Below are 57,223 nucleotides of genomic sequence, written 5' to 3'. Positions count from 1 at the left end.
CCTTCAGCCGTTTGGCGTCATCGGCTTTCATCCCGCCGTACTGCGCCACCCACCGATGCCAGGTCGCCTCGGAAACCTCCAGCTGCTTGCACACCTCGGGCAAGACGGAACCCTGCCCGATCAGCTTCTCGCCCTCCCGAAGCTTGCGAATGATCTGCTCCGGCGTGTGCCGCCGTCGGGTACCCATCGTGATGATCCCTCCCAACCCCATCATGGGGCATCGGGCTCTCACAACAGGTGGACCACTTCACCGGGACCCAGTCAGTCGGGCTAGTTCGGCATCGCGTGAGCCTTCGACTGGACGCAGATCGAAGTGGATTCTGTTCTTGACCTGCTTTGACTCTGGCACCTCGATGAAGAGCAGACGATGCGTCCGGTCCCGAGAGAAGATCATGCATTCCTCGTGTTCTGGCTCGTTCGGATCATCGGGGTCCTCGACGTAGTCGAGGACGGCCTGCCACCAGCGGCACAAGGTATACGCATCGGCACAGTCGACGCTGGTATGGGAGGTGAAGGAAGTCACTCGGGCATCGTTGCAGGACCTGCCGAGACGATCGAGCGGATTGCGACCCCAGCAACGCACTCAACTGCCGCGATCCGCGCGCTACGCAGTTGCGGCAAGTTGGCGCCGTCAGCGCACGGACATGCCGATGAGGCTGATCCTCATTCCTTGGCCGTGCCCTGGTGGTGGCGCTCGGCGAGTTGCTTCAGGTTCAGTAGCTGACGTCGAGCCATGATCAGGTCGCCGACGGACAGCCCGAGGGCGGCCCAGCGGGTTGCCTGCATGACGACCTTGAGCAGCAAGCGCGTGTCGTGCTCCTGGGGCACGAGGACGTAGGACATGAAGGCGCCGATGATGGTGCCCGTCAGCTGTTTCCCCGGGTCGACCGAGACGATCCTGCCCAGCTCCCGCCCGCCAGCAGTAGTGAATCTCTCTCCGACTTGCGGCTCGGGAAGGCCTACCAGCTCTCGAGGTGAACGGCGGCCAAGGTTGTCGATCCAGTCATAGGAGTATGGCGCAAGCCTCACTTGTGCAACCCACGGCCACACCACTTCGGCAGACGCCTCGATGGCCACACCCCGCCACGCCTGCAGCGTGGGTGAGGCGACGAAGTCGTCGCACGGATAGCAGCGCAATTTCTCGCTGTCGGTCACGCCCCACCGGTCACCGATCATGCATCCATCCTCCACCAACGCCCGGCATCCGGATCTGCCGCTGGTCGCGCGGTCATGGCGATCCACGCGCTGCCGAGCGTGACCACCCAGCAGCAGCCCTCGGAGTGTCCGGACATGCCGATGTGAGTGCGTCGAGGCAGCCGATGGCTGGCTCCGACAGGCAGCCCTGATCTTGACTGGACCTCAGTCGTTGAGCGGTCGTTGTGTCGTTCGATGGCCGTTGTGGGCTGGCCAGGGCGGTGTCACCAGGTGTTGGGGTGGTCGAGGTCGCGGGCCGGCTGATACCCGCTCAGGACCGTCAGGCCGTCCGACTCGGTGTAGCCGTTCCCCCAACCCTTGAGGAACGCCTCGACGACGCATGGCTTGACGAACATCTCCAGCACGTCGCTTCCCTGCCGGCGTGCCCGGTAGGGCCCTGCGACGAGGTCAGCGGCTCTGGCGTCGTAGCCCGGCACGTGTTGCGCCCGAACCGTCAGCCAGCGACCGGCTTCGTCACCCAATACGAGCGAGCCCTCAGCGAAGGAGCCACGCTCAGACCTGCCGAGCTTGACCGAGCATTCGAGCAGCCGCCCGCCCGGCGGCAGCAACTGCAGGCGGAACGGCACCACGCAGCGGTGTGCACCGTCGAACCGGACACGACTCGCCGCGGCCGTCGCCTCGTCGCGCGTGGTCGCGTAGATGTCGAGTTGGGCCCAGAGCCCGTCGACGGGTTGCCAACGAACGAACCACAGTTTCGCGTCGCCGGACGGATCGAACCAAGCGACCCCCGGGCGGCCGTCGACTCGCACGTCGGTCGGCGGCTGCGGCCGCCCCGCCGACGACAACGTCTGCTGCAGCGCGTCCAGCGTCGCGACGCTGCGCGCCAGCACGAAGCGAGCCTGACCGGTCGGGCCCTGAAACTCAACGCTCTCGGCGCCGCGCCCGGCGCTCCAGGTGGCGGACTCGGCACCGCCGACCAGGCTGTCGGTCGTGAAGTGCACCACGCCGGGATCAGCCCCCACAGCCTCGGGGCGTGCGATGGCGCCGGGCTGGCCCGGCGCGTCCGGCAGCGCGAGTGCTGTACCCGGCATGGTCGCCCGATCGGGTGCCCGACCGGCCGGGATCGTCATGACCACCGCGGCTAGGACGGCGCACGCCGCTGCCGCACCCCCGGCGATCAGCCCACGGCGGCGCAGCCCAAGGCGGCGACCACGGCGGCGGGCGTGTTCCACGATCGGCGCCGGGTCGATATCGCCGCCAGCGTGCTCCTTAAGCATCGCGGCGAGCTGCTCGTCGAGGTCGGTGGACATCAGAACCCTCCCGTCTTGGCGGCGGGTGCGCCCTGCCGCTTGCGGAGCACCGCCAGGGCTCGCCTCGCGTGCGTGCGAACTGTGCCTGTCGAACAGTCCAGGATTTCGGCGATCATCGCGTCGTCAAGATCCTCGTAGTAGCGCAGGACGATCACGGTGCGCTGACGCGTCGGCAGATCACAGACGAGCCGCCACAGCGCGTCGCGTTCGGCGACGTCGGCCGCCTCGTCCGCAACGCCCGGCAGATCGATCACAGCGGCAACGGAGATCTCTTGGCTGCTGCGCCGGCGCCACCACGAGTGATGGGCGTTGACGAGCATCCGACGGACATACGCATCGGGCCGATCCGTCCGGGAGATGCGCCCCCAGCGGGCGTACGCCCTGGTGAGAACATCCTGAACCAGGTCCTCGGCCCGGTGCTCATCACCGGTCAGCAACCGGGCGAGCCGCACCAGCGCCGAAGTGCGGGCGAACGCGTACTCCTCGAACGTCACGCCCTATTAGACGTCGCGGGCTGGCCGATCCGTAGACACCGACCGGGCACGACATGAGAGACGACCTCAAGAGGTTCGGGCGCCACGCCGTGCCCACCGGCGCCGGAAGCTCCGCTTCGCCGACTGCTACGGCCCCTTCGGGGATCTCTATGAGTTGAGGTACGCGGACTGGACCCGTCCGCTGATGCCGCCGATCGTGTGCGCCGGTCGCCGATCACGCGTAACGATACGTACCCACCGTTCGCCGCCTTCACATCTGCTGCGCGAGCAACTGCCATCCACGCTTCGGCCAAGGCTCATCCCGGCGGCGCAGTACCCGAGCCAGATCCTCGGCCGTGCATCGGGCAAGCTTGGCGTCGTCCGGGCTCATCCAGCCGTCGTGGCGTGCCTGCTCGTATTCGTCCCAGTCTTCGATTTCAACACGCGAGTCCTGCTCGTGGAGTACAGGGTCGAGTTCAAGGTCGATGTACCGCCAGCCTGCTTCGGTCCGTGTCGGCGGCACGCACACGTCGATCTCAAGCCGCCGATCAGCCGGATCGTCAACCCACCATGCCACCCACGGGCGGCTCGGCGCGATCAGGACCACGACCGGCACAGCAAGCACGCCGCGGTCATGCGGGGCACCCCATGGCGAACCACTTCGACCGCGCAGCCACGTCCCGTCGCGGTCCTGAAGCAGCTGCTCAAGATCGAACCAGAACACGCCCCCCGGGACGCTTGATCTTGCACATGCGCAGCCGCTGTCTGCTCTGCACGGCGCTCACCATTGGCACGATACGGCGGGGCAGGCCATCCTGCCGTCCCGCGCACCTCCCTCCAGGCGATCCTGTTGCCCAACGACCGGCTTCCCCCGAGCATCGCGGTGGAACTTGGCCTCGACCGGCGCACCGGCGACCGAAGGTGCGACGACCACGGGCATCCGGATCTGCCACCCCTCTGTGTCATCCATGAAGGAGCGGGGCCGGTCAAGGCCGGGGTTTTGACCTGCTGACGTTGGTTTTTCCGGTTCCGGCAATGGGTTTCGGGCAGGCGTGTGTGCGGTGCCGGGGTCAATGGCTGGGCCGTAGGCCCACCCCGCAGGGGCTTGGCCTTGACGCCGGCGCCGTGCGCGCCATGCTCGTGATGCCGGAAGGCGTTGTGGGTGGTCGCGTCACCAGGTTCCGACCGATGTCGGAGGGGCAGGCCGAGGGGTTCGGCTGCCGGTCATCCATTCGCCCACGGGAGTCGGGGCATGGTGGTGTGCGACCGTGACCGGACGGGGTCAATCAAGCGGGCGGCCTCGCCGTCGGCCGACGGGGGTCAGACACAGAACGAGCTCGCGTCCGGTCACGTCCGAACCTGCTCACGCCGCCGGGGCGGCCGGTGCGAGGGCGCGGATGCGCCCGTCGCGCAGGCCGTAGTAGACGAGAGTGAGCAGCTTGCGGGCCACCGCAACGGTGGCGATGTTGCGTCCACGGCGCTCGGCGATGGCCGCCCGTCGGGAGACCAGCCAGCCGGCGCGGTGCGGGACGCTGTGGGCGGCCTCGACCGCGGCCCACCGCACCAGGGTGGCGCCCTGTTTGGTGATCCGTCCCCGATGCACGACGGTGTCGGACTCGCGGTGGCGGGGGGTGAGTCCGGCCCACGAGGTCAGCTGCGCGGGGCCGGGGAACCGGTCGACCTCGCCGATCTCGGCGACGAACACGGCCGCCAGGACCGGGCCGACACCGGGGATGGCCTGGATCGCGGTGTAGCCGCGGTGGCCGGCGAGTCTGGCCCGGATCGGCCCGGTGACCGCGTCGATCTCGAAGTCGACCGCGTCGATCAGCCGGCACAGCGAGTCCACCCGCCCCCGGTAGGCGCCGTCCAGCGGTGCGCGCGACAGCAGTTCCCGGCCACCGACGCCGAACAGATCCGATACCGCGATGTGCACGCCCTGCTTGGCCAACACCGCGTGCACCGACGCCTTCAACCCCGAACGCCACGCGACCAGCTTGGCCCGGTGCCGCACCAGCTCCCGCAACTCGCGCACCGCCGGCGGGGCCACATACGCCTCCGGCAGCCTGCCCATGCGCAGCAAGTCCGCCAGGTCCGCGGCGTCCCGGGCGTCGTTCTTCACCCGCCGGTAGGCAAACGCCTTCACTCCCAACGGATGCGCCAAATGCACCTGGGCGCCGGCCGCGGCCAGCACATCCACAGCCCAGTACCAGCCGTAGGTGGCCTCCAACACCACCTCGGGATCCGGGCCGGCCTTGGCGATCTCCAACCCGAGCGCGACCGGGTCATTGTCGATGCGCACTGTCTCGAGCTTGTCGCCGGTCTCGGTCATCCGCACGATCACCGACCGGCGGCGGTGCAGATCGATACCCACGATCTGCCTGCCGTCGTACTCTGCCTGCATGAGGGGCCTCCTTCGTCGTGAGACGTGAGCACCCCGAGCATCCCGCCCGGGACCCACGAGGAGCGAGGCCCCGCTCCTTCATGCCATCAAGTGATGATCAAGAGGGGTGTTCTAGGCTGGGGTTCGGCGGGTCCGGGAAGTGACTTTTCCGAAGTGTCGATCTCGGGGTTCGGGTCGGCCGCGCTGGATTGCAGAGTCGCCCCCGCGTGTCCTCCCGGGCCCGTCCCGAGCAGCTTCGTGTCGGCGACCATCTGCCGGTAGACGATGTCGGACAGGCGCCGCTTCAGTGCCCGTAGGGCCTCCATCGAGGTCTTGCCCTCGGCCAGTCTGCGCCGGTGGTAGCGGCGCCCTTCGGTGTCACGGCGCAGCTGGACGATGGCCATGATGTGAAGCGCCCGGTTGATGCGCCGGTTCCCGGCTCTGGAGAGCCGGTGCCGGTTCTGCTCGCCGGACGAGGCGTCGATCGGTGCGGTGCCGTTCCACGAGGCAAAGTGGGCGCGGCTGGTGAACCGGGCAATGTCTGCGATGTCGCCGAGCAGGCGGGCCGCGCCGGACGGTCCGATGCCGGTCAGGTCCATCAGCCGGCTTCCGGTGCTGTTGACCAGGTCGGTGAGCTCCTGTTTCGCGATTTTGATCTTCTTGTCGATGACGACGAGCTCGCCGATCAGCTCGGAGGCCAGCCGGCGACGGGTCTTGCCGACCACGTCGCGCGGGCGAACAGTGCCCAGCAGGGCGCGGGCCTGCTGGGCGGACAGGTCCTTCTTCGCGCCGCCGGGCACCAACTCGAGGAGCAGGTGATGCAGCCGGGAGACCACTTCGGTGCGGGCCCGGCCGAGCTGGTCACGCCGGTCGACCAGCAGCCGTAACGCGACCGTGGTGTCGTCGGTGACGACCTGCCGCAGACCTTCGGTGCGCAGGGCGACCACGGCGACGCTGCGGGCATCGACCGGGTCGGTCTTGCGGCCCTGGCCGGTGGCGAACACGCGGGCCCGGGCGGACAGCTTCGCGGGAACGTCCACCACGGTTTCGCCGTCGGCGACCAGGCGTTGAGCGACGTGCCGCCCGATGCCGTTGCAGCCCTCGACCGCCCAAAGGCGGTCCTTGTGCTTGCGGCCGGCGGCGAGCATGGCCTGGTAGCCGTCGCGGTCGGTGCCGAACCGGCCCTGCCCGACCGTCTTCTCCCGCGCGTTGATGATTTCGATGGTGGCGGAACGCTTGTGCGGGTCCACGCCGATGATGACCTGAGCCATCCTGTCCTCCCTCGATCCGACGGTGTTCGTCGACGGGAGGGCAGCGCTACCTTGAGCCGGGCAGTCCCCTCTTGAGCCTCTCTCCGCCGCGGTGACCGGCGGGGCGCACGCCAGATGAGAGCCACACCAAACAGCGGTGGGCAGCCGCGATGAGAGCGACCCCACCGGTCACCTCGACCAAGCCTGGCCGGGCTGCGGTCGTACCACCAGTCAACAGGTAGCCGCGATCAGGGGCCGGCTTACCGGTCGCTGAACGACCGGATCTGCCGATGAGCGCGCACGGTCGTTGCAGGCGAACTCGGCGCCGTGTTTGCGGGCACGGCCGATGGCGCCTGGCTGCCTGGTCGGCTTGGGAAATCGTAGGACCCGGTCCGAGCGGATTCGGCCGACCAGGAGCACGGGCAGGTCGGACAGTACCCAGGCCAGCCGGGCGGTGTTGTAGCCGGTGTCGCAGACGATCAGGATGTCGGGGTCGCCGGGCCAGTTCCCGGCGCGGATCAGCCGGTCGATCAGCTGACGAAGTTGGTCGGCGGTGACTGCGGTGGCGTCGTCGGCCGGGCCCAGCCGCACCGCGTCGAGCACCTGCGTCCACGACGTGCGGCCTGGTTCCAAGGCGGCGATGAACGAGTACGGCCAGCCGGGGATCATCTGCGCCTGACCCCTCGCGCGCCCGTAGGTGTGGCAGAACAACCGGTCTGGGCTGGTGGACGCGTCCGGGCGCAGCCAGTTGCTGACGCGAACGGCGAGCATGATCCGCCCGTCGGCGGCGCGGGGCAGCGCCAGCCCTGCGAGAGTCACCCGCAGCCGGGCGACGTCGATACCGCCGGCACCCAAGGGCGTCATACAGAGCACCGTGACCACGGCGGTGCTCGACGACCAACGACAAGTCGACCAGGCTGGTCACCGGCCCACCCGAGCACAGCAGCGCATCGGTGAGCTCGAACAACGCGTCCGCCCGACGTGGCAGACACCGGTAGAAGTCCTGACGAAACGCCGACAAGCTCGCTGCTGGATCCTCAACCAACCCGACCGCTGACGGACCCGGCCCGGGCGTGTCGGGCAACACGAGGCTGCCCAGGTAGTCCAGAATCGTGGCCACGGCCACCACCTGTCCTGTTCTTCGTGTCCTTGCAGGGAACGCGAAGGATCATCAGGCGGTGGCCGCTTCACGTCTCCACGACACGCCGAGTCCACACAAGACCGCCTGCCGACCGAGACGACTGAGGTTAAAGATCGATCTCAGGTGTTCCCGCGGAACGGGTGAGGGGAATTGAAGCCCCGGACCACAAGGTAAGTGGCGGAATACTCTGGCGCCGTTACTGGCTGGCCGTGGCCCAGCTCATCATGAGGTCGAACTTCTGCTGCAGAGCATCGGCGTAGCCGGCGTTCGCCATGGCCACCAGGGTGTGCACGTACATTTCGAGGTCCATGGGAGGGCCGAAGCCGATGATGACGGCCTGGCCGCTGTGGTAGGTCGGGCTGCCGTCGGGGGATCGGTAGATCGCCCAGTGTGCCCCGGGCACCGCCCGAATGAGGGCCTCGCCGAGGTAGTAGAGGATCGCGTCCATCAGCTCCAGCGACTCGTTGGGCCACCACTGCTCGGGGGTCCTGCCGAGCCGGCCGAACCAGACCGGCTTCGGTCCTGGTTCCGGCTGGTCACCGTCGCGGAGTCTGCGAAACCGCGGCGCCGCCCAAGCTCACAGCGGGACGAGGCTGTCGCGGGTGAAGTCGAGTTGCTCCGGGGCCGGTCCGCCCGTCTGCGCCGACTGCTCACGCAGCCACTGCAGCCTCGGCCCTGCAGCTTCCAGAAACTGCTGAAGATAGGCGTCGTCGTCCATCGCAGCCTCGACCGTCGCAGCGCGGTCGATCGCAGCGGCCTGCGGCGACCAGCCTCATTCCGGCCCGGACCCGGTGAGGAATTCGGCTATATCCGCCGGTTCCGCGTCTGTCAGGTCGTCACCCGCGTCGTCGACGAGGAGCCGAGCGCCACCAGCCCGGGCCAGGCCCAGCAGCGGGCGGGTCAGATCGGCCAGCTCCGACCGGTACTCGTCGATCCCCTCGTACCGATTTCGAAGGCGGGTGAAGCGGGTGTGCACCGCTCGCACTCCGTGGCTTCCGGCGTACAGGGTGGACGAAACATGGAACCACTCGGCGTCACGGCTGATGTCGACTTCGGGTTCGTCCGCGTCGGGCAGCGTGAAGTCGGGAAACACCGGCCGCAGCCAGCTCGCGACGAGATCGGGGCCCAGCTCGGCGCCGGGCCTGAAGGATCCCCGGCGTTCCTCGTCGGGGAAGCATACGGTCATCACGAGCGACACGGTGGTCCTTCCTTGAGCGTCGTCGCGCGGAGCCCGGTCCGCGGGCACATCGAGTCGTTCAGTGGCCGGGCCGCCGGTCTGCGCTGACCGCTCACGCAGCCATCGCTGTCCAGCGCCCCGGCCACGAACTACCGCGGGCAGGCGTGCCTGTCAGTCACGCCGTCCGTCCTGACGCGGGTTGGTCATCGTCAGGGAACGTAGATGAAGAACGGGATGTTTTCTTCGGCCAAGCAGTCCAGCAGTTTCTGTGTCGGCCCGAGAGAGTATACGTAGTCGTTGTCGTAGCGGGACCACTTCTTTCTCGGCACGAAATGCCAGAAGACGTCTGAGATCCGGTCCGTTCCGACTCCTCCGTCCCGCTTGAGTTTTCCGTCCTGGTGGCACTGCTTGAGAGCGTCCTCCTCAAAGTAGGGAGTCCCGAACTTCATCTCGTGAATGTTGTGCGACCCGTCTGGGAGGTCCTCATAGTAGTCCGGTTTGCGGTACGAACGCGGCTTCGGATTGTCGGGGGTGTCGATATGCTTCTGGGGGCCACCCCGCTGCAGTGGTTCGCCCAACCGAGGGGGATCGGAGCCCCGCATGATGTCCCACAACCAGTCTTCGGCGGCATCCTTGTCCCTCAGGAACCCGGGGCGGAGAGCCGTCCTTCGCGCGGCCGCCACCGCCTTGTTGAGGACCTTGAGATCCGTGGTCCCGGTTTTGCCCAGGAGCAACATGAAATCATCGGTGAGGCCGAAGGCGAGGAGATTGTCGTAATCGCCCGCCAGGACCGCCTTGAGGGCCGTCTTCCGGACGACCTCGGGGATGTCGGTGTTCTTGATGAATATCTTTACGGCAGCCAACAGCCGCCTGGGATATTTCAGGACGAAGCGGACGAGCCTGGCCACGATCTCGATGGAGTCGCCGACGACCGGAACGATCCCGACGATGCTGATCCCGGCACTGACCCATTCGCCGTGGATGGCGTCGGCGATCGCGTCCCGTACATCGGTGAGAAAGCCCAGCGCCGTGCCGACGACGGGGATGAAACCGAGCCCGCCCGAACACAGGTTGCCGGCGAGCCATGCCAGGGAGTCGCGCTCCGCGAAGGAACCCGCAGCCAGCCCGAGCAGGAAGTCGGTGACGTAGGTCCACTTGCTGACCTGCTCATCGAAGATCGCAGGGTCGAGCCCCTGGTCCAGAACGTGTTCGAGTTCGTAACCGTCGGACAGCCCATCACCGTCGGTGTCCACGTGTAACGGCGAGATGTTGAGCTCGTTGTACTCTTCTCCGTCGGACAGCCCGTCACCGTCGGTGTCGACGTTCGCCGGGTTGGTCTCGACCTCGCCCTCCTCGCTGTCACCCAGGCCGTCGCCGTCGGTGTCGGCGTCGGTGGGCGCCGGCACGATCGGCGGGTTGTTGCCGGGCGTGGGCGGGGCGCGGGGCTGGTCAGGCACCAGCGGGTTGGTGCCCTTGGCGACCTCGGCGCCGTCACCGAGCCCGTCGCCGTCGGTGTCGGCCTCGGTGGGTGAGGTGCCGAGGTCTTGTTCCTGGAGGTTGGTGAGCCCGTCGCCGTCGATGTCCTCCGCGCCGTCGGCGACGGAGTCCTGGTCGGTGTCGACCGCGTTGGGTCGGGTCCAGCCAGCGAGCGCGGTGATCTCGAACTTGTCGGTCAGGCCGTCGCCGTCGGAGTCGACCAGCAGTGGGCTGGCACCGAAGATCAGCTCCACCACGTCGACCACGCCGTCGTTGTCGTGGTCTCCGGTGTAGGTGATGCCGAGCCGGGTGAGTACGTTGAAGCCGTTCGACCAGGCGTTTTCGGCCTGAATGGTCGCTGGCTCCGGGTTGGCCTTGACCAACATCTCGTCAGCCTTGGCCAGGTCAACCTTGGCCGCCTCCAAGTCCGCGAACGCCTCGGCCAGCCCCGCGGGAGCCGGCGCGGGCGGCGGGCTGGCCCGGAACGGGCCGATCGTCACCTCGGCGTCCTGGATCGCCGCGTCCGCCAGCAGCCGCACCCCCGACAAGGTCTCCACCAGCGCAACCACATGAGCCTGCTCAGCCTCACCGCTGGGCGGGCTGGCACCGGTAAGCCGGCTCTTCAGGAACGACTCCAGATGCTGGAGGTTGTCGAACACAGCCGCACCATCGCCAGCGCTCTTGAGCCGGGCACCGTCGAAATACCGGCTCGCGACATCCGCCAACACCGGGTCGATCCGGCTCTCGCCCAACCCGTCACCGACGTATGGGCGCAACGCCTGGGTAGCCTCGGTGACGTAGACCTTCGCGTCCCGGGTGTACTTCGCGGTGGGGATCTTCGCTACCTCCACCTGCCAGAGAGGTATCTCCCCTGCCGACGCCGGGGCGGCGACGAGCGCCACCTGTGCGGCGACCAGTGCCGCAACCACCGCGGCAAGCCTTGACCGCCATCGTCTTCTGTGTCTCACCGATACCTCCGTCTATACGTGACCAACCAAGATCCCGGCCAGCATATTCACAAAGGTCGCTGCCTACAGCCCTGCCGGAACTATCCATTCAAAATGGACGGCTGTGCAGGTTGGGTCGTCCACTGGCAATGATCAAGTCGGCGCCATCGACCCGGCACGACCACAGGACCCGACGCGCGTTCGATGTGACCCTTGGAGCCGGGTACCGTGCATTCGACCGCCCGTTGCGTCGCGGTGCGGCAACGACGGCGATGAGGCCAAGGCAGCCAGCGGCTCCGCCCCGGTTTCCAGGGCGCAAAGGGAAACAGCCCACATTTTGGGGCAGCACGGCGCGCGTGGCCCTGGAATACTGGCAGCCATGCAGGAAATCGCCCGACTGGCCGGGCTCTTTGCCGCCCACGGCATCTGGGGCGTCTCGGATGGAGCGACACTGATCCCGCTGCTGGGCTATGAGCAGGCCAGCGGCGATCGCGGCATGGACCGGTTCGCCTTCGACGATGTCGGCGCCGGCGCACAAGCCGGCCAGGAGGCGCTACAGACGAACCAACACGACGCGATTCGCGCAGTGCTGGTGGTCGACGGGTACCTGCACCTGCCTGGTGGACGAACCGACGCGTTGATCGTCGAGGCTGTCGAATACGGGCCGGCCCGTCGGTCCTTCAAGATGGGCGTGCCCTACCGCCCGCAGCCGAGTCCCGAGGGCTTCGCCGTGCACCGGCCCAAGTTCATCGAGGTTGTTGGCATCGACAGGCAGGACTATCCCGCTTTGACCGACGCCTTCTTCGCCGGAGTTGATTCCCATGAGCGCGCGGCGCCCGTGTGGAACGCACACCTCGACCCGTCCATCTGAATTGGGCGACGACTCCTGCGACCGGACGTGGTCCCAGCTCTGCCAGTTGACCCGAGGCACTGTCATTGGATCTGAGGCACCATGGCGGGCTACGGGGGATGTCGAGCCCGCGAGCTGCGGCGCCGCCCCCAGCGACGCCCGGACCTGCCTCAGATCCAGTAGCAGTCCGGGCGCTCGGGCTGCGCCAATCGGTGCGTCACGACCACAGCCGGCACCAGTGCCCTCCAGGGGGTCTGTAAAACGAACGGCGTAACTCGGATTGTTGACGGCTACTTGCGGCCTGCGGACGGGCGTCCTTCGAAGGCGATGTCGAAGGCGTTCAGGGCTAGTTTCCAGCGCATCGTCCATCGCCGGCGGCCCTGCCCGGTGGGGTCGAGGCTCATGATCCCGAGGTAGACGCACTTGAGCGCGGCGGCCTCGTTCGGGAAGTGGCCGCGAGCGCGGACGGCGCGGCGGATGCGGGAGTTGACGCTCTCGATGGCGTTGGTGGAGAGACGACGGTGCGGATCTCGGCGTCGAAGGCCAGGAACGGCACGAACTCGGCCCAGGCCTGCTCCCACAACCGCACGATCGCCGGATACCTGCCGCCCCAGGCCTCGACGAACTCGGCGAACCGAGCTCTTCGGCGGTCCCGAAGCCGTCTGCGTCCGTGGCTCGCGCCGGGTCAGCCTGGATGTGCTCAATTGCCGATGAGCGCGCATCGGTCGCAAGTCGCGAGCAGGCGGCTGTCTTGGCGCATGCGGCGGCAGCTGCTCGACCCGGTCGGCGCCGAATCCGTCGCAGGTGCGTGGGCACCGACGCTGCGACGCGGTTCAACCGAAGGTGATCGCCTGGGCGTGTTCGGGTTCGATGAGTAGCAAGATTCGGTCGCTTCGCAATGGGTATGGCTCGCCGGCGTACATGGACACCCGACTCGACCTCACCGCGGCCTGACGGCCTTCGGCCCGAGCTCGCCGCCGGAGAACCCGCGTGAGCACCCCATTCGCGGACGACCGCACCGACCCCGACGACCAACCACCACCTGACACGGCGATCCAGGACGACGAACCGTACGTGCGGCTGCCGATCGACCCGGCCGAGCCCATGGCCTCCTGGCTTGCGATCATCTGAGCCCTACTTTGGGACTGAGGTCAGTTTCGGGAGCAGAACCTAATCGGGCAGGTCACCGTGACCGCCCGCCGCGAGTTCGCCCTGCAGCCCCTCGAACCAGCAGGCGGGACTGCCCCGGGTTCGGTTGACTCGCGGGGTTGAGTGGTTCAGGCCGCGTGTGCGGGCCTGTTGATTGTCTCAAACTCGATCGGGGTAAGCCGGCCCAGGCGTCTTTGCCGTCGGCGCCGGTGGTAGGTGCGTTCGATCCAGGTCACGATCGCCAGGCGTAGCTCGTGGCGGGTGTGCCAGCGTTGCCGGTCGAGGACGTTGCGTTGCAGTAGGGCGAAGAACGATTCCATCGCCGCGTTGTCACCGCAGGCGCCGACGCGCCCCATCGAGCCGACCAATCCGTTGCGGTGCAACGCTTTCACGAACTTTCTGGACCGGAACTGACTGCCCCTGTCGGAGTGCACGATCGTGCCGGCCGGGCTGCGCAGGCGAGCCGCGTTCGACAGCGCCGCGACGGCCAGGGACGCCTTCATCCGTGAGTCGATGGAGTAGCCGACGATCCGGCCGGAGTACACGTCCTTGATCGCACACAGGTAGAGCTTGCCCTCGCCGGTGGGGTGTTCGGTGATATCGGTCAGCCACACCCGGTTCGGCGCGTCGGCGGCGAAACGGCGTTGCACCAGGTCGTCGTGCACCGGCGGCCCGGCCCTTCTCGTGAGGCCTCTGCGTTTGGCGAACACCGACCAGATCCGCTGCTGTGAGCAGAGCCTGGCCACCCGGTTGACGCCGGCGGTGATGCCGTGGGCAGGTAGTTCATCCGCGATGAACCGGTACCCGAACGCCGGGTCGTCGGCGTGGATGTCGAGAGCGGCGTTGATCAGATAGGCGTCTTCCAGGTCCCGGCGGGCGACCGGGCTGTTCTTCCACGCGTAGTAGGCCTGCTTGCTGAAGCCCAGCACCCGGCAGGTCACCGCGACGGGGATCCCGTCCGCGGCCAGGTCACCGACCAGCGGGTACGTCATTTTGGGGCGATCTCCTTGGCGAAAAACGCCGCCGCCCTGCGCAGGATCTCGTTCTCCTGCTCCAGCAGCTTGTTGCGTCGTCGCAGCTCCCGCAGCTCCGCCGACTCAGAGCTGGTGGTGCCGGGGCGGATCCCGTCGTCGGCGTCGGCGATCTTCAACCAGCGGTGCAGGCACGACTCGGAAATCCCGAAGTCCTTCGCGATCTGGGCGATGGGCGCCTCGCCCTTGCGGGCAACCGCGACCACGTCACGGCGAAACTCCGGCGGGAACGCTTTCGGCATGGCAGACATCCTTCCAGCGAGGAACGCATCCTCACAGGTCAGGAGTCAACCGAACTGGGGGCAGTCCCGGCTCCCGGTAGCTCTGGAACCACCAGTCACGCCAAGAGCGGTCTGCCCACGCTCCTTAGCGTGACTTTTCGTTCCTCTGCTACATCAGCCCCCGGACCTGGTACGTCCACGACGCCGACGTATGGGCGCCTGGCCAGGTCCTGTTGTGGGTTGGACGGAAACCGGCGCGCTGACCAGCCGCGAAACTCAGATCATGCGTCGCAGCGCGGTCTCCACGGCATCGATCAGCGGATCACCTTCGGTCCGTGGGTGCCGTGCGAGACCGAGCTCGACGTCCGGCAGGGTGGGCAGGGCGTCCGCGTCGTGGCAGGCCATGACCGGTTCGAGGTTCGCGGGCATGAGCGCCGCGACGCCGAGCCCGGCCCGTACCGCGGCGAGCACACCGACCAGGCTGTTGCTTTCGAACGTCACCCGCCAGCGCCGATCGGCACGTTCCAGCGTTTCCAGCACTGACGTACGCCAGGAGCACGGGTTCGAGAACAGCACCACCGGCAGCGGATCGGCGGCCACGTCCACACCCTGGCCGATCGCCCAGACCAGCGGGCGGCGTACCGTCCAGCGCGGCGGCCCGGGAACGTCCGGCACCGCGTCGAGCACGAGTTGGACGCGGCCAGCGTCGTAGGCCTCCCGCATCGCGGCGGTGGAAAAGCTGAGCACCTCCAGCGTCGCGCCGGGGTGCAGCCGGGCGAGGTCGGCGAGGGCCTGCGGAAGCTGGGACGCGGCGAGGTCTTCGAGCAACCCGACGACGCAGTGGCCGGTAAGCGCGCGTCCGGTTTCGGTGAGTGCCTGTGCGGAGAGCGAGAGGATGCGTTCGGCGTACGGCAGGAGCTCCTCACCCGCCCGGGTCGGCGAGACGCCAGACGGCGACCGGTAAAGCAGCGGACGACCGACAACCCTCTCGAGCTTGCGCAACTGCTGGCTGAGCGCGGGCTGGGTATGTCCGAGCGCGGTCGCGGCGCGGCTGATGCTGCCCGCCCGCACGGCGGTGACGAACGACCGCAGCAACGCGGTCTCAAGATCTCTGGCCATAAGAATTCATTATGCCAGCTCCAACAAACTAACCACTTCCTATGACGTGACGGACGATCTAGCGTCACGCAGGTGACCAGATACCGACAGGTGCTCGCCGTGCCAGGGATGGCACCGCTGCTGGGCGTTTCGCTGCTCGCCCGGGCCGCGATCACGGCTGACGTGATGGCGCTGACGATGTATGTCGTGCTGGGTCTGGACATGAGCTACGCGGCAGCGGGTGGCGTCGCGGCGGCTCTGACCGCCGGGGTGGCGCTGGGCGGGCCGCTGCTTGGCCGCATGATCGACTGGCGGGGCCTGCGTACCGTGCTGCTGGTCACTGTCGTACTGCAGGTCGTGTTCTGGCTGAGCGTGCCGATCCTGCCGTACGGGATCCTGCTGGGCGCCGCCTTCGCGGCGGGCCTGCTGATGGTGCCGGCCCAGCCGGTGACCAGGCAGGCGATCGCCGCGATGACGACGGCGGGACAGCGCCGGGCCGCGTTCGCGCTGGAATCGGTGCACGGCGAGCTGTCGTACATAGTGGGCCCGGCGGTAGTGATCCTGTGTGCGGCGAAGATGTCCCCCGGTGTGGTGGCGTGGGGGGTCGGCGCCGCGATCGTGGCTGGCGGAGCCGGGATCGCCTTGCTCAACCCGCCGCTGCGTGCCGAGGACGAGGCGGATCCCGGCGCGGCCGGACGGCCCCCGCGCCGGGAGTGGCTGGGCGCCGGCATGATTGCCGTACTCACGATGGCGTTCGGTACCACGACGCTGCTCAGCGGCGTCGACCTCGCCATCGTCGCCACGCTCGAAGAAGCAGGTCAGGTGTCCTGGGCCGCCGTGGTCATAGCCGTGTTCGGCGTGGCCTCCGTCGCCGGCGGGCTGATTTATGGCGCGCTGCCCCGGCCGCTGCCCACGTGGCTGCTGCTCGGCTTGCTCGGGCTCGTGACGATTCCCGCCGGACTTGCCCACGACTGGCCCTGGTTGTGCGTGGCCGTTGTCGGCGCCGGGCTTCTCACCGCGCCGACCCTTTCCACGGTGGCCGACGCGGTGAGCCGGCTAGCGCCGGCCAGCGTGCGGGGTGAGGCGACAGGTCTGCAATCCTCGGCGCAGAGCGCGGGTTTCGCGCTCGGATCCCCGATCGTCGGGGTGGCGATCGACGTCTCCGTGCCAGCGGGCGGCTTCGCGGCGGCCGGGCTGGCCGGCCTCGCCGCCGCGCTGACTGGATGCCTGCTGTCCCGCCGTTCGCCCGCCCGAACGCGGTCTCCGCTCAGCGATCTCGGCCGCGCCGGGGCACCGGACCTTGACGCGCCGGGGCACCGGACCTTGAGCCGTACGGGGCCGGCGCCCGGCCTGGCACATGAGGTAGGGGCCCGTGCCTACGGCCGCCGGTAGCTCCCTCAGCCCGGTCTGCCCGCCGGTGCGCACTCGCGCTATCGGCACTACCGGCACAGCACGCGGCGGTACTCCAGCCGATCAGTGGCGTATCCGCCTACTCCAGGTCGGTCTCAGAGTTGGGGTCTTCGGGCCATCCCTACTCGACCGCCTCGTTCCAAATCTCCTGGTGGATCATCTCGAACCGATCCGGCGCGGTAGGGTTCCTACCTTGCGGCTGGCCGGAGCTTCGGGAGTCCTGTTGCCGTGCCCATAATCGGGTGTGAATGGTTCACACCGCAACAAGCTGATCGCTGCGACACGCGCTCTTCTGCCGCTGTCCGCGCGTCGGCCCCGCCCGGCGCAGTGCGCTGTCGTGCCGAGAACAGTGGAGTCGTCACAGTTGGTAGGCGACGTCCGTGCCACCCGATGGACAGGTGCGCCATGGCGCAGCGGCTGCCCGGTGTGCCGGACACCCGGCCGGACCGGCGGATGGCGTGGAAGGGCCGATCGAGAGTCGAGTTCCCGGATTTCGGGTCTACCGGGTCCACCCCCGCGTTGCCAGCGGCTGGTGGTTGTACGTGAGCTCCGGTTGCTGGGCTGCGACGCAGGAACACGGCCATGGGCTGGAGTTCTTTCTGGCGGCACCGCGTGATGACTGGCAAAACCTGGAAAGCATGACCATGAACGCCTACTACCACTGCGGTCCGGCTAGCCAGCGGCTCGACGTCGGACACACGGTGCCGATCGGCCGTCCTTGGCGGGACGACTCGAGATGCGATCACTACCTGGTGACTCTGCCGTACCCCTTCGGACCGGATTTCGAGATATGCGAATGGGGAACCGGCGCTCATGCCCGGATCCTGTGGCTGCTGCCGATCACCAAGGCCGAGAAGGACTTCCGGCGCACCAGTGGCCTGGAAGCCTTGGAGAGCCTGCTCGAGGAACACACGATCAACCCGGTAGACCCCGGACGAGCCTCGGTGGTCTGACAGAGGCCGACGCGGCCTCATGAACGCCCTCACCGGTGCCACTAGGCCCTCCCCGCAAGGCTGCGGATAGCTGGCAGTAGAGGTGTGCCAGCACGCGGATGGCTCCGTGCATTGCTCCACGACGGCGTCGGACTTGCCGTCCAGCCCGACGAGATCGAGTGGGCTAATTTGCCGCTGGTCGGTCGTTCGCTGGCGTGACGGTGGAACACGTCCGACTTTGCCGATGAGCGTGCATCGGAGTTTCCCGTTCGGTGGCTGAACGGGCGGTGGAACGCCGCGGGCTGGGGCTACTTGCTGCCGCCTTCGATGAGGACGCCGAGGCCGTCGAGGACCCGTCGAAGTCCGAATTCGTAGGCGTGAGTAGGGCTGTAGGCGCTACGGTGAGCCGCGCCTGCGGCGGCGCCGACTCGCGCGGCGGTGGGGTACTTGGTCTCGTCGAAGACGTGCGCCAGGAAGGGTGCGTTCACGGCCCACCACTGCTCATCACTCATGGCGCTGTCTCGCTGGATTGAGGCGACTTCCGCGGCCGAGCGTGCGGAGGCTTGGACGAAGCTCAGCAGGTAGGTGAGGGCGGCGTCCATTTCCACGTCGTCGAGCCCGAGACCCGCGAAGGCCGTCAGTTCGTGCTCGTACTTGGCCATGAGGCCAGGTCCCAGCGGTGGGCGGCTGGTGGAGATCGTGGCCGCCCAACGGTGCCGCTCGTACAAGTCGCGGTTCTCTTGGGCGACCGCTTCGACCCGTATCCGCCACGGCTTGTTGGACAGGTCCGTACGTGCCATTTGGACGTAGACCGTGTCGAGCATCAGGTCGAGCAACTCGGCCTTGCCTGGAACGTAGGTGTAAAGCGACATTGGCGCGACACCGACCGCTTGGGCGACTCGGCGCATCGTCACAGCCTGCACACCTTCGGCGTCTGCCAGCTCGATGGCCGCCGCGACAACCCGATCCACGGTGAGGCCCTGACGGGGGCCTCGCTGGGTGCCCTTGGCGTTGGGATCACGCCAAAGAAGCTCCAGCGTGCGTGCTGGGTCACCGCCGCTGCTCCCGTCGCTCCCCATAGGACCATCCCTTCGAGTCTTTCTCGTACGACGTACACCGTACAATGTACAAAGATCCAGCGCTCGCATCCATCCTCGACCCGGAGGGCCTCGTGAAGATCACCTCATCGGCCGTGTCGCTCAACGTCGAAGACGTCGCCGCGTCCAGCAAGTTCCTGACCACCCACTTCGGGTTCCGGGAGGAGATGGCTGCTGACGGCTTCGCCTCCCTCGCCCGCGACGACGCCGGGATGAACATCATCTTCCTGCGGCGGGGACTGACGTCGCTGCCGGAGGACCAGCGCAATTACCACGCCACCGGACTGATCCTCGCCTTCGTCGTCGACGACCTCGAAGGTGAGCTGGCCCGTCTGCAGGCCGAGGGCGTCCCCATCACCATGCCGCTGACCGTCGAGGAGTGGGGAGAGCGTGCCTTCCAGGTAAGAGACCCCAACGGCGTCATCATCCAGCTCGTCGACTGGAACGCGCCTACCGGCGACTGACTGATTGCTGGTGCGGCGGCAGCCCCGCCGCACCAGCCGTTCCGCCAGAGAACCATCCTCGGGATGCCGCCGACGCCACTCGGCGAGTCCGGCCGGCAGCGCCCCGGGTCCGTCCCGAAGACTCGGCCCATCACGTGCCCGATCACGGCGGGCTAAACGGACACGTGGCCGAGGCTACCGGCCCAGCCTCTCACGACCGGCGCCTGCCCTAACCACCACCAGCAGCAGACGGCACCCTGATCGCTGCCGTCTAACGGCTGAAGCCACGGAGGTGCGAGATGACATCAGCGTTTGACAAGCTGGTCGAGCTGGTACGCCCTCCGGCCGAACCGGCAGGGGACGTCGATTGGACGGGAGTCGAGACGTCGATCGGCGTTCGCTTGCCCACCGACTACAAGCTCCTCGTCGAGACCTACGGGCACGGTCAGTTCGACAGGTTCCTCACCGTCTACCAGCCCGTGACTCCTTTCTTGACGATCGAGTTGTCGTTCCAGGCGCGCCGAAAGGCAGAGATCCTCGCCCAGCTGCGTGCCGGGGGCCGGGAACACATCCCGTTCGGAGAGGGCACGCTGCTACCGGTCGCCGGCACCGACAACGGCGACACCGTGTACTGGGTGCTCCATAGCCCGGACGATCCAGCCTCGTGGACCATCACGGCCAACGAGGCACGTGACACGAGATGGCCGGAGTTCACCGGCGGCATCACCGATTTTCTTTACGCGGTTCTGTCCCGGCAGGTTAGGTTCCCGATCTTCCCGAAGGACTTCCCGAGTTCCCGGACCCCGAGGTTCAGGCCAATGGGGGCACCAGACCCCAGAAGGGTGGCCATCCCCCGAGCGCAAGGCCTTTACCGGGATCTATAAGCGTGCTGCCGCCATCTTCCTGCCGCGATACCTCCGGCGCACTCAACTGCCGCGACCCGCGCGTGCTCGCCGACCGAGGCGATCACGCTCGGTAGCTAGCCTCTGAGTCGAGCGGGCATCCTGAACTGCCGAGATGAGTGCGCCTGATCTCGCGGGCCACGGCGTCATGCACGGTCATCCCGACAGAAACGCGCAGTCTGACTGGGCATTTCTGTCGGATGACCATGGACGCAACGGCCGCCGGCCGAGGTCGCCATGTCAGTCGTCGGGCTCCACGGTGAACCACCAGTCACCGCTGACGTGGACCTGCAGCCTGACGCCGAGTCTTGTCTCTTCCTGCACCTCTTCTGGGGCGTCGGCCGGGGTGCCGGGAACGTAGGAGTAGTACCAGTTCCACCTCCAGGAGTCGTCGCGGAGGTGGAACGACGTGCCGGGGCCCCAGCCGCCCTTCTCGATCCGGTACACATTCACGCCAGAGTGCTCGATCGCGTCGGATACCCGGGGGAACGCAGCCTCGCTCTCGGTGTCGAACGGCAGCCCGGGGTCGTCGGGATTCGCGCAACCCGAGGCGCGGTCCAGGAACGCTCCGTGCGACCAGGTGAACACGCGGCACGCCGGACGACCCCACGCCCCTCCATCGTCGATGTACCGGGTGAGCCCCAAGTCCTCGGCCACCGGCAGAACCTGAAGCTCCAGGTCCGCGACGTCGTCAAGCAGCCTTTGGCGCGGGTACACGGGCGGCTCACCCTGATTCGGGAGCGAATTGATGTCGTGCCCGCCAGGCATGGCGAACGTGCCGAAGCCGGGCAGCTCGATCGGGCCGACCGCCGTGAGTCCGACGACCGCGGCCACGACCGCGGCCACGCTGCCAAGCGCCCGCCGGCCCCGGCTGCGGCGCAGCGCTCGTCGCGCGGCGGCGAGCGTACGCCCGGCGTCGGGACCGGCATCCGGGTAGCCCGGGGCGCCGGCCCGCAGGCGGGCGACGACGTCGTCATCGTGTAGCTGGACGCTCATCACAGATCCCCTTCCGCGAAGATCTCGCGCAGCCGCGCGATGCCCCGCGCGTGGTGGGACTTGACCGTGCCGACCGAGATCTCCAGTTCGCGAGCAACCTCGGTCTCGGTGAGGTCGAGCAGGTGTCGCAGCACCACGACCCGCCGCTGCGCGAGCGGCAGCCGGGCCAGAGCCTGCACCACGGCGTTACGGGCGACGACGGCGCCCGCGTGGTCGGGCCCGGCCTGATCGGGGAGGGCGACCGGGTCGACGACGACCTCCCGACGCGTGCGCCGCCACCCATCGACCCGCAGGTTGACCAGCACACGACGCGCGTACGCCCGCGGGTCGCCGTCGCGCGCCACGCGCCAGGAGCGATAGGTGCGCTCGTAGGTGGCCTGGACCAACTCCTCCGCCCGGACCGGGTCACCACACAGCAGCACAGCAGTGCGTAGCAGGTAGCGACCGGACGCGCGCACGAACTCGAGGAACTCCTGGTCACGCATGCCCACTGCCCCAACCCGGAGGCGAACGGCCTCCAGCTCGCCAACCACCGTGGGCACCACAGAAGCGGGGCCCACGGCAGATGGTTCGCTGCCCATGCTCACACTAATCACCACGCAGCAGCATTACCGAACGTTGTCAACGGGCTGAGAAAAGTCAGGCGTCATGATCAGGCATCCGCATCTGCCGCCGACCGCGCGGCTGCGGAGGCGGGAGCGGTCAGCACAGCGGTGATCGGTACAGCACTTCGACGTACCTGATCTCGTCGTGGACCACGTCGACGATGAGGTAGCCCGGCCATGGCGCGTCCAGGCAGACATTGCGGTGGCCATCGCCGTAGGCGTCAGCCGGCTTCGGCGCGGTGTGGAAGCTCTGGCAGAAGTCGTCCCCGCAACCGCAGGTCTGCACGACTCGCAGCCGCTCGACCTGCTCCGCCAGCCGTTCCTCGCCTTCGGCCGTGAGCGCCGCGGCGAGTTCGGCGGTGAAGATCGGCCACCTGGTAGAGAGCAACGGTGCGTGCGCCGGGTGGTTCTCCACGAGGAGGCAAGCTACCTGTGCGATGCCCCGAGCACACACTCATTTGCCGCAGAGCGAGCGCCGCGTGGCGCTACTCCTCCTTCACATTCGCCAACCAGCCGCGTGCCACGCCTGCGGCCTGCTGTTCCCAGGCCCGCACGCCGCCTCGGACTGGCCAGGCCCGGGTCCTTCCCTCTTGGGGCAGGTCAGCGCACACGTCGGCGAACCGACGTGTGAGGGCATCTGCGGCCCGCAGCGCGTCGGCGCGGCCCCGCACAGCCTGCTCGTTCACTCGATCCAGCAGTTCGACGTGAGCGGCGGCGTGGTCGAGCCACTCGTGGTCGACTTCGGGATCCGAGCCGATGGCCAAGACCAGGACTGATGGTTCGATACCCTCAGCGAGGGCTGCGGCCAGACGGCAGTGTCCGTCAATCAGCAGGTAGCCGTCGAAGCCACTGACGGACCACAGCAGGATCGGCGGAAGCACTTGCTCGCGGGCCTGTCTGCGGTAGGCCTTAACGCGGGCGGCATCGGCATCGGGTAGCTGACGCATTGGCAGCACGCCGTTCCAACCCTCCAACCAGTCAAGGTAGGCGGCGGGGTAGTCCTGGGTGAGGTCGCCTCGCAGGCAGTACGGCGGCAGCCTGCGCGGGCGGAGGAACCAGAACCCGTTGTGCAACGGCCCTGTATCGGCATCATCCAGCCAAGAGGCGAATTGATGGGCCCATCGATCGAACCAGGCCGCGCTGCCGAGTGGAGTGACCTGGCGAGCGTGGTCGGCTCGCAGTGGGGGAAGCGGCGAGACGTAGCCCCCGGTCCGGTACACGTGCACGCCATAGTTCCAGCGGTGCACCTTCCCGAGAAGGACCAGGCGGCTCGGTTGACGTAGCAGCAGGCGCCCGCCAGACGCGACCTCAAGCCGCAGACCAGGCATGTCGCGGCCGGTGACGACCAGCCCAAGGCCCCCGTCGGCGGCGTACAGATTGACCCGGTGCACCGATCAAGCTTAGGGATCCGCTCCCCGATGTGGCAGCGAAGCCTCTGCCCGGAGTGAATGTCTCGAGGCGCCCGCGCACTCACATGGCCGCTGACAGCGCGCCGGAGACGACCGGATCTACCGAATTGAGTGCGTTCCGATCGCCGGCGGCCGGCTGGTCGGACCGCGACGGCGGGTGGGCCACCAGGCGGAGGCCTTGCCGAGCTTCTGGTTGGGTGCTGGTCGGGGATCATGACACGGAAGAGCGGGAGGGGACGAGGTTGTGAAGGTTGTACTAGCGGGTGGATCAGGTGCCCTAGGTCGGCGCATCGCGGCCGACCTGACTACGCGGGGCGACGAGGTGGTGGTGCTGACCCGGTCCGTTCGGCCGGGGTGGCCGTACCGGCAGGTGTTCTGGGATGGCGCCACGGTGGGTTCGTGGGCGGCCGAGTTGGCGGGCGCCGCGGTGGTGAACCTTGCTGGCGAGCTCGTCGACCGCCGGCCGACGGCGGCCAACGTCGAGCTGCTGACCCGTTCCCGCGTCCAGCCCACTCGCGCGTTGGCCTGCGCCGCGGCGGGTCTGGATGAGCCGCCGACGGTGTGGGTCCAGGCGAGCACGCTGGCGATCTACGGGGACGGCGGTGACGCTGTCCTGGACGAGAACGCTCCGGCGGCCGACGGCCCGGCGCAGATGGCCGGCGTCGCCCGAGCTTGGGAGCAGGCCGCAGCGGAGCAGCCGGCCGGGCGGCAGGTGGTCCTACGTACGGGTGTGGTCCTAGACCGTGACACTCCCGCGCTGGACCGGCTGGCCGGTCTGACCCGCTGGGGTTTGGGCGGGCGGGTCGGCTCCGGGCGGCAGTGGGTGAGCTGGCTGCACATCGCCGATCTGCTCGCAATCGTGCGTCGATCCCTCGACGACGTGACCATGGTCGGCGTGGTGCACGCCACCAGCCCGCACCCGGTCCGCAACGCTGAGCTGATGGCGGCCCTGCGCCAGGTGTTGCACCGTCCCCCAGTACCACCGACGCCGGCCCCGCTCGTGCGTCTGGGCGCGATGCTGCTGCGCACCGATGCGGCACTCGCCCTCACTGGCCGCCGCTGCATCCCGTCACGGCTGCTCGACGCGGGGTACACCTTCGCCTATCCCCACCTGGTCCCGGCCCTGCAGAGCCTGCTCGGCAACCGGCCGTAGCCCGGCGCTGCCGGGGTTCCGGCAAGCAATCGCCTGACTCCGCCCGGGCCGGGGCGGGCACGACCCCAAGGCACCGGCTCGTAACCCACACCTGGTGCACTGATCTGCCGCGACCCGCGCGTCACGGAGTGCAGCCAGCTGGCAGCTAGGGAAGGCGTCCGGACGTGCCGATGACAGTGCAGGACTGTACCGGCCGCTCCGAAAAGACATACACAAATGCCGCAGGTGGCTCGTTGCCCGTCGGGTGCGGCCGCGACGAAGGTGTCGGCCAGGTCCGCGGCCCCGCTTACACGATCCGGCGTATGACGACGTTACGATCAAACTAACCCCATCGTCTTACCAGATCGACTAACGTCACCCTGTTACCACGCCGCGATGGCGGCGTGACTTCCACCACCATAGATAGATCTATGAGCGGTCGGAGTGGGTGGTCGATGCCGTGGCAGGCTCAGGTGGCCAGGGCAATCACGTTCCTTCAGGCGGTACCAGTCGGCTTCGCGGCGTTATTCGACGTGATCGTGTTGATCGGGCCCATGGCCCGTCCGATGTACTGGAGCGACCTGTGGTTCATCGTCGGAGGACTGTCGCTTAGCGGCCTTGCCGTAATGTCGGCTGCTCGCCTGGCGCCCGGACGAAGAGGGGCCTGGTGCGGCTCGGTGGCGGTCAACGCGGCGATGGTATTCGCGTGGGTGGCGGCCATCGTCTGGGTATACGTCGACACTAGGGGGCTCAAGGGGACCGACCCCGGCATGGTGTTCGCCTCGATCTTGTTCGTGAGCCTCCCGATGGTCGCGATCTCGGTGACCGCCATAGGGCTGCTCAGCGTCCGGTCGGTTCTGCGCTGTTGCTTTACATGGGGACCGGCTCTATGACCATCCGGAGATCTTTGCATCGCCGCCGGACCGCGTCGGTATGACATCCGCATCTGCCGCAGAGCGGGCGGGTTACGGGACATCGCGTACAGGTCCGGCACTGTTGGGCTGTCGCACATCATCCTGGTCGCGTCGTCGTCGACCTGCTGGACCTGATCGTGGTCACGGCATCAGATGGACGCGGATCCGTCTGGCCGTAACCGCCGCATCCTCCAAGACGGCCAGACGGGGCTCGGCGGATTCGAGCAGGTGTGGATGACGCAGTAGCGCCAGTGGCGACAGACGCCGGTCTGTCAGCACCGCGTCGATCATCGACCGGTCGCCGCCACAGACCAGGGCACTGACTGCATCGTGAGGGTCGGCGATAACACCGGGCGCATGGGGCAGCATGATCTGCGCGGCGATGTCCGCAGCCCGCTGAGTAGCAGCCTGGGCCTGGTTGGCGCGGCGACGTGCGTAGCGCTGCTGCGAGGAACCGCCGGCCGCGGTGCGACCCTGCACATAGAAGCGCTCGACCTTGGAGACGGTGATGGTCGTACCGTCCGCGACACCGGCGGCAACCGCGCCCTTACGGGCCAGCAGCACGGCGATCCGGGGCGGTCGGATGATGCGGGCCAGCAGCGTGTCGACATCCTTCGCGTCGGCAAGCCCCGGCGGCGGATACAGCGTGGCGGTATCACCGTTGCTCACGCCGGTCAACACGAGGCCCTGCTCGGTGGCGCCGTCGTGGCGGCTGTAGAAGCCGTCGAGCCAACCACGAATCCGCTCCGGTGAGATCTCCACCCACCGCCCGCCACCCGCGGCGGGTCGCGCCTTCACCACGTGAACACCACCTATCGGGAACGGCCGGCCTGCACCCACCATGCTCACATGAAGCGGGTCGCGCCATCGAACACAGCCCAGCTGATGCCCGGTTCTGCCGAGATGAGTACGTCCGGCGGGGCAGTGGCGATCCACGGTTTGGGAAACTCCAAGGCGTGGCCGTAACGCAGCAACTGGCACGACTCTCGCCCGGGCAGCTTGCCGCGTGCCGCAGCTCCGTCGAGGAGTTGAACAAGCTCTGTTCGTTCGAGCTCCTTCCCTCGTCGGACTACCTGGACCTCGATTGGGCACCGAACCCGCTTCTCCGCGCCTTCGAACTAACGCAGGTCAGCACGTCGATTGTTGTCGCGCTACAACGCGGGCTCGACGGCGACGCAGAGATCAATCCGGCGTACCGCGACGGCGAAGACACGGTGTGGGAGCATCCGGTGACGGCGCTCGAACCTGACGTCGTTGCTGATGTTGGGACGTTGCTCGGACAGGTCGAGCCGGAGGCGGTGCTGGCCGCCCTGTCGGAGGATGCCGCGTGTGCACTGCTGAGCATCGGAATGCGCGAGTTCGACGGCCACCCACGGCCATACCTGCATCGGCATCTCGCCGCGCTGCGCGACTTTTACGCACATGCGGCGCGGCGGCGGCTCGCGGTTGCCCTCTGGTGGGACTGAGCCCACCGGATTTGCCGCGGTCGGGTCAACGCACCCTCATGCCGCCGACCGCGCGCTACCGCCCGACTCTGCCGATGAGCGCGTGTCCAGTCGTGGTCAGGCTCGGTGCTCGCCAAGAACCTTGTTGAACATCGCAAGGTAGCTGTCATGAGCCAGGGATAGTTCTCCAAGCGCATCTTCGGTGAACCACGCGATGGCATCGTGTTCGTCCGGCGCGACGTTGACCGGAGACCCCGTCCACGCTTCGATCAGCCAGATCTGCATGTCGAACGTGTCGGCACGAACTTCTTGCACGGGCGGACCCGACGGCGCCGCGATGTCGATGCCCAGTTCCTCTCGAACCTCTCGAGCAAGTGCCGCGCCAGGCAACTCCCCGGGTTCCACGTGCCCACCGGGCAGGTCCCAAACGTCGGGATACCAACGGCGCTGGGGAGATCGGTGACATAGCAGTACCCGGTTGTCGTCGCGCAGCAACGCCGTGACGATGCGAGCCTTGGGAGAGCCTTCCGCGGAGATCGACACAGGCGCATTGTGCCCCCCGTCGTAAGCCGACGCCATGGCGTGCCGAACGGTGGCCGGCGTACTGATCTGCCGCCGTTCGCGCGCTCGGCCTGTTGGCCGGCCGTCACTGTTGCGTGGATTGCCGCCGTAGAGGGCTGCGAAGACGCGGTCCCGCAGGATCTCGTACTGCTGGCGGCATCGCAGAGGTGGGCCCGGCGGGCGTTGCTGAACTTGACCGCCGACAACGACTTCCGGTGGCTGGAACTGGTCAGCCGTCAGGTCGACCTCGGGGCCGTCGGCCAATCGATTCCAGTAGTGGTAGCCGACCTTGGCGTCTCCGGCGAGGACCTCGCCGAGGATCAGCTCTCCGCCGAGCAGGTCCTGAATGATCAAGGCAGTCACCCCGCATTGACCACGGGCTGCGTTGCCGGCGTGCCAATCCTGCACATCGTGCGGGTCGCAGGTATCCGCTCCCCAGCCGGCGCGCAGTACCGGCCGCAGCATCTCCAGGTCAATCGCGAGAGGGACTGATCGTTGGTCGCGCTCTTCAGACGTCACCCAGGAAGGGTCAGCCCTCGACCGGGTCGAGAGTCAAGAAATACCCCGCCTCGGGTCCTGACCGGCCGAACGGCGCCACTAGCGGGCGCGCTCATCTGCCGCAATCCGCGCCCTATGCAGCGTCACGCCGAGCTGGCCTGGATGCCGTCCGGACGTGCCGAGTTGAGGATGTTCGGTCGACGGCAGTAGGGGATCGGCACGGGGCCGGTATCCCAGGATTAGTCGCCGTGGTGACTGCTGGCACAGGTGACGAGCGCCTACGGTGCGCACATGAGTAAGCCGCCCCCTCCGAGCCCCCCGCTGCTGATCGTCATTGCGATCGCATGGGTGATCATCGGCGGCTGCGGTGCCTGCGGGTCAACGGTGATGCTCATATCAGCATGGCAAGCAGCGCACCGCAGCGGTCACACCGGCACATTCACCCTCACGGAACCCCTGTCCTGCGACCACAATCCGCCACCACGGCACCGATGCGGCTGGTTCGGTGACTTCGTCAGCGACGACGGCACGGTGGTTCGGCGGCACATGGAACTTGACGGAGGCTTGCCACCCGGGGGCACGATCGGTGACACGGTACGAGCACGCGACACCGGAAGCCTCGCCCAGATCTATCAGGAGACCGACACCCAAGGGTGGAAGACCCCTGCCGGATTCCTCGCCGCGTTCTTGGGCGCCTTCATGCTCGGCATGCTCCCGCTGGAACCATGGTGGTGGCGTGCGCGACTACGGCAGAGGCGTGCCAGACGGGCACCGCGACCGGTGACCGGCTGATCGCTCGCATACCACAGCCATCGACGGAGTTCCCCGCTCCGGCGATGGCCATGCCCCCTTGCCGCGCCCACATCGCACGCTCATACCGCTGGTAGTGCGCCCTCATCACGCCAGATGGCCCGGCGCGGTGCCCCATCGGACCGACGTAGAAGATGCGCTGGCCACGGGGGATGCGGTAGCGAAGCGTCCGACGAACATCCGGATCTGCCGCCGAGCGGGCGTGGCTCTCAGTAGTTCGTCGCTGCGGCAGAGCGTCCGGGCGCTCCCGATGAGTGTCAATCGTTGCTGAGAGTGCATTGTTGGGATCAAGCTGTGGGTGCTGACGCTGGCCGCGTCACACGACCGGGATGTGCATCGCCGTGGTGTCCGGTTCCGCGGCGAGCCAGGCAGTGAACTCGTCCTGCAACGAGAACAGCTCGGCCAGGGCGTCGGCCGGCGGCAGGTGCCAGCGAGGTCCTGGTGCGCTTCGTGTGACCACAGAAACGGGTAGACCCGCTTCTTTCGCCAGCCGGGCCAGCGCAGGGGCTCGTAGAAGGAGCCGGTGCCACCCTCGGCGATCCACTACAGCCAGGCGCCGTGACCAGCACCGAGGGACCCGTGATCTCCGCGTTGCACCGCTCGGATAGCACCCAGAACAAGCGGAACCAGCTTCTACCGCAATCAGAGGGTCACTATCGGTCGACGATGATCCCATATTGTACTCGCGCTCAACCGTAGCCACTCGTACGCGGTAGTCCTCGTACCAAACTTCGCCGCCTCGTCGCTGAGCGACCAAATGCGCGGCCACCTGCTTCCAGCCGCGCGCCGCCACTTGATCCGTCCAGTAGGACTCTGTGATCCCTAGGCCGTCCCCTCGCAGACTCGATGCCCAAGAACCCGGGTTGTTCCGTGGCGAGGGCCTCCATGGACGCGACCATCGCCGCATATCCCGTGGTCGCCATCCGAGCGAGTGGAAGTGAAGATCACCGCAACGTACGGCGGCTCGGGCGTGTCAGCGAAAGGGCTGGCTCAACATGGGCCCAAGGGTGGCAGCGCCATGCCGGACCTGCGCCGGACCTGGCCGGGTCAAGGTCTCCCGGCTCCCGGTGCGGGCGCCGGGAACGCCACCAGCCTCCCGCTAGGTTGCGACGGCTCCGATCCACCCCACGTCTGGCCGACGACGAACAACCGCGGGTCCCGCCCGCGGCCGAGCGCGCAGGCGAAGGCGCCGCGATCAAAGCCGACGGTGGCCAGCACCTCGCCGCCCTCGCGTACCCGAACACAGCGCTGGTTGCCGACGTCGGCGCACCAGACGGCGCTCTCGGCGTCCATGCAGATTCCGTCGGGGTGGTCGGCGGGAGTCTCTGCCCACACGTGTCGATTGCTGAGGACCCCCTCGCCGCCGATGTCGTAGGCAGTAAGCCGGTTTGCGTACGACTCGGCAACGACCAGGGTCGCGCCGTCCGGGCTGATCGCCATGCCGTTGGGGAACGCGAGGTCGTCGGCTACCTGCTCGACGTCACCCTCGGGGGTGACAAGCACGACCAGCCCCGGTACGAACTCCCCCCCGGGAAAGTCGAAACGATGCTGTTGACATAGGCGTTGCCCCGGTCGTCGACCACGATGTCGTTCCACGGCTTGTCCGAGACCGCGGACAGGTCGGCATGCTCGACCAGCGACCCGTCCGGCTCACGGCGCAGCAACCGACGCTGTGCCGAGTCCACGACGAGCAGCCGCCCGTCCGGCAGGAAATCGATGCACATCGGAAACGACGCGACGGTTGCCACCACCTCCTGGCTGCCGTCGGCGTCAAGCGCGATCACCTGGTTGGCGCCCCAGTCGGAGAACCAGACTCGCCCGTCGTGCCAGCGCGGTGACTCCCCGAAAACGATGCCTTCCATCAGGACTTCAGCTTCGCTCATCACGTTCTCCCTCCGCTCAACACTGGAGTAGACACGACTCGGCACCGGAACTCATCGCTCGTTCTCGACCGGCCACCACCCGAGCCCCCGGGCACCTACTCCGCCGTCGCCGGCAGCCTCCTTGTGGGTCAGCCGTTCGTCTCTGTGTGCTACCAAAGGCGTAGCCTGCTGGCCCTGGACGCCTCGGGTACTGCGGCTGGCCTACTTCCACCAAGGGCTAGGGGTACGCGGATGAGAGCGGTCGTGTACGACCGGTACGGGCCTCCTGACGTGTTGCGGATCGAGAACGTCCCCAAGCCCTGTCCCGCTGCCCGGCAGGTGCTCGTCAAGATTGCGGCGACCTCGGTCAATCTGAGCGATTGGGAGACCCTCCAAGGCTCGCCACTGTATTCGCGCATTGGTGGGCTGCGCTCCCCGGCACGCCGGACCCTCGGCTCGGACATCGCCGGATGGGTCGATGCGGTGGGCCCGGCCGTCACCCGGTTCCGACCCGGTGACGAGGTGTACGGCGACAACCTCATGCTCAAGGGCGGTTTCGCCGAGTACACGATCGCTCCCGAGTCGGTGCTGGCCCGCAAGCCCGCGGCACTGACCTTTGCCGAGGCGTCGGCGATTCCGCAGGCGGGCGTGATCGCGTGGCAGGGAACTGAGGGCGCCGCAGCCGGGAAGCGGGTCCTGATCAACGGTGCTGGCGGAGGGTCGGGCTCATTCGCGATCCAGCTCGCCAAGCGACTCGGCGCCCAGGTGACCGGCGTCGACAACGCGGGCAAGCTCGACTTCATGCGGTCGGTCGGCGCCGACGAGGTGATCGACTACCGCAGCCAGGACTTCACCCGCAGCGGCCCGTACGACCTCATCCTCGATCTGGTCGCGCACCGGTCGGTGTTCGCCTACCGCCGGGCACTGGCCGCCGGCGGCCGTTACCGGTGCGTCGGCGGATCGGTCTCGGCGCTGCTGCGCGTACTGACGATCGGCGCGGTGGCCGGCCGGCTCACGCACCGCCGGCTGGGCGTGCTCGCCGTCAAGGAAGGGCCGACGCACTTCGAACCGGTGGCCGACCTCTGCGCCACGGGCGACCTCGCCATCCACATCGACCGCACCTTCACGCTCGACGAGGTGCCCGAGGCGTTGGCCCACGTGGGTAACGGACGCGCCCTCGGCAAGGTCGTCGTGACCGTCAACTGACCAGCGACTGCGCACATCTGCCGCCGACCGGGTTGTCACGGTACGTGAGGGAACGTGCGGTGGCACTTGATGCGCAAGCCTGCCGAGAAGAGTGCGATCGCCGGGGCTTTGCGTATCGTCCTCGCGTGGCCGACTGTGGGATACCTCTGCGCTGGGCACGGTTCTCGCCACCGCGGACGAAAGGCGAGCTGACGTGGGTACCGATATCGCTGGCGGGGTGGAGATCCGGCCGCACGGTCCGGGTTCACCCTGGATGCTGGCCGACGTCAGTTTGGATGCCCTACCTCGCCACTACGACGCCTTCGGGCTGCTGTTCGGCGTACGGAACTACGCCGGGTTCGAACCCGTCGCGCCCGGCCGTGGCCTGCCGGAAAACGCCAGTGCGGACCTGCTTGGTCTCCAGCTTGCAGACAGCGACCACGGTCACACCTGGGTGGCATGGACGCAGCTGGCCTGCATCGATTGGAGGGCGCGAGCGCCCCGCGTGGACGACCGGATCCATGAGTACAAGCTGACAAGCGAAGGGCCGCTCTTCAACGGCAAGGCCGGCCACCACGGGCGAGCCTGGCGCGCGGTGGCCGGCGAGCACGCCGATCCCCGGGGCAGCAGCTACCCGGAGGGAACCGAATGGCGTGCCGCCGGCCGAATGTGGCGGGTGGAGCGCCTTTCCCACGGCGACGTGCTGCGTACCGACCCGCAGCTGCGCGCGCTGTTGGACACCATGCGCGATCTTGCCGAGCAGAATGGCGACGACAACGTACGGCTGGTTGTTTGGTTCGACAGCTAAGCAACTGGGGCCGGGACCCCCGTCACGACGAGCATCCTCAACTGCCGCGAAGCGCTCGTCACGCAAGGTATCCAGCTCACTCGTGCATGCATCCGGACGTGCCGATGAGCGGATGTCCGATCTTGGGCATGTTCCTGCGACTTCAACCAGCGTTCAAGAGCGAGCCTCAGCCCATGATCCGTTCACGATGATGTCGGACGAAACACGCGGTCGAGCTGAGCATCAACGAGGGCCAGTGCCTCGTCCGGGCTGTACAGGCCGACGAGAATCGGCCCAACCAGGCCCTGGGTGAGGAAGTAGAGCGCGGGAGCCTCCACATCGGGATCGACTCCGTCGCGCAATTCGTCCAACCGAGACGCCTCGCGGAAGTTGGCGACCGACACCGTCAGGATGCGTCCGTATCCGTCGCGAAGCTGCTCGGCATACGCCGGTGTGACAGTCGCTGCAGAAAAGAATGCGATGTTCACGCACGCCTCTTCGCGGCCAGCCGGGTCGACCGGGAGCATCACCGCGGTAGCGGCACGGATCAGGTCGCGGCGGGTGGGCTCACGCAGCGCGGTGACGGCGGCCTGGAGCCGGACCAGCACGCGTTCGCGCATATGAGACAGCGCAAACAACAGCATCTGCCGCTTGGTGGGGAAATAGTGCTGCACAGTGCCCATCGACACGCCGGCCTGCACGGCGACGTCACGCAGGCTCACCGCCTCGAACCCGCGCGTGCTGATGACTGCGAAGACCGCCTCGGTCAGGAGGCGGCGACGCTGCTCGTGGTTGACCTGCTTCGGCACGCACCGAACTTATCTCATGCGAGCGCATTGCCATCGGAGACCGCGGAACGTTATCATGCGATCGCATTACAAAATCCGGGGAGGCAGACGTGGGTATCGAGTACGCCGTGAACGGGGACGCCAGGATCGCTTACGAGACCTTCGGCACGGCTGGCGAGCCGCTGCTGCTGGTCCTGGGGCTGGACTATCAGATGGTCTGGTGGCCCGACGCGTTCTGCGAGCGCCTGGTCGAGGCGGGCTACCGCGTGGCCCGCTACGACAACCGGGACACCGGCCTGTCCACGCACTACCCGCAGCCAGCGGGCGGCAGCCCGTGGCGTGCGCTACTCGGCGGCACCCGCCCCCTCTACACGATCGCCGACATGGCCGCCGACGGGCTGGCGGTGATGGACGCGCTCGGCTGGGCCAACGCGCACGTGCTGGGCGGCACGTCGGCAATCGCGCAGGCCATGGCGCTGCTGCACCCCGAGCGGGTCCGCGGCCTCACGCTCTGTATGAGCAGTCCGGCCACCGCGGGAGTTCTGCAGACCCTGCGCTATCTCAAGTTCGGCACCTTCCGCGAGTTCCGCAAGCTACCGAAGGCGACCACGCCCGAGCAGGAGATCGACAACCTGATCGCGATCTACCGAGCGCTGGCCTCGCCCGGGTACCCGTTCCCTGAGGAGTGGGTCCGCGAGGCGGCGACGCTCAGCCACAGCCGCGCGCCCCGCGATCCGCGCACAACCCAGCGGCACCTCGCCGCCGGCCGGGCCGTGAAGCTGCCGCCGCTCTCCGGCATCACCGCGCCCACCCTGGTCGTCTCGGGCGCCGACGATCCGCTCATCAAGCCGAGCGGGGGCCGCGACCTGGCCGCCCAAATCCCCGGCGCGGAGTTCGTGGAATACCCCGGCGTGGGCCACGACTGGCCCGAGGAGATCTGGGACGACGTGATCGCCCGGATGCCGCGCTGACATCCACCTCACGGCAGTCCACGATGACCGAGCGCTGCCATTGATGCGCGTCGCTTCAGACGCTGCGAGACCGGGCATCCGGATCTGCCGCCGACCGGGCGTCACGGTACGTGACGGAGCAGCGGTGGCGCCCGGCGCTCGGTCTTGCCGAATTGAGGATGTTCAGCCGTGGGATGTGAGTCGGTCGGTGGTCTCATCGCAGGGTGCGATTGCGCGATGATGAGGTCATGAACTCGGCGGACCGTCGCTCGTCTGAGGCGTCTGAACCGGTGACGTTGCATGTGATCACGGAGAGCACTCGTGTGTCTATCGAGGGCTTGCGAGTAGCGGCGGGGCAAGAGGCCTTCGTTGACGGCGTCGGGCAATCGCTTGTCGAAGCAGCAGCCACTCCGCACGCCAATCCGTGGTACCGGGCCGTCTACTCGGGAGAGGCCCCGGTGGGCTTCGTGATGCTCGGCGATGACGTTCCCCCTGGTAGTCCCCACATTCCTTGGCGCTACTACCTCTGGCGGCTGCTGATCGACGCGCGTTTCCAAGGCCGCGGCTACGGTCGCGCGGCCCTGGACTGTGTGGTCGCGTATGTGAAGACCCGCCCGGGCGCGGATGTGTTGGTGACGAGCGTGGTCCCGGGAGAGGGCTCGCCGATGGGCTTCTACCAGCGGTACGGCTTCCAACCCACAGGACAGATGTTCAACCACGAGCAGGTCCTAAAGCTACCGCTGGAGGAAATCCCCGCGGCGAAATGATTGGCGTGCAGCGGTCAGTCAGGGGTCGCGGTGCAGATCATCCAGGTCACCGGCATGGATGTGCGCAGTGCGGTCATCCGCTTGGCGTGCCGGGAGACACCTCCCCGTTCATCCTCTTTTCGATGATCCACCTCGGTGGGCCCGAGTTCTATGACGCGGCCAGGGAGCGGGTTCGCCGTTGTGCGCTGGTCGTCGCGGAGGGGCGAGCCCACACGAGGCCGAGGGTGTCGCTGCCCGGGTTGGCGTATCGGCTCCTGCGCCGACGCCGGCGCTCCAGGTTGGTCGTGCAGCGGTTGTGTGAAGAAACGCTGGGCGTGCCTGTTGTGCGTCCGGACCTGAGTCTGGATGAAATTCGCCAGCGGCTTCGCCGGCTGCCGGCGGCAACGTACTTGCTCGCGCGCCTGACGATTTGGGTGGTGGTGCCCTGGGTGGCGCTCTACGTGCTGCTCTTCGGTCCTCAGCGTTTCCTCGCCGACGAGCTAGCCCTTGACGACGACACGCTGTACTCGAGCCCTCGTTGCTCGCTGGTCGCTGGACACCGCGGTCGCGACGGGGGAGACGGGCACCCGGTGGGATGACATCGATCGAATCATCGTCGATGATCGCGACGCCTCTTACTCGACGCCCTGGCGGAGCCCCTTGGGGCGCCGCCAATTAGCCGGAATCGCCATCTTCCACGCGGCCCGCGCCCGCGGGCGCCCACCCGAACAGCCGTCGCCGCCGCCCTAGTTGGCCAGCTACAGGCACCTCGCCGACGGCGTCGTACCCCTCCTTGCGGTCGTCCTTGAGGTCGGCGCTGTCTGAATGGTGACCGATGCGGAACGGCAGGTCCTATGTGCAGTGACAATTGCCCGGCGCGATGGGCGCGCCACAGGGGGACAAGCATGTCCAACAGGGGGTCAAGCATGGTACGAAGACGTTCACACGCGGCCGTCGTGGCCGTCGCGGCCATGGCGTTGGTGTTGCCTTCGGCGACGCCCGCGGCGGCCGCAACCGCATCCGCCCCGATCGTCGACGGTCTGGCCGGGCCGCTCCAGCTGGCGGTGGGTAGTGACGGGACGGTCTACGTCTCCCAGTCCTTCGCGGGGAAGCTGACGGCGGTGGGAAAGAAGGGTACGACCGACCTCGTGTCGACGCCCGGCGCGGAGATCGCGGGTGTTGCCGCGGACGGGCCGGGAACGGTGACCTTCACCACCAGTGGTGAGAGTGAGGACGGATTCTTCGCCGAGGTGAGGCGCGTTCTGGCCAGCGGGAAGGTACGGGCTCTCGGCGATGTCGGCGAGTATGAGGCAACCGTCAACCCGGACCAGGTCAACAGCTATGGCTTCCAGGGGCTCGCACCGGGGTGCGCGGAGCAGGTGCCGGTGGAAATCGGCGGCGATCCCTACCCCGGGATTGTCGAGTCCCACCCGTACTCCGTCGCGATCCTGCCGGACGGGTCGCGCATCGTCGGCGATGCGGCAGGTAACGATATCGTCCGCGTCGCACCCAACGGCAGAATCAGCACGGTCGCGGTGCTGCCGCCCCAGCCGTTCGTAGTCACCGCAGAGGTTGCTGCCGGCATCGGGCTGCCCGAATGCACCGTCGGCAAGACCTACAACTTCGAGCCGGTACCCACGGATGTCGAGCTCGGTCCGGACGGTCTGCTCTACGTGTCGAGCCTGCCCGGCGGCCCGGAGGATCCGAGCCTCGGCGCCCGCGGCTCGGTCTACTCGGTCAACCTCGCCACCGGTCACGTCGCGGAGGTCGCCGGGGGCTTCCTCACCGCGACGAACCTCGCCGTCGCTCCCGACGGCACCATCTACGTCGCGGAGATGTTCGGCAATCGCATCTCCACCGTCTCTGCTGGCGGTGCTGAGCCGTTTGCAGAAGTGCCGACCCCGGCCGCACTCGAGTGGGCCAACGGAAGGCTGTACGCAACCGTCGATGCCTTCGGTAACGGGTCGGTGGTGACCTTCACGCCCTGAGGTCGTCGCCCCAGCACTCGACGCCTTGCTGCTGACTGGATCGTGGCGGCAGCGGCGCGTGAGCAGACCCCGCCGCACACCGTGCGGCGGGGTCTCGTATCCCACGCCCTGCCAATTCAACTTCGACGCCGACTCGGACTGGGAATGGCGTACCGGGGCGCTGAGTCGGTCCTGAAGTCGACGGCCGCGGCGCTGTCCGGCGCCGCGGCCGCCGGCTGGGCAGCGGCTCGACGATGGAGCTAGGCGCGGACCAGGTTGGGCCAGCCGCCCGGGGTCGGGCGCGGTGCGCAGGTACTGCTCGTGGAACTCGGAGCCGTGCAGGTGTTCGGGCTGCAGATCCTGAGTGCCGTCGAGCAGCCCCGGGTACACGCCCCCTGGTGGAGCTCACCGACGCCAGCACGAGCCGGCCGACCCGGGGCGCGTGGTCAGTGCCGAGACGCAGCGCCACGTCGGGTTCGAGCTGGAGTACACCAAGCCGCTGTCGGCCGAGACCGCGCAGGAACTCGCCGACTCGTACCAGGTGACGCAGTGGCGCTACGGCGCGACGAGCCAGTACGGCGGTCCCAAGCTCGAGCTGGAGACGCTCAAGGTGACCAATGCCGAGCTGTCGGCCGACGGCCGCACCGTCAAGTCCAGATCCCGGGCCTGAAGCAGAACCGCGTGGTGCACGTGCGCTCCCCGCGTCCGTTCTCTTCCTCCGGCGGCGAGGAGCTGTGGAACACTGAGGCCTGGTACACGCTCAACGAGATCCCGGGCCGGGTGGTGCAGCCGCAAACCTTCTTCGAGGCCGAGGAGGGCCGTACGGCCGGCGTCGGCATGGCGACCGACCACGCCGCCTACTCCGGCGCCGGCTTCGCCGCCGGGTTCGCCCAGGAGGGCTCGTCGACCAGAATCTCCGTCGATGTCCGCGAGGCCGGGACGTACGACCTGGCGATGCGCTACAGCAACGGCCCGAACCCATACTTGGGCGAGAAGCAGCTGAGCCTGTACGTCAACGGTGAACGGGTCGAGCAGACGGTCTTCCCCTCCACCGTGACCTGGGAAGAGTGGGGCACCGTCACCACCACCGCGCGCCTGAACAAGGGTCGCAACGTGGTCGAGTACCGCAAGGAGGCTGCGGACTCCGGGCACGTGAACCTGGACGTGCTCGCCGTCCGGCCGCACGGCAAGCGCATCACGCTGTTCAACGGTGGCGCGCTCACCGAGTGGCAGCACAGCGACGGGCGCGAACCGGAGTGGGCGATCGCCGACGGCGCCATGACGGTGCGCAACGGGGACCTGCGCACGGTGCAGGCCTTCGGCGACTTCCGGCTGCACGTGGAGTTCAACCTGCCGCTGTACCCGCCGGACGTGACCGGCCAGGCGCGCGCCAACAGTGGGGTGTACCTGCAGGATCGCTACGAGATCCAGGTGCTGGACTCCTTCGGCATCGACCCGCCGCAGACCAACGACGCCGCGGCCATCTACACCCAGAAGGCCCCCGACGTGAACGCGGCGCTGGCGCCGCAGACCTGGCAGACGTACGACATCGTCTACCGGCAGGCCCGCTACGACGCCGCCGGCAACAAGGTCGACAACCCCCGCGTCACCGTGGTGTGGAACGGCGTCAGGGTGCACGACGACGTCGAGATCCTCGGCCCGACTGGCGGCAGCCGGCCCGAGGGCCCGGCGACGGGTGCCATCCGACTGCAGGACCACGGCAATCCGGTCCAGTACCGCAACATCTGGATCGAGCCGCTGGACCGGTAGCTTCGCCAGCGGTCAGAACGCGGACGGCCGGGTACCGGTTTGCCGGCCCAGCCGTCCGCAGCAGAGCCTCGGCCCCACTGAACAGGGCACGCAGGTGCCGACTTGAGCGCCGTCCTCGTCAGCGAGGTGAGTGTCGGGTGAGCGCTCACGACGAATGGTTCAGGCCAGCTCGCGATCCAGTGCGGTGGGGGAGAGGCATGCTGGACGACCATCGTCGCGGCGCCGATGACGCCCGCGTTCGCGCCGGCCTGTGAGGTGACGATATGCAGGCGCTCGGTGGCCAGCGGCAGCGAGCGACGGTAGATCGGCTCCAGCACGCCCGTCAGCAGCATCTCGCCAGCCTGCGCGAGCGCCCGGCCGACCACGATCAGCGACGGGTTGAACAGGCTGACGCCCGCAGCGAGCACCTCGCCGATGTCCCGGCCGGCCTGCCGCACGGCTTGGCCCGCGACCGGGCTGCCGGCCCGCACAAGGGCCACCACGTCGGCGGCGTTCGTCGCGTCGAGGCCGACGGCGCGGAACTTCGCGGCGATGGCGGGGCCGCTGGCCACGGCCTCCAGCGCCCGCTGTTGCCGCAGCGGCAGAGCACGTCGCCCGCGTGCGGGGCCAGGATGTGCCCGAGGTCGCCGGCCGCGCCGGTCGCCCCCTGAGCCTCCAGCGAGCACGCGAGATGCCACGGCGCGTGCCGGTCACCCCGGTCGACCCATTCGCGGACCTTTTCGAGGGGTATTTCTGCTTCCCAGAACACCCACCAGCCGGCAGCCGGGCGGCAACGGCGGTGACCTCCTGGACGTGACGGCGGGCACGCCAGCGCACGTCAGACTGCTAGTGTGCTGCGCTAGAAATCCGCCTACAAAATCGTGCGAGTGATTCGAGAATCTCCTCGGCGGTCTTGGTCCAGGTGAAGGGCCTGGGGTTGGTGTTCCAGTCTGCGATCCAGGTGCGGATGTCGGCTTCCAGGCTGTGAACGCTCTTGTGGGCGCCGCGGCGGATCTTCTGCTCTGTGAGGTAGCCGAACCAGCGTTCGACCTGGTTGATCCAGGAGGAACCGGTCGGTGTGAAGTGCATGTGGAAGCGGGGATGGCGGGCCAGCCACGCCCGCACGGCGGGGGTCTTGTGGGTGCCGTAGTTGTCGCAGACCAGGTGCACGTCCAGATCGGCTGGCACGGCTTTGTCGATCGTGGCCAGGAACTTCTTGAACTCGGTCGCGCGGTGCTGGCGGTGCAGTTCGCCGATGACGGTGCCGTCGGCGATGTTGAACGCGGCGAACAGGCTGGTGATGCCGTTGCGGGCGTAGTCGTGGGTGCGGCGTTCGGGCATGCCGGGCATCATCGGCAGCACCGGCTGGGACCGGTCCAGGGCCTGGATCTGCGACTTCTCATCCACGCAGAGCACCACGGCCCGTTCGGGCGGGTTGTGGTAGAGCCCGACCACGTCGACGACCTTCTCGATGAACTGCGGATCCGTGGAGAGCTTGAACGTGTCGGCCAGATGCGGCTTGAGGCCGAAGTCCCGCCAGATCCGTCCGACGGTGGACTTCGACAGTCCGGACTCCTCCGCCATGGAGGTACGCGACCAGTGGGTGGCGTTACGTGGCGTCTGCTCCAAGGTGGCGACGACGACCTCTTCGACCCGGTCCAAACCGATGGACGGAGGACGACCCGGCCGCGGCTCGTCGATCAGTCCGTCCAGCCGCAGCTTCAAAAATCGGCGACGCCATTTCCCCACCGTGGACAGATGAACACCCAGTGCCGTTGCCACATCAGTGTTCGAGCCGCCATCGGCGCAGGCCAGAATGATCCGGGAGCGCATCGCGAGGACCTGCGCCGTCTTCGCCCGCCGCGACCATCGGGTCAATGTCGCACGTTCTTCATCGGTCAACGTCAGCGGCGGGGTGGGACGCCCAGTCCTCGGCATCCCACCACCATACCCACTTATCAGGCGAATTTCTGGCGCACCGCACTAGTGCCGTGTCCACTAACGTCGGCCGGGTTGGTCGGGGTGGGAAAATGTCGTAGGGATGATGTTGGCTTCTGCCACCCCGTGGCGGTCAGGTGGCGGTCGCCGCCGTCGGCCGGGCGCGGCCCGCTCAGGCCGGCGAGACGATCATACTCAGCGTAAGCCAGCCGGGCTGCCGTTCTGGCGTGCCTGCTCGGCTACGTCGACCGCTGCGACGGTGACCAGGACCTGATCACGGCCGGCTGGACCGGACCGGAGCCGGGCGGCCGATGACGCGTCGGCCCCGTCAGGGCAGCGCGGCCAGGGCCACCCGGCCGGCGCCTTCTTCGCTGCTTGGTTCATGGCATTAATCTGGGGTGACGCATCCGGGCCGGCGCGGGTGGTGACAGGGGAGAGGTGGGCGGAGATGGACGCCAGACGCACCACCGTGCGCGACATGCGCCGCGCGAACCGTTCGGTGCTGCTCACCCGGATCTGGCTCGACGGCCCGCTCAGCCGCTACGAGCTGGGGCAGAGCACCGCGCTGAGCCTGGCCAGCGTGAGCAACCTGGTCGGCGAGATGATCAGTGAGGGGATCGTCGAGGAGGCCGGCTCGGTCGATTCCGACGGCGGCCGCCCCCGGGTGCTGCTGCGGGTCGCCCCCGGCTACGGCTACCTGGTCGGCGCCGACGTCGGCGAGACCCGGGTCCAGGTCGAGCTCTTCGACCTGGCGATGACCGCACTGGCGAAGGCGGAGTACCCCATCGCCGCGGCCGAGCCGGACCCGCACGCCGTGGCCGCCCACCTGCTGGACGGGCTGGGCGCGGTCGTCGAGCAGGCCGGCGTCGACCCGGCCTCGGTGCTCGGCTTCGGCGTGGCGGTCTCCGGGACGGTGGAGCGGACCGCCGACGCCGTCGTGCACGCCCAGACCCTCGGCTGGGACGGGGTGCCGCTGGGCGCCATGCTGCGCGCCGGCACCGACATCCCGGTGCACATCGACAACGGCGCGAAGACTCTCGGCCAGGCCGAGATGTGGTTCGGCGCCGGCCGGGGCGCCCGGCACGCCGTCATCGCCCTGGTCGGCTCCGGGATCGGGGCGAGCGTGGTGGCCGACGGGGTCGGCTACCGGGGCGCGCACAGCAGCGCCGGCGAGTGGGGCCACACCACGATCGTGTACGGCGGTCGCCGTTGCCGCTGCGGCAACCTCGGCTGCCTGGAGGCGTACGTCGGGGCGGAGGGGGTCCTCGATCGGTTCCGGCAGGCCAACCGGGGTCGCCCGGCGGTCGGCGGCGACGAGGAGAGCGCCTTCGGCGAGCTGCTGCGCTCCTCGACCCGGACCGCCGAGAAGGTGCTCGACGAGACGGTCGGCTACCTCGGCGCGGGCGTGGCGACGCTGGTCAACCTCTTCAATCCGGAGCGGGTGGTGCTGGGCGGTTGGGCCGGACTGGCGCTGGGGGAGCGGTACCTGCCGCAGATCCGCGAGGCCACCGCGCGGCACGCGCTGCGCCAGCCGTACGCGCAGACCTCGATCGAGCTGTGCCAGCTCGGACCGGACGCGGTCGCGATGGGCGCGGCCACCCTGCCGATGGCCCGGCTGCTGCGCGACGGCGGTGTGCCCCGCGGCCCGGTCGCCCGGGTGACCACGACGCCGCCGCGCCCGGCCCGCCGCCCCCGCTCGCGCGCCCGCTGAGCCGCCGGGCCGGCGACACCGCGCCGGCCCGGCGTCCGCTCACGCGGGCAGGGTCCACTTCTGGTTGGCGCCGCCCGTGCAGGACCAGATCTGCACCTTCGTGCCGTCGGCGGAGGCGTTGCCGGTGACGTCGAGGCACTTGTTCGCCTGCGGGTTCACCAGGTCCCGCCCGGCGGTCCACACCCACTGCTGGGCGGCGGTGCCGTTGCAGGTCCACAGCTGGACCTTCGTGCCGTCGGCGGTGCCGCCGCCGGAGACGTCGAGGCACTTGCCCAGCGAGCGGAGCGTCCCGTCGGCGGCCCGGGTCCACTGCTGGTTCGGCCCGCCGAAGCAGGTCCAGATCTGCACCGGGGTGCCGTCGGCGGTGCTGTTGTCGGTGACGTCCAGGCACTTGCCGCCGAGTCCGGTGATCGTGCCGGTCGGGGTGCCGCCGCCGGACGGGGTGCCCGACCAGGTGAAGGTGGCCGTCGTTCGGGCGGGCAAGGTGTAGGTGAACGACTGGCCGCCCCAGACCACCTTCACCGACTGGGCGGAGGTGCCGCCGTTGTGCGCGATCAGCGCCTTGGACCCGTCCGGGTTGCGCCAGGCGACGTTCTGCACCGTGCCGTTGGCGGTGGAGTCGATCCGGTACGCCCCGGGCCGGACGAACTTCGTCAGGTGCCCGGTGGTGTAGTACTCGACCGTGTAGTCGACCTGCCCGGCGCGGGCGCCGCCCTCCTGCACGGTGATCAGGCCGGTGCAGGTGCCGCAGCCGCCGTTGTGCGGGCCCATGAACTGGTTGACCGCGAGGCTCCACTTGACCGCGCTCCGGCTCCAGTTCCGGGCGTAGTTCACGATGTCGACCATGTCCTCGTTGTGCTGGTTGCCGATCCAGGTACCGCCGGAGTGCTCGGTACTGAACTGCGGCACCGCCGGGTACTGGCCGTGGACCTGGCTGCCGACGGCCGGGTCGCCCCAGTAGCCGTGCCAGGCGATGCCGCCGAAGAGCGGGTCGGTGCGGACCACCCCGTCGGCGAGCAGCCCGGAGCCGATGGTGCCGTAGTCGCCGTAGTTCCAGTCGTGCACCAGGACCTTGGTGGTGATGCCGGCGGCCCGGAACGCCGGGTAGACGAAGTTCTTGGTCAGCTCGACCAGGCCGGAGGAGTTCCAGCTCATGCCCGGGTAGTCCATGGCGGTCGGGTTGCCCGCCTGGCAGCAGTTCGGCTCGTTCTGCACCGACAGGTAGTCGACCTTGACGCCGCGGGCCGCATACGCCTGGATGGTCTTGACGAAGTACTGGGCGTAGGTGGCGTAGTACTGGTACTTCAGCCAGCCCATCTGGTCCATCCGGCCGTTGTCCTTCATCCAGCCGGGCGCGCTCCAGGGCACCACCATCACCCGCAGCCCCGGGTTCAGCTGCCGGGCCTGCGCGGTGAGCAGCTCGACGTTGGTGTCGTAGCCGTTCGCCCCGAAGTCGTTCAGGTCGCAGCAGGTGTCGTCGAGCGAGACGTTGCCGGGCCGGGACAGGTCGGACGCGCCGATCGGGTTGCGTACGAACGACAGCCCGATGCCGTCGGTCGGGCTGAACAGCTTGCGCATCACCTCGTCGCGGGTGGCGGCGCTGACCGGCCCACCGCGAAGCAGGTACGCGGTGGTGTCGGTGATCGACGCGCCGGCCCCCTCGAACTGCTGGTAGCGGGCGTTCTCGTCGACGGTGATCGTGTGCGTGGCGGTCGCGCTGGTGGGGGTGAAGCTCAGCGGGCTCTGCAGTTGCAGACCCCGGGTGACGGTCCGGCCGCCGGCGTCCGAGGTGGTGGTGAGCCAGACGTTGACGGCCTCGCCGGCGGCGTGTGCCGCCGGCGGGGCGAGGGCGACGGTGCCGGCGACGAGGCAGAGCGCCAGGGCGGCGCGGGCCGCCGTGCGGCGGGTGGTGGGGGGTGGGGGGTGCACGGGTGCTCCCTTCGGGGTCAGTCATCACATCGATGTCCATGACTGAGAGAACACTCGTGAAGTGCTTATGTCAAGGCATGAAAAAAGCTCTCGGGCGGGGGCCCGCGGGCACGGCGAGGTGGCCGCCCGGGAGCTGTTCCGCGCGGCCACCTCGCGGTGGTCACCGCTCCCCGCGCACCCGCCGGACCGTGTCGCGGTACCAGAGCGCGCTGCGCTTCGGGGTGCGCCGCTGGGTGTCGTAGTCGACCCGCACGATGCCGAACCGCTTGTCGTAGCCGTAGGCCCACTCGAAGTTGTCCAGCAGCGACCAGGCGAAGTAGCCGCGGACGTCCGCCCCGGCCAGCCGGGCCCGGGCCACCGCCCGCAGGTGCTCGGTCAGGTACGCCACCCGGTCGTCGTCGGCGACGAAACCGTCGGCGTCGGGCCGGTCCTCGAACGCCGCCCCGTTCTCGGTGATCACCATCGGCACGCCGGGGTAGTCCTGGCTGAGCCGGACGAGCAGCTCGGTGAAGGACTCCGGGACGATCTCCCAGTCCATCGCGGTGCGCGGCAGGTCCCGCCGGACCACCCGCTGCACCGGCCGGCCGTCGGCGTCCCGCTCGCGCCCCTGCTCGTCCACCCCGGAGAAGAGCTGTCCGAAGTAGAAGTTGACGCCGAGCACGTCGAACGGCGTGGAGATGCCCGCCAGGTCGCCCTCCTCGACCGGGATCCGCACCCCCTGGCGCGCCAGGTCGGCCACCACGTCCTCCGGGTACCGGCCGTGGACCAGCGGGTCGAGGTAGAGGCGGTTGCCCAGGCCGTCGGCGGCCCGGGCCGCGTCCCGGTCCGCGGGGCTGTCGGTGGCCGGGTCGGCGGTGGCCAGGTTGACGGTGATGCCCAGGTCCACCGGCCCACTGGCCGCCGCCCGCAGCCGCTGCACCGCCAGGCCGTGCCCGAGCAGCAGGTGGTGCGCGGCGGCGATCGCGTCGCCCAGGTCCCGGCGTCCCGGCGCGTGGGCGCCGTAGGCGTAGCCGAGCATCGCCGAGCACCACGGCTCGTTCAGCGTGGTCCAGGTCTTCACCCGGTCGCCGAGAGCGTCGAAGACCAGCTCCGCGTAGTCGGCGAACCGGTACGCGGTGTCCCGCACCGGCCAGCCGCCGGCGTCCTCCAGCTCCTGCGGCAGGTCCCAGTGGTAGAGGGTGACCCACGGGTCGACTCCGCGGCCGAGCAGCTCGTCCACGAGCCGGTCGTAGAAGGCCAGCCCGGCCGGGTTGGCCGGCCCGCGCCCGCCGGGCTGCACCCGCGGCCAGGCCACCGAGAAGCGGTACGTGTCCAGGCCCAGGTCCGCGATCAGCGCGACGTCCTGCGGCATCCGGTGGTAGTGGTCGCAGGCCACGTCGCCGTTGTCCCGGTTGGCCACCGCTCCGGGCATCCGGCAGAAGGTGTCCCAGATGGACGGGGTACGGCCGTCCTCGGCCACCGCGCCCTCGATCTGGTACGACGAGGTCGCCACGCCCCAGCGGAAGGTCGGCGGGAGGGTGTCGATCGGGTCGGCCTGCCCCGTGGTGGCCCGGGCGGTGCGGTCGCTGTCCATGGTTCTCCTTGCGGGTGGTGGATCGGGATCGTGGGTGGTCGCCGGGCCGGTCGGGCCGCGACGGCTCACCGGGGGACCGCCGCGGCGGCGGGGTGCAGCCAGCAGGCGACGGCGCGCCCGGGGTTGTCGTCACCGGGCGGGCCGAGCGGTGGGACCTCGGCGTCGCAGGGCGCGAAGGCCCGGGGGCAGCGGGGGTGGAACGCGCATCCGGTGGGCATGGCGCGCAGGTCCGGCGGGGAGCCGGGGATACCGGTCAGCTCGCGGCGGGGGCCGCGCAGCGCCGGGAAGGAGTGCAGCAGCCCGTCGGTGTACGGGTGCAGGGCCCGCCGGTACAGCTCGCCGGCCGGCGCCTCCTCGACGATCCGGCCGCCGTACATGATCGCGATCCGGTCGGAGAACTCGGCCAGCAGCGACAGGTCGTGGGTGATGAACAGCACCGCGAAGCCGAGCCGCTCGCGCAGTTCGGCGAGCTGGCCGAGGATCTGCCGCTGCATCACCACGTCCAGGGCGGTCGTGGGTTCGTCCATGATGACGACCTGCGGTTCCAACGCCAGCGCCATGGCGATCATCACCCGTTGCCGCATCCCGCCGGAGAGCTGGTGCGGGTAGCTGTCGAGCCGGTCGGCGGCGATGCCCACCAGGCGCAGCAGGTCCCGGGCCCGGGCCAGCCGGGCGGCGGCCGTGGTACGCGGCTCGTGCGCCTTGATCACGTCGAGCAACTGGGTGGAGACCTTGTGCACCGGGTTCAGCGAGTTCATCGCGCCCTGGAACACGATCGACGCCTCGGCCCAGCGAAACGCCCGCAGCTCCGCCGGCGACAGTGACAGCACGTCCACCGGCGGGCCGTCGGCGGGGTGGTAGATCACCTCGCCGCCGCTGACCACGCCGGGCGGCGGCAGCAGCCGGGTCAGGCCGTACGCCAGGGTGGACTTGCCGCTGCCGCTCTCCCCGGCCAGCCCCAGCACCTCGCCCCGGTGCAGGGTGAGGTCGACGTCGCGGACGGCGTGCACCGCCGCGTCGCCGAGCCCGTAGTCGACGCGGAGCCCGCGGATCTCCAGCACCGGATCCCTCACGGGGCGACCTCCTCTCGGGGGGCCGGTACCGGACGAGACGGCGCCAGCACGGGGGTGAAGCCGACCCGCATCCGTACGGTGCGGCCGTCGGCGGTGCGGATCCGGGTCTTGCCGGCGCTGCGCAGCCGGGGGCTGACGAACTCGTCGATGCCGAAGTTGATCAGGGCGAGGGCGGTGCCGAGCAGCGCGATGGCCAGCCCGGCCGGGACGAACCACCACCAGGCGCCCTGGGCCAGGGCCTGCTGGCCCTGGGCCCAGAACAGGATGGTGCCCCAGTTCCAGGACGAGATCGACGAGATGCCGATGAAGGCCAGGGTGATCTCCGACATGACCGCGAAGATGACGGTGCCGACGAAGCCGGACGCGATGATCGCGGTGAGGTTGGGCAGGATCTCGAACAGGATGATGCGCCAGGTCCGCTCGCCGGTGGCCCGCGCCGCCTCCACGTAGTCGCGGCGCCGCAGCGACAACGTCTGCGCGCGCAGCACCCGCGCGCCCCACGCCCACGAGGTGAACCCGATGATGAGCGCGACCAGCGTGTCGCTGGCCTGCTCGACGATCGACGTCACGATGATGATCAGCGGCAGCGCGGGAATGACCAGGAACACGTTGGACAGGGCCGACAGGCCCTCGTCGGCCGCCCCGCCGATGTAGCCGGCCGTCACGCCGATGAGGATGGACAGGATCGTCGCCAGCACGCCGGCGATCAGGCCCACGACCATCACGCTGCGCGCGCCCACCAGGATCTGGCTGAAGATGTCCTGACCCAGATGGGTCGTGCCGAACCAGTGCGTGGTCGACGGCGGCTGGAGGACGTCGCCGCTGCGCGCGTCCGGGTCGTACGGCGCCACCCACGGCCCGATGACCGCGAAGAGGCAGTAGACGGCCAGGATGACCAGGCCGGTCGCGGCCTTGGCGTTGGCCACGAACCGGAACCGGCGCCGCTTCGCCCGGCCCGGCGCGGCCGCCGGCTGGGCCATCGCCCCCTGACCGGGGATCACCTGCTCGATGCTCGACGGTGAGATTGTCATCGCTCAGCTCTTTCGGGTCCGCGGGTCGAGAAGCAGGTACGCGACATCGGCGAGCAGGTTCGCCACCAGCACGGAGATCGTGATGATCAGGAAGATCCCCTGCAACAGCGGGTAGTCCTTGGCGCCCACCGCCTGGAAGAGCTGGTAGCCGAGACCCGGGTAGGAGAAGACGATCTCCACCAGCAGCGTGCCGCCGACGATGAACCCGAGCGACAGGGCGAAGCCCGAGACGTTGGGCAGCAGCGCGTTGCGGGCGGCGTAGCTGAGTGCCACCCGGCGCTCCGACAGCCCCTTCGCGTGGGCGACCGTGATGTAGTCCTCCGACGAGACGGTGACCATCATGTTGCGCATGCTGAGGATCCACCCGCTCATCGAGGAGACCAGGATGGTGGCGGCGGGCAGGATGCTGTGCTGGATCGCGCTCGGGATGAAGTACTGGTCGAACGCGGGCACGAGGCCCGGCTCGTAGCCGCCGGAGGACGGGAAGAAGCTCCCCGGCCCGGCGAACAGGGCGATGGCGACGAGGCCCAACCAGAAGTACGGGATCGAGGACAGGAACGTCGTGGCCGGCAGCAGTCCGTCGACCCACGAGCCACGCCGCCAGCCGGCGCCGACGCCGAGCGCGGTGCCGAGCAGGAAACTGATGATCGTGGTGATGCCGACCAGACCAACGGTCCACGGCAGGCTGTCGCCGATCACCGTCGACACCGGCGCCGGGAAGAAGGTGAAGGACAGCCCCAGGTCACCGTGGAGGAGTTGCCCCCAGTAGTCGAGGTACTGCTCCCAGACGTTCTCGTTCTCGTCCAGCCCGAACAGCACGCGCAACGACTGGATGGCGTCGGCGCTGATCCGGCCCTGGTTGCGGGAGATGAGGGACTGGACCGGGTCGCCCGGGACCATCCGCGGGATGAAGAAGTTGAGCGTGATCGCCGCCCACGCCGTGAACAGGTAGAAGGCCACGCGCTGCAGGAGGAATCTCATCGTGCCTCCCCCAGGGTGGCGGCGTCTTCCCGCTCGACCAGCGCCGGGGGTGGCGGCACGGCCGGGTCGGCGTCAGGGGCGGCGGAGCCGGGGGCGTCGGCCGCGACGGTGGCCGGATCGTAAAGCCAGCACGCCGTCCAGTGGCCGGGTCGGTCGCCGACGGTCAGCCGCGGCGGCACATCCGCGGTGCAGCGTCGCATGGCGTGCGGGCACCGGGGGTGGAACCGGCAGCCGGCGGGCGGACTGATCAGGCTCGGCGGCTCACCCTGACCGCGGTCCTTCCCGGCGGCCTCGTCGATGCCGGCACCGGCACCGTCGCCGGTGATCCGCTCGGGATCCGGTGCCGACTCGGTGAGCAGCCGGGTGTACGGGTGGGCCGGGTTCTGGGTGACGGTCTCACTGTCGCCGCCCTCGACCAGGCGGCCGGCGTACATCACGATCGTCTCGTCGGCGAAGTAGCGGGCCGAGGCGATGTCGTGCGTGATGTAGAGGATCGCGAGGTTGAGCCGCTCCTTGAGGTCCTGCAGCAGGTTGAGCACGCCGAGGCGGATCGAGACGTCGAGCATGGAGACCGGCTCGTCGGCGAGGAGCACCTCCGGGTCGGCGCCGAGCGCCCGGGCGATGGCGACGCGCTGCCGCTGGCCGCCGGAGAGTTCGTGCGGGAACGCGTCCAGGTAGCGCTCGGGCGGGGCGAGGCTGACCCGGGTGAGCAGGTTGGCGAGGGCCTTGTCCAGGTCCTCGGCGCTGCGCCCGGCGTTGCCGTGGATCCGCAGCGATCGGGTGAGGTGGTAGCGGACGGTGTGCACCGGGTTCAACGACGCGAACGGGTCCTGCAGGATCAGTTGGACACGTCGCACGTACGACCGGAACGGACGACCGCCGCGCACCCTGGTCGACGTGCCGTGCAGGCGGATGTCGCCGGCGGTGCGGGGGTAGATCTGGGCCAGCAGCCGGGCCACCGTGGACTTGCCGGAGCCGGACTCCCCGACCAGCGCGGTCACCCGGCCGCGATGCAACGCGAACGATACGTCGTCGACGGCGTGCACGACTGCCGGCGTCCGGGAGAAGAGGTCACGCAGCCGTTTGCGGACGGGGAAGTGCTTGGTCAGGCCGACGGCCTCCAGCACCACCTCGTCGACCGGCGCCGTCGCGCTCTCGCTCAACGTCATGCCGAGTTCCTGTCTGGGGTTGCCGTGTCACCCGAAGGTGACGGGTACCGATTTGTGGGGTGAGTTCCGCCTCCCCGGTCGGCCGCGGCCGACCGGGGAGGCGGTGCCGGGTGTCAGCTACCGGCGGGCTTGAGGTGCAGCACCACGTCCAGCGCGTTGGGCTGGGTGGGCTGCATGGCGCCGTACGGGTTCGAGTCGTCGGGCCAGCCGGTCCAGTTCTTCGTGCTGTACGCGCCACCGATGTTGTCGGCGCCGACCGGGATCATCGGCATCTGGTCGATGAAGACCTTCTGCAGCGTGGTCATCGCGGCGGTACGGGCGGCCTCGTCGGTGGCGTTCGCGTAGGCCTTCAGGGCCTCGGTCGCCTGCTGATTGTTGAAGCGGCCGAAGTTGCCCGCGGGGGAAGCGGTGCCGATCGGCTTCAGTTGCCTGCCGTCCATTACGGTCCGGTAGATGTCGTACGGCGTGGCGCCGCCCTCGGTCCACCGGAAGGTCGCGTCGAAGTTGCCCTGCTCGACGTTCCGGAACCAGGCGTCCTGGTTGGCCTTGTCGATCGTCGCGGCGATGCCGATCTTGGACAGGTTGTCCTTCACGATCTCGAGGCTGGTCTGGTAGTCGGACCACCCGGCCGGGTCGGTCAGCTTGAGCGTGACGGCCTTGCCGGTCTTGTCCTTGAGGGTGTTGCCGTCGAGCTTGTAGCCGGCGCCGGTGAGCAGCGCCTTGGCGCCCTCGACGTCGACCTTGTGCTCCTGGCCCTTGAACTCGGGCGCGATGAACGAGTCACCGGCGGGGCTGGGCAGACCGGTCACGCTCTTCACCAGCGGGTGGAAGTACCCGGCCTCCGCCGTAGTGAAGATGTCCTCGCGGTCGATGACCATGTTCATCGCGCGGCGCAGCACCGGGTCGTCGAACGGCTTCTTCGTCGTGTTGACGTAAAGGCCGTGGATGCCCAGGATCGCAGGCGCCCACACCTTGTGGTGGGCCTGGTCCTTGGCGGCAAAGACGGTCTGGTAGTTAGGGATGAAGACGAAGCTCCACTCCGACTCGCCGTTGGCGAGGGCGGTGGTCTGCGCGCTGTTGTCCGTGTACGACGTGAAGCGCAGCTCCTTGACCTTCGGCAGGTCCTGCCAGTAGCCGCCGTCGCGCACCGTCAGGGTGGTGGTGGCCGGGGTGAATGACTTCAGGGTGTACGGCCCGCTACCGACCGGCTGCTTCACGGGGTCGGTTGTCGGGTCGCTGATCTTCTCCCAGATGTGCTTGGGCACGATCGGCACCCGCCACAGCACCTTCTGCTGGTTGACGAACTGCGGGCTGGCCATCGTGATCGTGACCTCGTTGCCGCTGGCGGTCGCGTCCGTGTAGGGGACGCCCTGGTCGTTGAGCGCCGGGTACTTCTTGACCAGGTTGTAGGTGAACGCGACGTCCTCGGCCGTGAGCTTCTGCCCGTCCGACCAGGTGGCGTTGTCCCGGATGGTGACCTTGACCGAGGCGTAGTCCGGCGACCACTCGGCCTTGGTCGCCAGCCACGGCTTGAACGGCTCGGCCGGCTTGACCGGATTCCACATCATCAGCGGCTCGAAGATCTGCCAGCGGTAGCCCAGCGAGGCCGCGGCGGACGTGGTGAGGAACGGGTTGTTGTTCTCGGCCTGCGGGCCGTTCGGCATGCCGACGTTCAGCACAGTGGCCGCCTGGCCGTTCTTCTTGTTGGCGTTCGGGCTGTCGCCGCATGCGGCCAGGGCGGTGGCCATTGCGCCGGCCAGCGCGACGGCGAGTAACTGCCTTCTTCTCATGGAGGTCTCCCTCGGTGTTCCCGCGATCCTCGAGCGGGATGTGGTGGATGGAGGGTGTGCGGTGTTGCCACCGGTGGGCGCGTGCCCGCCGGTGTGGGCAGCGGTGGAGGGGTCAGGTGGTGCCGGTCGAGGCGCGGACGGTGAAGCTGGTGGGGATGATGGTCGGCGTGTCGGGCAGCGGCGTGCCGGCGAGGTGGGAGATGAGGGTGCGGGCGGCGGCCGCTCCCATCTCCCACAACGGCTGGCGTACGGAGGTCAGCGGCGGGTGGGTGTGCCCGGCCAGGGGCAGGTCGTCGAAGCCGACGACCGCCACGTCGTCCGGGACGCGCAGTCCGGCGTCGCGCAGTGCCTGCAGCGCCCCGGCGGCGGAGAGGTCGTTGTGGGCGAAGACGGCGTCGAACGGCACGCCGTCGGCGAGCAGGCGTTCCACCGCGGCACGCCCGCACTCGAAGGTGAAGTCGCCCTCCACGACGAGGGCGGGCTCGATGGGCAGGCCGGCGTCGGCGTAGCCGCCCGCGAAGCCGGCGAGCCGCTCCCGGGTGCAGCCGAAGCGGCGCAGGCCGGTCACCACCAGGGGGCGGTGTCGGCCGAGCGCGAGCAGGTGCGCCGCGGCGGCGCGCGCGCCGGCCTCGTTGGTGGTGCGCACCGAGGGGAAGCGCGGTTGGTGAGCGCGGTCGTCGATGAGGATGACCGGCAGGCCCCGCTCGTGCAGGGCGCTGATGTAGTCCAATGTGCCCTCCGGCTCGACCACCAGCAGGCCGTCGAAGGACTTCGCGGAGACCTGGGAGGCGAACCGCCGCATCGACTCGTCGCCCCGATTGCAGGTGAACAGCAGGAGGCCGTACCCCTCCGACTCGACCGCGTCGACCGCCCCCTGGAGCACCTCGCCCATCCAGGGCCAGGTGAGCGCCGGCACCAGCATGCCGACCACCCGGGTACGCCCCCGGGCCAGGCCGACCGCGCGGGCGCTCGGCACATAGCCCAGGTCGGTGATGACCGCCCGGACCCGGTCCGCGGTCCGGCCGTCCACCTCGCCCTTGCCATTGAGTACCCGGGAGACGGTCGTCTTGCTCACGCCCGCCCGGGTGGCGACGTCGGCGATGGTGATCGGCACCTGACGCTCCCGGGTCGCAGGGATTGAGGACGTGTTGCGGAACCGGTTTCGGAAGCGGTTCCGTCGCAGTCAATCGAAGTGACAGCGGTCACGTCAATAACGGGGACGTAACGAAACATGACTTACTTCAAGACCTCAAAGAAGTGCCTGGCCAGGGTGGGTGCGCCATGGGTCAGGGCGGTGTCCGGGCGGCGGGCGGGGGCAGGCCGCTGAGCAGCATCGATGTCGGCGAACGACCGGAAATTGCGTCGCCCGATCCGCGGGTGCGACCTACGGTGCTCCGATGACCCACCCCGACGGGAGCCGGCGCCCTGATCGCGCCCCGCCCGAACCGTGGCCTGCAACCGGCCGACCTGGACCAGATCGAGGCGTTCCTCGAATCCCGTCGTTCGTGACCGTCGTGCCGGTCCGCTGAGCGGTACGTGCGCGCCGGCGGCGGCTCAGGGCGACTCGACGATCTCCTGGCCGAGGGGCCACAGCGCCGCGGGCACGAGCTTGAAGTTCGCCACGCCGAACGGGATCCCGATGACCGTGACGCAGAGGGCGAGGCCGGCGACGATGTGGGACAGCGCGAGCCACCAGCCCGCGAGCAGCACCCACAGCAGGTTCGCGACGCCGGAGGCGACCCCGGCACCCGGCTTCGGGACCAGGGTGCGGCCGAACGGCCACAGCGAGTACGAGGCGAGGCGGAGCGAGGCGACGCCGAACGGGATCGTAACGACCAGGGCGAAGCAGATCAGCGCGGCCACCCCGTACCCGAGGGCCAGGACGATGCCGCCGCCGAACACGAGCCACAGCACGTTCAATACGAAGCGAAGCACGCCTCCATCGTGACCACCCGCCGCCAGCCCGGCGGCCCGGCGACTCTCCGGATCAGGCCAGCGCTGCCGGGACGATCTCCGCTACCGGGCGCGTCCCGTCGACCGGGCGCAGCTTGCCGAGCGTCCGGTAGTGGTCGAGGGTGGGCGCCGTCGCCGGTCGGTAGGACAGCAGTCCCGTCGTGACACGTTCGGGCTGCCTTCGTCGCGCCTGAACAGCCCTCCGCCGCACCGGTCACAGACGTCGGAGCGCGCCGGGGGAGTGAAGAGGGTGTGGGCCGCCCAGCTGATGAGGTGCTCCACCTGGTCCCCGTCCAAAGAGGCTGGACGGTCTACGACGCCCGACGAGGAGACCGCTCACCGCGGTGCCTATCTACGTTGCCTGGCCTCGGCCTGTCCAGGGTCAGCCTCACGGGAGCTGTGCAATACGCCGACCGCCACCAGTCCGGGGCCGGCGAGCGCCATCGCCGCCTCTACGGCCCTCGACACCTGCGGGAAGCTTTCCGCCGACGTGCTCACCTTCACCCCTACCTGCAGGAAGGCATCGTCACGAGGGTTGGAAATCATCCACCAGCCTGACCACGCTGCGGCGAGATCCGAGTACGCGTCAGCTGCCGCCAGCGCCAGCAGGAACGACCCGACCGGGAGCAGCCATCGCCGGTCAGCGCGCCAACCGGACAGCGCGAGTACCCCCATGGCCACGAGGGTGCCGAGCAGCGCTGGCCCTACCGCCCCGAGCAGTTCGAGCAGCGGATAGCGGCCGAACCCTCTGGCGATGCTCAGCCCGAACCAGGCGAGCAGCAGCAGCGCGAGGACGCTGGTCGCCACACCTCGCCGCCTACCGCGCGCCGGCAACGCCAACACACCGGCCGCGAGACACAGAACGCCAAGCAGCAGACCCGCCGCGGCGAGCCGCTCCCGGTCGATCATCTCCCGCCAGCGTGCCAGCATGGCCGTCTCACCAACCCGGCCGTACGTCAGCAAGCCCGCATCACCGACCTGCTCCTGGTACCAGAACAGTCGCATCGCCGCCACCACGGCGAGCAGCCCGATACCGACGATGACCGCCCACCTCACGCGACGCATACCCCGGCTCGCCACCACCACGTACCCGAGCAGCGCGAGCAGCATGACCAGGCCGTACTGCAGTGAACCGCCGGGCATGACGAGCAGCGCCGCCGCAACGGAGAGCAGACCGCTCACGACGGATGCCAGCAGCAGGCCGAGCGGGAGACGCATGGTCAAGATCGTGGCACATTGTCCAGGGCACGCGTGGCCCCGGATATCAGGCGATTTGGGGTCAACGAGGGTAAGACCAGCCGGCTTACGGGGCGTACAAGCAGAGCGGCCGGCGTTTCCGCTGGTCGGCGCTCCTGTAGTCCTGCGAAAGGCTATGTGGCCAGGGGTCCGGTCGACCCGGCCTGGCAGACTGGGCCGCGGCGCCGCCGGCGCCATGGTCGGGAGGGCCGGATGGAGCAGAACCGGGATGGTGTCGTCCTGTACTGGCGGCCGAGGTGCACGTACTGCCTGAAGCTCTGGGTGAAGCTGCGCTTCGCCCGGCTGCCGCACCGGGCGGTCAACATCTGGCGGGATCCCGACGCCGCCGCGTTCGTCCGCTCGGTCGCCGACGGCAACGAGACGGTCCCGACGGTCACGGTCGCCGGGCGGGCCCTGGTCAACCCGTCGCTGCGCCAACTGCGGGCGGCGGTCCGGGAGGACGCCCCGCATCTGCTGGCCTGAGCTACGCCGCCGCCCAAACGACCGTTAAGCTGGGCGGGTGGGAACGGACGAGCTGTACCCGGCCGAGCGGCTGGCCGCCGCGCAACGCGCCACCGCCACCGCGGGGCTGGACGCGCTGCTGCTCACGCCCGGCTCCGATCTGCGCTACCTGACCGGGTACGACGCCCACGCGGGGGAGCGGCTGACCTGCCTGGTGCTGCCCGCCGAGGGTGAGCCGACGCTGATCGTGCCGGTCCTGGAGCGCCCGGCCGCCGAGGCGTCCCCCGCGCCGGCCACCGGGCTGCGCATCGTCGACCACGCCGACGGCACCGACCCGTACCCGCTGGTCCGCGCGGCCCTGCCCGGCCCGGTGACGGCCGTCGGACTGGCCGACCGGATGTGGGCCGAGCAGGTCCTCGCACTGCGCGCCACGCTGCCCGACGCCGCCCAACGGCTCGCCGGCGAGGTGCTGCGCGAGCTGCGGATCCGCAAGTCGCCCGCCGAGGTGGCGGCCCTGGCCGAGGCCGGCGCGGCGATCGACGCGGTGCACACCAGGATGGGCGAGTGGCTGCGCCCGGGCCGGACCGAGGCCGATGTGGCCACCGACATCGCCGCCGCGATCCGGGCCGCCGGCCACGTGACGGTCGACTTCGTGATCGTCGCCGCCGGACCCAACGGCGCCAGCCCACACCACGGCACCTCGGACCGGCCGATCGGCGCCGGCGAGCCGGTGGTGGTGGACATCGGCGGCACGATGCCGTCGGGCTACCGCTCCGACTGCACCCGCACCTACGTCGCCGGCGGCCCCGCCCCGGCCGAGTTCACCGACTACTACGCGGCGCTGCATGAGGCGCAGCGCGCGGCGGTCGACGCCGTCCGCCCCGGGATTACCGCGGAGGAGGTCGACGCGGTGGCCCGCGACCTCATCGCCGCCGCCGGCTACGGCGACGCCTTCCTGCACCGCACCGGCCACGGCATCGGCCTGGACGGCCACGAAGAGCCGTACGTCGTCGCGGGTAACCCGCGGCCGCTGGAGGCCGGCATGGCCTTCTCCATCGAACCCGGGATTTACCTCGCCGGGCGGCACGGCGCCCGGATCGAGGACATCGTCGTCTGCACGACGGACGGCGTCCAACGGCTCAACACCACCCCCACGGAGCTCATCGCGCTATGACTGTCGACCGGATCCTCCCCACCGACGAGGCCCACGACCTGCTGGACCTCGCCACCGAGCTCGCCGACCGGGAGCTCGCGCCGAAGGCCGCCGGCTTCGAGGAGCGCGGCGAGTTCCCCCGCGAGGTGCTGCGCACCCTCGGCCGGGCCGGGCTGCTCGGCCTGCCGTACCCGGAGGAGCACGGCGGCGCCGCGCAGCCGTACGAGGTCTACCTCCAGGTGCTGGAGATCCTCGCCAGCCGCTGGCTCGCGGTCGCCGAGGCGGTCAGCGTGCACACCCTGTCCTGCTACCCGGTGGCCCAGTTCGGCACCGACGAGCAGCGCAAGCTGCTGCCCGACATGATCGGCGGAGAGTTGC

The 57,223-nt window shown here is 68.9% G+C and carries 57 protein-coding genes and 4 pseudogenes (2 of these 61 cut by a window edge); 22 read left to right on the top strand and 39 right to left on the bottom strand.

The window, feature by feature from the left end; genetic code table 11:
* From EV384_RS36230 to EV384_RS22530, 13 genes and pseudogenes are all read right to left on the bottom strand, one after another.
* A pseudogene (locus EV384_RS36230) lies at positions 1-187 on the bottom strand (transposase) (its annotated part extends 400 nt beyond the left edge of the window); the annotation flags it as partial.
* Positions 188-247: 60 nt separating this feature from the next.
* Positions 248-523, bottom strand: coding sequence for a VOC family protein (locus EV384_RS22580; RefSeq protein ID WP_165440025.1), 276 nt, complete (start codon positions 521-523; stop codon positions 248-250).
* Between the two features lie 140 nt (positions 524-663).
* Positions 664-1,176 carry a polyketide cyclase gene (locus EV384_RS22575; RefSeq protein WP_130336324.1) on the bottom strand — a complete coding sequence of 171 codons (513 nt, stop codon included), beginning with the start codon at positions 1,174-1,176 and terminating at the stop codon, positions 664-666.
* Positions 1,177-1,418: 242 nt separating this feature from the next.
* Complete coding sequence (locus EV384_RS22570; protein ID WP_130336322.1) at positions 1,419-2,465, bottom strand: hypothetical protein; 1,047 nt, start codon at positions 2,463-2,465, stop codon at positions 1,419-1,421.
* Positions 2,465-2,959 carry a SigE family RNA polymerase sigma factor gene (locus EV384_RS22565; protein WP_130336320.1) on the bottom strand — a complete coding sequence of 165 codons (495 nt, stop codon included), beginning with the start codon at positions 2,957-2,959 and terminating at the stop codon, positions 2,465-2,467. Before EV384_RS22565 ends, EV384_RS22570 begins: the two co-directional genes overlap by 1 nt.
* A 250-nt stretch (positions 2,960-3,209) precedes the next feature.
* Positions 3,210-3,662: a ribonuclease FAU-1 family protein gene (locus EV384_RS22560; protein WP_130336318.1), complete on the bottom strand. Its 453-nt coding sequence runs from the start codon at positions 3,660-3,662 to the stop codon at positions 3,210-3,212.
* Between the two features lie 639 nt (positions 3,663-4,301).
* A complete protein-coding gene (locus EV384_RS22555; protein WP_130336316.1) occupies positions 4,302-5,339 on the bottom strand; it encodes an IS110 family RNA-guided transposase in 1,038 nt (345 codons plus the stop codon).
* A gap of 86 nt (positions 5,340-5,425) precedes the next feature.
* Entirely contained in the window at positions 5,426-6,589 is a 1,164-nt protein-coding gene (locus tag EV384_RS22550) for an IS110 family RNA-guided transposase (protein WP_130336314.1), read from the bottom strand.
* A 276-nt stretch (positions 6,590-6,865) separates the two neighbouring features.
* A pseudogene (locus EV384_RS22545) lies at positions 6,866-7,613 on the bottom strand (transposase); the annotation flags it as partial.
* Between the two features lie 292 nt (positions 7,614-7,905).
* The gene (locus tag EV384_RS22540) at positions 7,906-8,157 is read right to left on the bottom strand and encodes a hypothetical protein (RefSeq protein ID WP_130336312.1); all 252 of its coding nucleotides are present in this window, start codon (positions 8,155-8,157) and stop codon (positions 7,906-7,908) included.
* Between the two features lie 129 nt (positions 8,158-8,286).
* A complete protein-coding gene (locus EV384_RS34990; protein WP_165440024.1) occupies positions 8,287-8,427 on the bottom strand; it encodes a hypothetical protein in 141 nt (46 codons plus the stop codon).
* A 54-nt stretch (positions 8,428-8,481) separates the two neighbouring features.
* Entirely contained in the window at positions 8,482-8,907 is a 426-nt protein-coding gene (locus EV384_RS22535) for a hypothetical protein (protein ID WP_130336310.1), read from the bottom strand.
* A 188-nt stretch (positions 8,908-9,095) separates the two neighbouring features.
* Entirely contained in the window at positions 9,096-11,291 is a 2,196-nt protein-coding gene (locus tag EV384_RS22530) for a hypothetical protein (RefSeq protein WP_130336308.1), read from the bottom strand.
* 397 nt (positions 11,292-11,688) lie between these two features.
* On the opposite strand from EV384_RS22530, the gene EV384_RS22525 reads away from it, so the two are divergent.
* Positions 11,689-12,180, top strand: a complete 492-nt coding sequence (locus EV384_RS22525) for a hypothetical protein (protein WP_130336306.1) — start codon at positions 11,689-11,691, stop codon at positions 12,178-12,180.
* Between the two features lie 269 nt (positions 12,181-12,449).
* On the opposite strand, the pseudogene EV384_RS22520 reads toward EV384_RS22525, so the two are convergent.
* Positions 12,450-12,781: pseudogene (locus EV384_RS22520) on the bottom strand (transposase); the annotation flags it as partial.
* Between the two features lie 368 nt (positions 12,782-13,149).
* On the opposite strand from EV384_RS22520, the gene EV384_RS34985 reads away from it, so the two are divergent.
* On the top strand, positions 13,150-13,290 hold the full coding sequence (locus EV384_RS34985; RefSeq protein ID WP_165440023.1) for a hypothetical protein: 141 nt from the start codon (positions 13,150-13,152) through the stop codon (positions 13,288-13,290).
* A gap of 146 nt (positions 13,291-13,436) precedes the next feature.
* Here EV384_RS34985 and EV384_RS22515 read toward each other — a convergent pair.
* Together EV384_RS22515 and EV384_RS22510 are read right to left on the bottom strand one after the other, a co-directional pair.
* Positions 13,437-14,581 (bottom strand): IS3 family transposase gene (locus tag EV384_RS22515; protein ID WP_130334711.1). Its coding sequence is split into 2 segments (ribosomal slippage): positions 13,437-14,311 and positions 14,311-14,581, totalling 1,146 coding nucleotides; the frame shifts between segments, so codons are not numbered across the junction.
* 255 nt (positions 14,582-14,836) lie between these two features.
* The gene (locus tag EV384_RS22510; protein ID WP_130336304.1) at positions 14,837-15,679 is read right to left on the bottom strand and encodes a LysR family transcriptional regulator; all 843 of its coding nucleotides are present in this window, start codon (positions 15,677-15,679) and stop codon (positions 14,837-14,839) included.
* Between the two features lie 108 nt (positions 15,680-15,787).
* Here EV384_RS22510 and EV384_RS22505 point away from each other — a divergent pair, with 108 nt between their 5' ends.
* Both EV384_RS22505 and EV384_RS22500 read left to right on the top strand, forming a co-directional pair.
* On the top strand, positions 15,788-17,050 hold the full coding sequence (locus EV384_RS22505; protein ID WP_130336302.1) for an MFS transporter: 1,263 nt from the start codon (positions 15,788-15,790) through the stop codon (positions 17,048-17,050).
* A 476-nt stretch (positions 17,051-17,526) separates the two neighbouring features.
* Complete coding sequence (locus EV384_RS22500) at positions 17,527-18,021, top strand: suppressor of fused domain protein (RefSeq protein WP_165440022.1); 495 nt, start codon at positions 17,527-17,529, stop codon at positions 18,019-18,021.
* A gap of 287 nt (positions 18,022-18,308) precedes the next feature.
* Here the strand turns inward: EV384_RS22500 and EV384_RS22495 are convergent, their stop codons facing one another.
* On the bottom strand, positions 18,309-19,079 hold the full coding sequence (locus EV384_RS22495; RefSeq protein WP_130336298.1) for a TetR/AcrR family transcriptional regulator: 771 nt from the start codon (positions 19,077-19,079) through the stop codon (positions 18,309-18,311).
* A 92-nt stretch (positions 19,080-19,171) separates the two neighbouring features.
* Between EV384_RS22495 and EV384_RS22490 the strand changes: the two genes are divergently transcribed.
* Positions 19,172-19,561, top strand: coding sequence for a VOC family protein (locus EV384_RS22490; RefSeq protein ID WP_130336296.1), 390 nt, complete (start codon positions 19,172-19,174; stop codon positions 19,559-19,561).
* Between the two features lie 278 nt (positions 19,562-19,839).
* A complete protein-coding gene (locus EV384_RS22485; RefSeq protein WP_130336294.1) occupies positions 19,840-20,424 on the top strand; it encodes an SMI1/KNR4 family protein in 585 nt (194 codons plus the stop codon).
* 258 nt (positions 20,425-20,682) lie between these two features.
* Here the strand turns inward: EV384_RS22485 and EV384_RS22480 are convergent, their stop codons facing one another.
* The 4 genes from EV384_RS22480 to EV384_RS22465 all read right to left on the bottom strand — a co-directional run bounded on the left by EV384_RS22480 (position 20,683) and on the right by EV384_RS22465 (position 23,434).
* Entirely contained in the window at positions 20,683-21,438 is a 756-nt protein-coding gene (locus tag EV384_RS22480) for a hypothetical protein (RefSeq protein ID WP_165440021.1), read from the bottom strand.
* Positions 21,438-21,923, bottom strand: a complete 486-nt coding sequence (locus tag EV384_RS22475) for a SigE family RNA polymerase sigma factor (protein ID WP_130336290.1) — start codon at positions 21,921-21,923, stop codon at positions 21,438-21,440. Before EV384_RS22475 ends, EV384_RS22480 begins: the two co-directional genes overlap by 1 nt.
* A 217-nt stretch (positions 21,924-22,140) precedes the next feature.
* Positions 22,141-22,458: a hypothetical protein gene (locus tag EV384_RS22470; protein WP_207232415.1), complete on the bottom strand. Its 318-nt coding sequence runs from the start codon at positions 22,456-22,458 to the stop codon at positions 22,141-22,143.
* 70 nt (positions 22,459-22,528) lie between these two features.
* Positions 22,529-23,434 carry a hypothetical protein gene (locus EV384_RS22465; protein WP_130336288.1) on the bottom strand — a complete coding sequence of 302 codons (906 nt, stop codon included), beginning with the start codon at positions 23,432-23,434 and terminating at the stop codon, positions 22,529-22,531.
* Between the two features lie 262 nt (positions 23,435-23,696).
* Here EV384_RS22465 and EV384_RS22460 point away from each other — a divergent pair, with 262 nt between their 5' ends.
* On the top strand, positions 23,697-24,605 hold the full coding sequence (locus tag EV384_RS22460) for a TIGR01777 family oxidoreductase (protein WP_130336286.1): 909 nt from the start codon (positions 23,697-23,699) through the stop codon (positions 24,603-24,605).
* 383 nt (positions 24,606-24,988) lie between these two features.
* The gene (locus EV384_RS22455; protein WP_130336284.1) at positions 24,989-25,477 is read left to right on the top strand and encodes a hypothetical protein; all 489 of its coding nucleotides are present in this window, start codon (positions 24,989-24,991) and stop codon (positions 25,475-25,477) included.
* A gap of 162 nt (positions 25,478-25,639) precedes the next feature.
* Here the strand turns inward: EV384_RS22455 and EV384_RS22450 are convergent, their stop codons facing one another.
* Entirely contained in the window at positions 25,640-26,299 is a 660-nt protein-coding gene (locus EV384_RS22450) for an acVLRF1 family peptidyl-tRNA hydrolase (protein ID WP_130336282.1), read from the bottom strand.
* A 155-nt stretch (positions 26,300-26,454) separates the two neighbouring features.
* On the opposite strand from EV384_RS22450, the gene EV384_RS22445 reads away from it, so the two are divergent.
* Complete coding sequence (locus EV384_RS22445; RefSeq protein ID WP_130336280.1) at positions 26,455-26,964, top strand: DUF1877 domain-containing protein; 510 nt, start codon at positions 26,455-26,457, stop codon at positions 26,962-26,964.
* Between the two features lie 96 nt (positions 26,965-27,060).
* Here EV384_RS22445 and EV384_RS35500 read toward each other — a convergent pair whose 3' ends face one another.
* Positions 27,061-28,023 carry a YunG family protein gene (locus tag EV384_RS35500; protein WP_207232414.1) on the bottom strand — a complete coding sequence of 321 codons (963 nt, stop codon included), beginning with the start codon at positions 28,021-28,023 and terminating at the stop codon, positions 27,061-27,063.
* 270 nt (positions 28,024-28,293) lie between these two features.
* On the opposite strand from EV384_RS35500, the gene EV384_RS22430 reads away from it, so the two are divergent.
* Positions 28,294-28,794, top strand: coding sequence for a hypothetical protein (locus EV384_RS22430; RefSeq protein ID WP_130336278.1), 501 nt, complete (start codon positions 28,294-28,296; stop codon positions 28,792-28,794).
* 334 nt (positions 28,795-29,128) lie between these two features.
* Here EV384_RS22430 and EV384_RS34980 read toward each other — a convergent pair whose 3' ends face one another.
* The 3 genes from EV384_RS34980 to EV384_RS36830 all read right to left on the bottom strand — a co-directional run bounded on the left by EV384_RS34980 (position 29,129) and on the right by EV384_RS36830 (position 30,695).
* Complete coding sequence (locus EV384_RS34980; RefSeq protein ID WP_165440020.1) at positions 29,129-29,272, bottom strand: hypothetical protein; 144 nt, start codon at positions 29,270-29,272, stop codon at positions 29,129-29,131.
* A gap of 587 nt (positions 29,273-29,859) precedes the next feature.
* Positions 29,860-30,315, bottom strand: a complete 456-nt coding sequence (locus EV384_RS36835) for an SMP-30/gluconolactonase/LRE family protein (protein WP_278045632.1) — start codon at positions 30,313-30,315, stop codon at positions 29,860-29,862.
* On the bottom strand, positions 30,279-30,695 hold the full coding sequence (locus EV384_RS36830) for an SMP-30/gluconolactonase/LRE family protein (RefSeq protein WP_278045631.1): 417 nt from the start codon (positions 30,693-30,695) through the stop codon (positions 30,279-30,281). Before EV384_RS36830 ends, EV384_RS36835 begins: the two co-directional genes overlap by 37 nt.
* A 270-nt stretch (positions 30,696-30,965) precedes the next feature.
* Between EV384_RS36830 and EV384_RS22415 the strand changes: the two genes are divergently transcribed.
* Both EV384_RS22415 and EV384_RS22410 read left to right on the top strand, forming a co-directional pair.
* Positions 30,966-31,880, top strand: coding sequence for an NAD(P)-dependent alcohol dehydrogenase (locus tag EV384_RS22415; RefSeq protein WP_242624212.1), 915 nt, complete (start codon positions 30,966-30,968; stop codon positions 31,878-31,880).
* Positions 31,881-32,073: 193 nt separating this feature from the next.
* Complete coding sequence (locus tag EV384_RS22410) at positions 32,074-32,667, top strand: hypothetical protein (RefSeq protein WP_130336276.1); 594 nt, start codon at positions 32,074-32,076, stop codon at positions 32,665-32,667.
* A 182-nt stretch (positions 32,668-32,849) separates the two neighbouring features.
* On the opposite strand, the gene EV384_RS22405 is transcribed toward EV384_RS22410, so the two are convergent.
* Positions 32,850-33,455, bottom strand: a complete 606-nt coding sequence (locus EV384_RS22405) for a TetR/AcrR family transcriptional regulator (RefSeq protein WP_130336274.1) — start codon at positions 33,453-33,455, stop codon at positions 32,850-32,852.
* An 89-nt stretch (positions 33,456-33,544) separates the two neighbouring features.
* Between EV384_RS22405 and EV384_RS22400 the strand changes: the two genes are divergently transcribed.
* The 6 genes from EV384_RS22400 to EV384_RS22380 all read left to right on the top strand — a co-directional run bounded on the left by EV384_RS22400 (position 33,545) and on the right by EV384_RS22380 (position 38,867).
* Positions 33,545-34,405 carry an alpha/beta fold hydrolase gene (locus tag EV384_RS22400; RefSeq protein WP_130336272.1) on the top strand — a complete coding sequence of 287 codons (861 nt, stop codon included), beginning with the start codon at positions 33,545-33,547 and terminating at the stop codon, positions 34,403-34,405.
* 227 nt (positions 34,406-34,632) lie between these two features.
* Positions 34,633-35,151 carry a GNAT family N-acetyltransferase gene (locus tag EV384_RS22395; RefSeq protein WP_207232413.1) on the top strand — a complete coding sequence of 173 codons (519 nt, stop codon included), beginning with the start codon at positions 34,633-34,635 and terminating at the stop codon, positions 35,149-35,151.
* A gap of 122 nt (positions 35,152-35,273) precedes the next feature.
* Positions 35,274-35,729 (top strand): hypothetical protein, encoded by a 456-nt coding sequence (locus EV384_RS22390; protein WP_130336270.1) that lies wholly within the window; start codon positions 35,274-35,276, stop codon positions 35,727-35,729.
* 357 nt (positions 35,730-36,086) lie between these two features.
* On the top strand, positions 36,087-37,118 hold the full coding sequence (locus tag EV384_RS22385; RefSeq protein WP_165440019.1) for a ScyD/ScyE family protein: 1,032 nt from the start codon (positions 36,087-36,089) through the stop codon (positions 37,116-37,118).
* Between the two features lie 421 nt (positions 37,119-37,539).
* Positions 37,540-37,767 carry a hypothetical protein gene (locus EV384_RS35495; RefSeq protein ID WP_207232412.1) on the top strand — a complete coding sequence of 76 codons (228 nt, stop codon included), beginning with the start codon at positions 37,540-37,542 and terminating at the stop codon, positions 37,765-37,767.
* A gap of 11 nt (positions 37,768-37,778) precedes the next feature.
* On the top strand, positions 37,779-38,867 hold the full coding sequence (locus tag EV384_RS22380) for a 3-keto-alpha-glucoside-1,2-lyase-like domain-containing protein (RefSeq protein ID WP_207232411.1): 1,089 nt from the start codon (positions 37,779-37,781) through the stop codon (positions 38,865-38,867).
* A 260-nt stretch (positions 38,868-39,127) separates the two neighbouring features.
* Here EV384_RS22380 and EV384_RS37340 read toward each other — a convergent pair.
* A pseudogene (locus EV384_RS37340) lies at positions 39,128-39,418 on the bottom strand (ROK family protein); the annotation flags it as partial.
* A gap of 274 nt (positions 39,419-39,692) precedes the next feature.
* Positions 39,693-40,784 carry an IS630 family transposase gene (locus EV384_RS22370; RefSeq protein WP_130336266.1) on the bottom strand — a complete coding sequence of 364 codons (1,092 nt, stop codon included), beginning with the start codon at positions 40,782-40,784 and terminating at the stop codon, positions 39,693-39,695.
* Between the two features lie 448 nt (positions 40,785-41,232).
* Between EV384_RS22370 and EV384_RS22365 the strand changes: the two genes are divergently transcribed.
* Positions 41,233-42,495: an ROK family protein gene (locus EV384_RS22365; RefSeq protein WP_130336264.1), complete on the top strand. Its 1,263-nt coding sequence runs from the start codon at positions 41,233-41,235 to the stop codon at positions 42,493-42,495.
* A gap of 39 nt (positions 42,496-42,534) precedes the next feature.
* Here EV384_RS22365 and EV384_RS22360 read toward each other — a convergent pair whose 3' ends face one another.
* From EV384_RS22360 to EV384_RS22315, 10 genes are all read right to left on the bottom strand, one after another.
* Positions 42,535-44,424, bottom strand: a complete 1,890-nt coding sequence (locus EV384_RS22360; RefSeq protein ID WP_242624211.1) for an RICIN domain-containing protein — start codon at positions 44,422-44,424, stop codon at positions 42,535-42,537.
* A 160-nt stretch (positions 44,425-44,584) separates the two neighbouring features.
* A complete protein-coding gene (locus EV384_RS22355) occupies positions 44,585-45,997 on the bottom strand; it encodes a GH1 family beta-glucosidase (RefSeq protein WP_130336260.1) in 1,413 nt (470 codons plus the stop codon).
* Between the two features lie 65 nt (positions 45,998-46,062).
* Positions 46,063-47,070 carry an ABC transporter ATP-binding protein gene (locus EV384_RS22350; protein ID WP_130336258.1) on the bottom strand — a complete coding sequence of 336 codons (1,008 nt, stop codon included), beginning with the start codon at positions 47,068-47,070 and terminating at the stop codon, positions 46,063-46,065.
* Positions 47,067-48,101, bottom strand: coding sequence for an ABC transporter permease (locus EV384_RS22345; RefSeq protein WP_165440018.1), 1,035 nt, complete (start codon positions 48,099-48,101; stop codon positions 47,067-47,069). Before EV384_RS22345 ends, EV384_RS22350 begins: the two co-directional genes overlap by 4 nt.
* A 3-nt stretch (positions 48,102-48,104) precedes the next feature.
* On the bottom strand, positions 48,105-49,082 hold the full coding sequence (locus tag EV384_RS22340; RefSeq protein WP_130336256.1) for an ABC transporter permease: 978 nt from the start codon (positions 49,080-49,082) through the stop codon (positions 48,105-48,107).
* Positions 49,079-50,251, bottom strand: coding sequence for an ABC transporter ATP-binding protein (locus tag EV384_RS37335; protein WP_130336254.1), 1,173 nt, complete (start codon positions 50,249-50,251; stop codon positions 49,079-49,081). The genes EV384_RS22340 and EV384_RS37335 overlap by 4 nt, the downstream gene beginning before the upstream one ends.
* Positions 50,252-50,364: 113 nt before the next feature.
* On the bottom strand, positions 50,365-52,041 hold the full coding sequence (locus EV384_RS22330; protein ID WP_130336253.1) for an ABC transporter substrate-binding protein: 1,677 nt from the start codon (positions 52,039-52,041) through the stop codon (positions 50,365-50,367).
* A 112-nt stretch (positions 52,042-52,153) separates the two neighbouring features.
* On the bottom strand, positions 52,154-53,155 hold the full coding sequence (locus EV384_RS22325) for a LacI family DNA-binding transcriptional regulator (protein ID WP_130336251.1): 1,002 nt from the start codon (positions 53,153-53,155) through the stop codon (positions 52,154-52,156).
* A 440-nt stretch (positions 53,156-53,595) separates the two neighbouring features.
* A complete protein-coding gene (locus EV384_RS22320) occupies positions 53,596-53,976 on the bottom strand; it encodes a YccF domain-containing protein (RefSeq protein WP_130336249.1) in 381 nt (126 codons plus the stop codon).
* Positions 53,977-54,342: 366 nt separating this feature from the next.
* Positions 54,343-55,212, bottom strand: a complete 870-nt coding sequence (locus EV384_RS22315; protein ID WP_130336247.1) for an aminopeptidase — start codon at positions 55,210-55,212, stop codon at positions 54,343-54,345.
* Between the two features lie 231 nt (positions 55,213-55,443).
* On the opposite strand from EV384_RS22315, the gene EV384_RS22310 reads away from it, so the two are divergent.
* The 3 genes in view from EV384_RS22310 to EV384_RS22300 are tightly spaced (at most 37 nt apart) and all read left to right on the top strand, a layout consistent with a single transcriptional unit that may run on beyond the window.
* Positions 55,444-55,713 (top strand): glutaredoxin domain-containing protein, encoded by a 270-nt coding sequence (locus EV384_RS22310; RefSeq protein WP_130336245.1) that lies wholly within the window; start codon positions 55,444-55,446, stop codon positions 55,711-55,713.
* A gap of 37 nt (positions 55,714-55,750) precedes the next feature.
* Positions 55,751-56,866: a M24 family metallopeptidase gene (locus tag EV384_RS22305; protein WP_130336243.1), complete on the top strand. Its 1,116-nt coding sequence runs from the start codon at positions 55,751-55,753 to the stop codon at positions 56,864-56,866.
* Positions 56,863-57,223: the start of an acyl-CoA dehydrogenase family protein gene (locus tag EV384_RS22300; RefSeq protein ID WP_130336241.1), read on the top strand. 785 nt of this gene lie beyond the right edge of the window; the window shows 361 of its 1,146 coding nt (coding positions 1-361); it begins with the start codon at positions 56,863-56,865; the stop codon falls past the right edge of the window. The genes EV384_RS22305 and EV384_RS22300 overlap by 4 nt, the downstream gene beginning before the upstream one ends.

The sequence above is a fragment of the Micromonospora kangleipakensis genome, assembly GCF_004217615.1.
GTDB classification, from domain to species: Bacteria; Actinomycetota; Actinomycetes; order Mycobacteriales; family Micromonosporaceae; genus Micromonospora; species Micromonospora kangleipakensis.
Note: the sequence above shows the minus strand (reverse complement) of the source record. Positions and strands in the feature narration are given on the sequence as shown.

Coding starts and splice junctions, on each gene's coding strand:
- EV384_RS22575 (WP_130336324.1), bottom strand. CDS start 1,176: ATGATCGGTGACCGGTGGGGCGTGACCGACAGCGAGAAATTGCGCTGC.
- EV384_RS22570 (WP_130336322.1), bottom strand. CDS start 2,465: ATGTCCACCGACCTCGACGAGCAGCTCGCCGCGATGCTTAAGGAGCAC.
- EV384_RS22555 (WP_130336316.1), bottom strand. CDS start 5,339: ATGCAGGCAGAGTACGACGGCAGGCAGATCGTGGGTATCGATCTGCAC.
- EV384_RS22550 (WP_130336314.1), bottom strand. CDS start 6,589: ATGGCTCAGGTCATCATCGGCGTGGACCCGCACAAGCGTTCCGCCACC.
- EV384_RS22540 (WP_130336312.1), bottom strand. CDS start 8,157: ATGGACGCGATCCTCTACTACCTCGGCGAGGCCCTCATTCGGGCGGTG.
- EV384_RS34990 (WP_165440024.1), bottom strand. CDS start 8,427: ATGGACGACGACGCCTATCTTCAGCAGTTTCTGGAAGCTGCAGGGCCG.
- EV384_RS22525 (WP_130336306.1), top strand. CDS start 11,689: ATGCAGGAAATCGCCCGACTGGCCGGGCTCTTTGCCGCCCACGGCATC.
- EV384_RS22510 (WP_130336304.1), bottom strand. CDS start 15,679: ATGGCCAGAGATCTTGAGACCGCGTTGCTGCGGTCGTTCGTCACCGCC.
- EV384_RS22505 (WP_130336302.1), top strand. CDS start 15,788: ATGGCACCGCTGCTGGGCGTTTCGCTGCTCGCCCGGGCCGCGATCACG.
- EV384_RS22495 (WP_130336298.1), bottom strand. CDS start 19,079: ATGGGGAGCGACGGGAGCAGCGGCGGTGACCCAGCACGCACGCTGGAG.
- EV384_RS22485 (WP_130336294.1), top strand. CDS start 19,840: ATGACATCAGCGTTTGACAAGCTGGTCGAGCTGGTACGCCCTCCGGCC.
- EV384_RS22480 (WP_165440021.1), bottom strand. CDS start 21,438: ATGAGCGTCCAGCTACACGATGACGACGTCGTCGCCCGCCTGCGGGCC.
- EV384_RS22475 (WP_130336290.1), bottom strand. CDS start 21,923: ATGCGTGACCAGGAGTTCCTCGAGTTCGTGCGCGCGTCCGGTCGCTAC.
- EV384_RS22430 (WP_130336278.1), top strand. CDS start 28,294: ATGAGTAAGCCGCCCCCTCCGAGCCCCCCGCTGCTGATCGTCATTGCG.
- EV384_RS36830 (WP_278045631.1), bottom strand. CDS start 30,695: ATGAGCGAAGCTGAAGTCCTGATGGAAGGCATCGTTTTCGGGGAGTCA.
- EV384_RS22395 (WP_207232413.1), top strand. CDS start 34,633: ATGAACTCGGCGGACCGTCGCTCGTCTGAGGCGTCTGAACCGGTGACG.
- EV384_RS22390 (WP_130336270.1), top strand. CDS start 35,274: ATGATCCACCTCGGTGGGCCCGAGTTCTATGACGCGGCCAGGGAGCGG.
- EV384_RS22370 (WP_130336266.1), bottom strand. CDS start 40,784: ATGCCGAGGACTGGGCGTCCCACCCCGCCGCTGACGTTGACCGATGAA.
- EV384_RS22365 (WP_130336264.1), top strand. CDS start 41,233: ATGGACGCCAGACGCACCACCGTGCGCGACATGCGCCGCGCGAACCGT.
- EV384_RS22355 (WP_130336260.1), bottom strand. CDS start 45,997: ATGGACAGCGACCGCACCGCCCGGGCCACCACGGGGCAGGCCGACCCG.
- EV384_RS22345 (WP_165440018.1), bottom strand. CDS start 48,101: ATGACAATCTCACCGTCGAGCATCGAGCAGGTGATCCCCGGTCAGGGG.
- EV384_RS22340 (WP_130336256.1), bottom strand. CDS start 49,082: ATGAGATTCCTCCTGCAGCGCGTGGCCTTCTACCTGTTCACGGCGTGG.
- EV384_RS37335 (WP_130336254.1), bottom strand. CDS start 50,251: ATGACGTTGAGCGAGAGCGCGACGGCGCCGGTCGACGAGGTGGTGCTG.
- EV384_RS22330 (WP_130336253.1), bottom strand. CDS start 52,041: ATGAGAAGAAGGCAGTTACTCGCCGTCGCGCTGGCCGGCGCAATGGCC.
- EV384_RS22315 (WP_130336247.1), bottom strand. CDS start 55,212: ATGCGTCTCCCGCTCGGCCTGCTGCTGGCATCCGTCGTGAGCGGTCTG.
- EV384_RS22310 (WP_130336245.1), top strand. CDS start 55,444: ATGGAGCAGAACCGGGATGGTGTCGTCCTGTACTGGCGGCCGAGGTGC.